Origin of the sequence: Microcoleus sp. K5-D4 (assembly GCF_036704575.1) — a bacterium.
In the GTDB taxonomy this organism is placed as follows: domain Bacteria; phylum Cyanobacteriota; class Cyanobacteriia; order Cyanobacteriales; family Microcoleaceae; genus Microcoleus.
Window position 1 is genome coordinate 1 of the sequence record NZ_JAUBSD010000041.1, and the last position, 57671, is coordinate 57671.

Annotated in this window: 45 protein-coding genes and 1 tRNA gene (1 of these 46 running past the window's edge); 24 read left to right on the forward strand and 22 right to left on the reverse strand. The window is 46.6% G+C overall.

Annotated features, from left to right (window positions below):
- The 4 genes from QUA77_RS14665 to QUA77_RS14680 form a co-directional block, all read left to right on the forward strand.
- A partial coding sequence (locus QUA77_RS14665) for a leucine-rich repeat domain-containing protein (protein WP_333450825.1) occupies nt 1-2955 on the forward strand: 2955 nt, incomplete at its 5' end.
- A gap of 63 nt (nt 2956-3018) precedes the next feature.
- Nucleotides 3019-3531 carry a dihydrofolate reductase family protein gene (locus QUA77_RS14670; protein ID WP_333450827.1) on the forward strand — a complete coding sequence of 171 codons (513 nt, stop codon included), beginning with the start codon at nt 3019-3021 and terminating at the stop codon, nt 3529-3531.
- 119 nt (nt 3532-3650) lie between these two features.
- Entirely contained in the window at nt 3651-3986 is a 336-nt protein-coding gene (locus tag QUA77_RS14675) for a XisI protein (RefSeq protein ID WP_333450829.1), read from the forward strand.
- 42 nt (nt 3987-4028) lie between these two features.
- Nucleotides 4029-4301: a hypothetical protein gene (locus QUA77_RS14680; protein ID WP_333450831.1), complete on the forward strand. Its 273-nt coding sequence runs from the start codon at nt 4029-4031 to the stop codon at nt 4299-4301.
- Between the two features lie 83 nt (nt 4302-4384).
- On the opposite strand, the gene ileS is transcribed toward QUA77_RS14680, so the two are convergent.
- From ileS to QUA77_RS14705, 5 genes are all read right to left on the reverse strand, one after another.
- The gene (gene ileS / locus QUA77_RS14685; protein WP_333450833.1) at nt 4385-7972 is read right to left on the reverse strand and encodes an isoleucine--tRNA ligase; all 3588 of its coding nucleotides are present in this window, start codon (nt 7970-7972) and stop codon (nt 4385-4387) included.
- A 264-nt stretch (nt 7973-8236) separates the two neighbouring features.
- Nucleotides 8237-8800, reverse strand: a complete 564-nt coding sequence (locus tag QUA77_RS14690; RefSeq protein WP_333035926.1) for a Uma2 family endonuclease — start codon at nt 8798-8800, stop codon at nt 8237-8239.
- 321 nt (nt 8801-9121) lie between these two features.
- Nucleotides 9122-9532, reverse strand: a complete 411-nt coding sequence (locus QUA77_RS14695) for an Npun_F0494 family protein (RefSeq protein WP_333450836.1) — start codon at nt 9530-9532, stop codon at nt 9122-9124.
- A gap of 156 nt (nt 9533-9688) precedes the next feature.
- The gene (locus tag QUA77_RS14700; protein ID WP_333450837.1) at nt 9689-10021 is read right to left on the reverse strand and encodes a DUF5615 family PIN-like protein; all 333 of its coding nucleotides are present in this window, start codon (nt 10019-10021) and stop codon (nt 9689-9691) included.
- The gene (locus QUA77_RS14705; protein WP_333450840.1) at nt 10014-10331 is read right to left on the reverse strand and encodes a DUF433 domain-containing protein; all 318 of its coding nucleotides are present in this window, start codon (nt 10329-10331) and stop codon (nt 10014-10016) included. Before QUA77_RS14705 ends, QUA77_RS14700 begins: the two co-directional genes overlap by 8 nt.
- An 812-nt stretch (nt 10332-11143) precedes the next feature.
- On the opposite strand from QUA77_RS14705, the gene QUA77_RS14710 reads away from it, so the two are divergent.
- The 3 genes from QUA77_RS14710 (at nt 11144) to QUA77_RS14720 (ending at nt 16492) form a co-directional block, all read left to right on the forward strand.
- Nucleotides 11144-12634: a catalase gene (locus QUA77_RS14710; protein ID WP_333450841.1), complete on the forward strand. Its 1491-nt coding sequence runs from the start codon at nt 11144-11146 to the stop codon at nt 12632-12634.
- Between the two features lie 328 nt (nt 12635-12962).
- A complete protein-coding gene (locus QUA77_RS14715; protein WP_333062778.1) occupies nt 12963-13403 on the forward strand; it encodes a peroxiredoxin in 441 nt (146 codons plus the stop codon).
- A gap of 434 nt (nt 13404-13837) precedes the next feature.
- On the forward strand, nt 13838-16492 hold the full coding sequence (locus QUA77_RS14720) for a C39 family peptidase (protein ID WP_333450843.1): 2655 nt from the start codon (nt 13838-13840) through the stop codon (nt 16490-16492).
- 96 nt (nt 16493-16588) lie between these two features.
- Here the strand turns inward: QUA77_RS14720 and QUA77_RS14725 are convergent, their stop codons facing one another.
- Both QUA77_RS14725 and QUA77_RS14730 read right to left on the reverse strand, forming a co-directional pair.
- Nucleotides 16589-17476, reverse strand: coding sequence for a PEP-CTERM sorting domain-containing protein (locus tag QUA77_RS14725; protein ID WP_333450844.1), 888 nt, complete (start codon nt 17474-17476; stop codon nt 16589-16591).
- Nucleotides 17477-18300: 824 nt separating this feature from the next.
- The gene (locus QUA77_RS14730) at nt 18301-18516 is read right to left on the reverse strand and encodes a hypothetical protein (protein ID WP_333138658.1); all 216 of its coding nucleotides are present in this window, start codon (nt 18514-18516) and stop codon (nt 18301-18303) included.
- A gap of 612 nt (nt 18517-19128) precedes the next feature.
- On the opposite strand from QUA77_RS14730, the gene QUA77_RS14735 reads away from it, so the two are divergent.
- From QUA77_RS14735 to QUA77_RS14780, 9 genes are all read left to right on the forward strand, one after another.
- Nucleotides 19129-21012 (forward strand): ferredoxin--nitrite reductase, encoded by a 1884-nt coding sequence (locus QUA77_RS14735; RefSeq protein ID WP_445302079.1) that lies wholly within the window; start codon nt 19129-19131, stop codon nt 21010-21012.
- A gap of 91 nt (nt 21013-21103) precedes the next feature.
- Nucleotides 21104-22420 carry a CmpA/NrtA family ABC transporter substrate-binding protein gene (locus tag QUA77_RS14745; RefSeq protein WP_333035911.1) on the forward strand — a complete coding sequence of 439 codons (1317 nt, stop codon included), beginning with the start codon at nt 21104-21106 and terminating at the stop codon, nt 22418-22420.
- Nucleotides 22421-22586: 166 nt separating this feature from the next.
- A complete protein-coding gene (gene ntrB, locus QUA77_RS14750; protein WP_333035909.1) occupies nt 22587-23456 on the forward strand; it encodes a nitrate ABC transporter permease in 870 nt (289 codons plus the stop codon).
- A 167-nt stretch (nt 23457-23623) separates the two neighbouring features.
- Complete coding sequence (locus QUA77_RS14755; protein WP_333450847.1) at nt 23624-25648, forward strand: nitrate ABC transporter ATP-binding protein; 2025 nt, start codon at nt 23624-23626, stop codon at nt 25646-25648.
- Between the two features lie 104 nt (nt 25649-25752).
- Entirely contained in the window at nt 25753-27396 is a 1644-nt protein-coding gene (locus QUA77_RS14760) for a nitrate ABC transporter ATP-binding protein (protein WP_333450849.1), read from the forward strand.
- Between the two features lie 374 nt (nt 27397-27770).
- Nucleotides 27771-29942 (forward strand): nitrate reductase, encoded by a 2172-nt coding sequence (locus QUA77_RS14765; RefSeq protein WP_333450851.1) that lies wholly within the window; start codon nt 27771-27773, stop codon nt 29940-29942.
- 19 nt (nt 29943-29961) lie between these two features.
- Nucleotides 29962-30219: a hypothetical protein gene (locus tag QUA77_RS14770; RefSeq protein WP_333450852.1), complete on the forward strand. Its 258-nt coding sequence runs from the start codon at nt 29962-29964 to the stop codon at nt 30217-30219.
- Nucleotides 30220-30552: 333 nt separating this feature from the next.
- Entirely contained in the window at nt 30553-30864 is a 312-nt protein-coding gene (locus QUA77_RS14775) for an RNA recognition motif domain-containing protein (RefSeq protein ID WP_332948676.1), read from the forward strand.
- 359 nt (nt 30865-31223) lie between these two features.
- The gene (locus tag QUA77_RS14780) at nt 31224-31682 is read left to right on the forward strand and encodes a phosphate-starvation-inducible PsiE family protein (protein ID WP_333035904.1); all 459 of its coding nucleotides are present in this window, start codon (nt 31224-31226) and stop codon (nt 31680-31682) included.
- 171 nt (nt 31683-31853) lie between these two features.
- Here the strand turns inward: QUA77_RS14780 and rimM are convergent, their stop codons facing one another.
- The 3 genes from rimM to QUA77_RS14795 all read right to left on the reverse strand — a co-directional run bounded on the left by rimM (nt 31854) and on the right by QUA77_RS14795 (nt 34814).
- Complete coding sequence (rimM, locus tag QUA77_RS14785; protein WP_333450854.1) at nt 31854-32495, reverse strand: ribosome maturation factor RimM; 642 nt, start codon at nt 32493-32495, stop codon at nt 31854-31856.
- 220 nt (nt 32496-32715) lie between these two features.
- Nucleotides 32716-33348: a response regulator gene (locus QUA77_RS14790; protein ID WP_015179099.1), complete on the reverse strand. Its 633-nt coding sequence runs from the start codon at nt 33346-33348 to the stop codon at nt 32716-32718.
- Between the two features lie 212 nt (nt 33349-33560).
- The gene (locus tag QUA77_RS14795; RefSeq protein WP_333450856.1) at nt 33561-34814 is read right to left on the reverse strand and encodes a molybdopterin-binding protein; all 1254 of its coding nucleotides are present in this window, start codon (nt 34812-34814) and stop codon (nt 33561-33563) included.
- Nucleotides 34815-34931: 117 nt separating this feature from the next.
- Between QUA77_RS14795 and QUA77_RS14800 the strand changes: the two genes are divergently transcribed.
- The 3 genes from QUA77_RS14800 to cobO all read left to right on the forward strand — a co-directional run bounded on the left by QUA77_RS14800 (nt 34932) and on the right by cobO (nt 36996).
- Nucleotides 34932-35549, forward strand: a complete 618-nt coding sequence (locus QUA77_RS14800) for a hypothetical protein (RefSeq protein ID WP_333450858.1) — start codon at nt 34932-34934, stop codon at nt 35547-35549.
- Between the two features lie 162 nt (nt 35550-35711).
- Nucleotides 35712-36290, forward strand: a complete 579-nt coding sequence (locus QUA77_RS14805; protein WP_333450860.1) for a Uma2 family endonuclease — start codon at nt 35712-35714, stop codon at nt 36288-36290.
- 70 nt (nt 36291-36360) lie between these two features.
- The gene (gene cobO / locus QUA77_RS14810; protein ID WP_333450862.1) at nt 36361-36996 is read left to right on the forward strand and encodes a cob(I)yrinic acid a,c-diamide adenosyltransferase; all 636 of its coding nucleotides are present in this window, start codon (nt 36361-36363) and stop codon (nt 36994-36996) included.
- Between the two features lie 49 nt (nt 36997-37045).
- Here the strand turns inward: cobO and QUA77_RS14815 are convergent, their stop codons facing one another.
- From QUA77_RS14815 to ribBA, 7 genes are all read right to left on the reverse strand, one after another.
- The gene (locus tag QUA77_RS14815; RefSeq protein WP_333450864.1) at nt 37046-39583 is read right to left on the reverse strand and encodes a CHASE4 domain-containing protein; all 2538 of its coding nucleotides are present in this window, start codon (nt 39581-39583) and stop codon (nt 37046-37048) included.
- A 189-nt stretch (nt 39584-39772) separates the two neighbouring features.
- Complete coding sequence (locus QUA77_RS14820) at nt 39773-40270, reverse strand: hypothetical protein (protein WP_333035895.1); 498 nt, start codon at nt 40268-40270, stop codon at nt 39773-39775.
- A gap of 390 nt (nt 40271-40660) precedes the next feature.
- A complete protein-coding gene (locus QUA77_RS14825; RefSeq protein ID WP_333035894.1) occupies nt 40661-41665 on the reverse strand; it encodes an RNA polymerase sigma factor, RpoD/SigA family in 1005 nt (334 codons plus the stop codon).
- Between the two features lie 878 nt (nt 41666-42543).
- Nucleotides 42544-44277, reverse strand: a complete 1734-nt coding sequence (locus QUA77_RS14830) for an ATP-binding protein (RefSeq protein ID WP_333035893.1) — start codon at nt 44275-44277, stop codon at nt 42544-42546.
- A gap of 91 nt (nt 44278-44368) precedes the next feature.
- Nucleotides 44369-45808 (reverse strand): pentapeptide repeat-containing protein, encoded by a 1440-nt coding sequence (locus QUA77_RS14835; protein ID WP_333035891.1) that lies wholly within the window; start codon nt 45806-45808, stop codon nt 44369-44371.
- A 48-nt stretch (nt 45809-45856) separates the two neighbouring features.
- A complete protein-coding gene (locus QUA77_RS14840; protein ID WP_333184626.1) occupies nt 45857-46309 on the reverse strand; it encodes an HAD domain-containing protein in 453 nt (150 codons plus the stop codon).
- A 264-nt stretch (nt 46310-46573) separates the two neighbouring features.
- The gene (ribBA, locus tag QUA77_RS14845) at nt 46574-48289 is read right to left on the reverse strand and encodes a bifunctional 3,4-dihydroxy-2-butanone-4-phosphate synthase/GTP cyclohydrolase II (protein ID WP_333450867.1); all 1716 of its coding nucleotides are present in this window, start codon (nt 48287-48289) and stop codon (nt 46574-46576) included.
- Nucleotides 48290-48459: 170 nt separating this feature from the next.
- Between ribBA and QUA77_RS14850 the strand changes: the two genes are divergently transcribed.
- The 3 genes from QUA77_RS14850 (at nt 48460) to QUA77_RS14860 (ending at nt 50581) form a co-directional block, all read left to right on the forward strand.
- A complete protein-coding gene (locus tag QUA77_RS14850) occupies nt 48460-48597 on the forward strand; it encodes a DNA methyltransferase (RefSeq protein ID WP_333450868.1) in 138 nt (45 codons plus the stop codon).
- A 232-nt stretch (nt 48598-48829) separates the two neighbouring features.
- A complete protein-coding gene (locus QUA77_RS14855) occupies nt 48830-50203 on the forward strand; it encodes a DUF4339 domain-containing protein (protein ID WP_333450871.1) in 1374 nt (457 codons plus the stop codon).
- Nucleotides 50204-50287: 84 nt separating this feature from the next.
- A complete protein-coding gene (locus QUA77_RS14860) occupies nt 50288-50581 on the forward strand; it encodes a hypothetical protein (RefSeq protein ID WP_333450873.1) in 294 nt (97 codons plus the stop codon).
- A gap of 114 nt (nt 50582-50695) precedes the next feature.
- Here QUA77_RS14860 and QUA77_RS14865 read toward each other — a convergent pair.
- Nucleotides 50696-50768, reverse strand: a tRNA-Phe gene (locus QUA77_RS14865).
- Between the two features lie 132 nt (nt 50769-50900).
- Between QUA77_RS14865 and QUA77_RS14870 the strand changes: the two genes are divergently transcribed.
- Both QUA77_RS14870 and QUA77_RS14875 read left to right on the forward strand, forming a co-directional pair.
- Entirely contained in the window at nt 50901-53591 is a 2691-nt protein-coding gene (locus QUA77_RS14870) for a glycosyltransferase family 39 protein (RefSeq protein ID WP_333450874.1), read from the forward strand.
- 66 nt (nt 53592-53657) lie between these two features.
- Nucleotides 53658-54593, forward strand: coding sequence for a cobalamin-binding protein (locus tag QUA77_RS14875; protein ID WP_333450876.1), 936 nt, complete (start codon nt 53658-53660; stop codon nt 54591-54593).
- Between the two features lie 138 nt (nt 54594-54731).
- On the opposite strand, the gene QUA77_RS14880 is transcribed toward QUA77_RS14875, so the two are convergent.
- From QUA77_RS14880 to QUA77_RS14895, 4 genes are all read right to left on the reverse strand, one after another.
- On the reverse strand, nt 54732-55385 hold the full coding sequence (locus QUA77_RS14880; RefSeq protein WP_333450878.1) for a fasciclin domain-containing protein: 654 nt from the start codon (nt 55383-55385) through the stop codon (nt 54732-54734).
- A 165-nt stretch (nt 55386-55550) separates the two neighbouring features.
- Nucleotides 55551-56333, reverse strand: a complete 783-nt coding sequence (locus tag QUA77_RS14885; RefSeq protein WP_333450879.1) for an MBL fold metallo-hydrolase — start codon at nt 56331-56333, stop codon at nt 55551-55553.
- Between the two features lie 258 nt (nt 56334-56591).
- Nucleotides 56592-57179, reverse strand: coding sequence for an aminodeoxychorismate/anthranilate synthase component II (locus QUA77_RS14890; RefSeq protein WP_333374104.1), 588 nt, complete (start codon nt 57177-57179; stop codon nt 56592-56594).
- A 180-nt stretch (nt 57180-57359) separates the two neighbouring features.
- A protein-coding gene (locus tag QUA77_RS14895) for a diacylglycerol kinase family protein (protein ID WP_333138264.1) crosses the window boundary here: on the reverse strand, nt 57360-57671 show its 3' portion. The gene runs 198 nt beyond the window's last position; only the last 312 of its 510 coding nucleotides appear in the window; its start codon lies beyond the right edge, outside the window; the stop codon is at nt 57360-57362.

A 57671-nucleotide genomic window follows, 5' to 3' on the forward strand; every position in this document is an offset into this window, starting at 1 on the left:
TCGATCGGGCAACTATCGAATCTGACACAGCTTGACCTCGATGGCAATCAGATTAGCGAAATCCCAGATGCGATCGGGCAACTGGCGAATCTGAAACGGCTTGAACTCAGTAGGAATCAGATTACCGAAATCCCAGATGCGATCGGCAAACTATCCAATCTGACACTGCTTTACCTCAATGGCAATCAGATTAGCGAAATCCCAGATGTGATCGGCAAACTGTCGAATCTGACACAGCTTTTCCTCAGTAACAATCAGATTACCCAAATCCCAGAGGCGATCGGGCAACTGTTCCATCTGACACGGCTTTTCCTCAATAACAATCAGATTAGCGAAATCCCAGATGCGATCGGCCAACTATCCAATCTGACACTGCTTTTCCTCAATAGCAATCAGATTACAGCCATCCCAGAGGCGATCGGCCAACTGTTAAATTTGACATGGCTTCAGCTCAATAACAATCAGATTACAGCCATCCCAGAGGCGATCGGCCAACTGTTAAATTTGACATGGCTTCAGCTCAATAACAATCAGATTACCCAAATCCCAGAGGCGATCGGCGAACTATCCAATCTGACTGGGCTTCACGTCGAGAACAATCAGATTACCGAACTCCCAGATGCGATGGGCAAACTGTCGAATCTGACAGAGCTTTTCCTCGATAACAATCAGATTACCGAACTCCCAGATGCGATTGGGCAACTGTCGAATCTGATACAGCTTTTCCTCGATAACAATCAGATTACCGAAATCCCAGATGCGATCGGCCAACTGTCGAATCTGACACAGCTTTACCTCAGTAGCAATCAGATTCAAACTCTTCCTGAATGTTTGGAAACACTGCCAAAACTTGAAACACTCGACCTCCGCTGCAATCCCCTGCCCATTTTTCCAGAAGTTCTATGGCTCGCCCTGAGAGAAGACTCCGGTACTCCCGCCGCCATCTTCAACTACCTGCGCCAACTCCGCAGCGGCGAAGTTCTCCCCCTCAACGAAGCCAAAGTCCTCCTCGTCGGGCAAGGCAGCGTCGGCAAAACCTGCCTGATCAACCGTCTCATCCACAACAAATACAACCCCAACGAGCCCCAAACCGACGGACTCAACATCACAGACTGGAAAATTACAGTCAACACCAAACCCGTCAAACTCAACGTCTGGGACTTCGGCGGACAAGAAATCTACCACGCCACCCACCAATTTTTCCTTACCAAACGCAGCCTCTACCTCCTCGTGTGCAACTGCCGCACCAGCGAAGACGAAAACCGCCTCGAATACTGGCTGAAACTGATCGAAAGCTTCGGCGACGCTTCCCCCGTCATCCTCGTCGGCAACAAATGCGACGAACAACCCCTGGATCTCAACCGCAAAGCCTTGCGCGACAAATATCCCAACATCAAAGCGATTATCGAAACTTCCTGCCAAAGCGGCACCGGCATCGACGAACTCCGCAGCGCCATCCACACGGAAATCTCCCAACTCAAAGAAGTCTACGATCTTTTGCCGCTAAGCTGGTTCCAAGTCAAGCAGCGCCTGGAAAACCTCGAGAAAGACATCATCAGCATCAGCGAATACGCCACCATCTGCGCCAAAGAAAACATCTTTGAAGAAACCGACCAAACCCAACTAATCGGACTGCTGCACAACCTGGGCATTGTCCTCAACTTCCGCGAACATCCCATCCTGCAATCCACCAACATCCTCAATCCCCACTGGGTGACAGAAGGCATCTATGCCCTCCTCAGCGACGACGCACTCAAAGTCAAAACCAAAGGCATTCTCTCCTACGCCGACCTCAGCCGCATCCTCGACTCAAATAAATATCCCCGCCACCGCTACCACTGCCTCACCGGGTTGATGGAGGAATTTGAACTCTGCTTCCCCGTCAGCCATTGTCCCGCGCCGACTTTCCTCATCCCCGGCATTTTGCCCAAAGAACAACCGCAAAACACCGAACTCGAAGGCGAAACCCTGGAATTTCAATATTACTACCGCATCCTCCCCGACAGCATCCTCTCGCGCTTCATCGTCCTCATGCACGAGAAAATCCACAACCGCACCCACTGGCGCACGGGGGTTATGCTGGAGTACAGGGAAGGCGCTGAGGTGTACAACATCGCCCGGATCAAATCTGACCCGGAAGATAAGAAAATCTTTATTGCCGTTAGCGGGCGGGAATCGACGCGGCGTTCTTTCCTCAGCATGATTCGCGATACGTTTACCAAAATCCACAAATCTTTTGCCAATCTGGAAATCAGTCAATGGGTGCCGGTTCCGGGTTATCCCGATGCCGATCCGCTGGATTATGATGAATTGCTAGGGCTGGAGGAGATGGGCCAGACTGAGGTTGTGATCGGCAAACTTAAAACGAGTCGAGATTTGCGGCCGTTGCTGGATGGCTATGAGTCGATCGAACTTCGGCGCAGAAACCAAATGGGCGATCGAGAAATGGGAAAATACGGAAGAGAATATGACGACCTTGTAGATATCGCTAAACTAGCTGTTACTAGACCAATTATTAATAAAGCCGAAGCAAAAATGACTCAAAATTCTTCTGAAACCAACAACTTTCAAGGTGCTTTTCAAGGTGCTAACTTCTCCGGCAATATCGGCGGTTCGTCGAACAGTGCCGAAGTTGCTGGCAATCAATCCCTGCAAAACAATAACACCAATACCGCCGAACTTTTCAAACTGATTTCCTCCATGCGTCAAACCGCCGATCAGTTTCCCGAAGACATCCGCGAGGGGATAATTATCGATATTGAAGATGTTGAAACCGAAATCAAGAAACCGGAAAACCAATGGAATAAAACTCGATTAAAGAAAAGCTTAACAGCTCTTGTAGCGGCGGGTACTGCGATCGGAGTTGGCATCGCTGGCGTGACTGATTTTGCTGATAAGGCGATCGATGTCGGTCAAAAGCTGGGTATAGAACTCAAGCTACCGTCAGGACACTAAATCATTTAAAATTAAAGTGGGGGCGATGTTTGCCCCAATCATTCCACAAACCTCGGTGTTGCCATGCGTAAAATTGTACTATTCATTGCATCTAGTCTGGACGGTTATATCGCCCGCTCGAATGGCGATATTGACTGGCTATTTACAGACCAAAATTACGGTTATAATAAATTCTTAGATAGCATCGATACGGTTCTCATGGGTCGGAAAACTTACGAACAAGTTCTAACTTTTGGCGAGTATCCCTACCAGGAAAAAAAGAGTTATGTTTTTACGAAAAATCTAGATTTTCAAGCCACCTCTGATGTCGAAGTGGTAACAGATTCAGAGAGTTTTGTCAATGATTTGCGCTTGCTTGAAGGCAAGAATATTTGGTTGGTGGGAGGTGCTCTACTGATTCGCGATTTCCTGAATCAAAACTTTGTCAACGAAGTGATTCTCTCGGTGCATCCGCTTATTTTAGGCGAGGGAATCCCTTTATTTGTTAATCCCATAAATACTACAGCTTTGCAGTTAACTGGATGTCAGACATATAGTTCTGGTATGGTTCAGCTATCTTATGATGTCGCCACTTGAGGGCGATCGTAGCAGTGGGCGCGCTCAGGCTGGTATAAGATAAAGATAAAAGCTGTATTAAATAGAAATGGCTGCTAGAGATTTATTTCACGATGCTGTAAAAAAGAGGTAATTGTGGAATGGAAAGAGTAGAGCATTACCGCCAGTGTATCCGCAAATTGCTAACTCAACAAGCAACGCTAGAAAAGCCTAATTCAGACGTTGAATGCCAGCTTGTTTTTGATGGGGAACACGACCACTATCAGTTACTAGATGTTGGCTGGGAGGGGCTAAAGCGGATATACAACTGTTTCATTCATTTGGATATCAAGGATGGCAAAATTTGGATTCAGCGCAATATGACAGAAGTGGATATTGCACGGGAATTTGTCGATATGGGAGTGTCTGAGGATGATATTGTGTTGGGGTTGCATCCACCTTACAAGCGTCCGCATACTGGGTTCGGGGTAGGGTAAAGGAAAATGCGATCGCCGATGATGAAATGTGTTTGCTACTTTTTGCTATTAATATCTTTTTTCTCGGTGGCGCTTCCTGCTGAGGCCTCTGTATGTCGCAATTATCAAGGAAGCGAGATTTGCATTGTCGATATCAAACGCAGTGCGAAAAATTATTGGGAATACAGGGTAATTCTGAGTGTTGATGGAGTGAAACAGCCTCTGGAAGTCTACAATTGCCGCGATCGCACTACAGTTAAGAAAGATGGAACAGTTTTGGCGTTTGGACAAAACAACCCTGGTGAAATCGTCTGCGGTTTTTTTAATCAGAAATAAGCAAATGAAGTTATTGTAAGGTGCGCTTCGGGCTGAATGTGGCTATCACAAACTCAATAATTTTTCCCGAAGCGCAGCCTACGTTAGAATTTGCCGTCTACTGCTGAAACGCAGCGTTCGCAAATTAGCGGATGTTCGATCGACTCGCTGACATGAGTCGAGTAATTCCAGCAGCGATCGCACTTTTCCCCGTCTGCTTTCACTACACCAATCGCCAACTCGGGAGACTGATAGCTGTACGGCAATTCTTGCAGGATTGCATTCGATTCTACCAGTTCCACTTCCGAAGTAATGAACAAATACCGCAGTTCGTCTACACCCTTGCCGGTCATAGTAGAATCGGGCGTTACAGCTATGGAAGCAGGAATTTCTGGTTTGGGTTCGATCGCAACTAATTCTGCTTGCGGGATTTGGGGTGTTTCTACAAACACTTTTTCGGCTGGGGCTGTTTGTACGATCGCCTGTGTTTCTACAAGCACAAGCGCTGTATCTAATGCCGGTGCGAGGACGATCGCCTGTGTTTCTGCAAGTACAAGCGCTGTACTCCGGCCCACCACATCTGCTGTCAGGAAATCAATTTGTTCTGCAATTTTTTGACGGTTGGCGGCAAACAGCAAGTGACGGAAAGCAAACCAGATTGTAAATAAGATGCCGATGACTTCAAAGAAGCCTCCCAACATCGGAATCTGATTCATCGTATCCAAAATCGCCAGCGTTACTCTGCCCGTTACTAACACAGAGGCTAACAGCCCAAGTGTTACCAGCGCTTGTTGGTATTCTGTAAAAAAGTTGCCCGCGTATTCAGGCAAATTAGCTAAAAACTCGGCGGCTTGATCTAAGATTGGCTGCGAATCTGAAGCCGACAGTTCAGGGGCGGAATACTGTACGATCTGAGAAGATCGATCGCCCTTTTCTATCGTTTCTTCCTCAACATAAACTGTCTTTTCTGTCAAGACTTTGGCAACTTTTGCCGCTTGTTCTTCCTGTCGATCTTGTGCTGCTTTTGCCTTCTCATCTGCTGCTAACTCGATGACTGAATTTTGCGATCGCACATAATCCACCAATTCTTCGCTGCTGGGATTCAAAGCTTGCAATTGCTGCCGTTTCTCAACATCGGGAACGTACACCAAAACCTTAGCTTCCAAAGAAGAACCGATCGCCTTTTCCATCCGGGCTTTTTCCAAAACCTTGTTAACTTCGCCCCGCACTTGCCGCAAATACTGCCAGCGAGTAGCCAATTCTGGATTGTGCCATGAAGCATCAATTTGCACCCAACCGGCTTCAAACACGGACTTGTAAGGAGTCGGATAGGGAAGGTACTGCCAAATATCCTCAGCCATGTGACACAAAACAGGTGCGATCGCCCTTGCTAAATTCTCCACAGCAATTGCAATCACCGTCTGACAACTGCGGCGGCGAAGGGTATCTGTCGCGCTGATGTAAAGTCTGTCTTTGGCAATATCCAAGTAAAAATTCGATAAATCTACCGTGCAGAAATTCTGGACAGTTTGGAAAAACCGGGAAAATTGGAAGCTTTCAAAAGCATCTTGGACTTCTGCAAATACTTCGCCCATTCTGTGCAGCATATAGCGGTCGAGTTCCGGCAATTCCTCGTAAGCAACGGCATCTTTTGCGGGGTCAAAGTCGTGCAAATTTCCCAGCAAAAACTTAGCTGTGTTGCGAATTTTGCGGTAAACATCCGACTGCTGTTTGAGAATGTTTTTGCCCAATGGCACGTCTGCTGAGTAGTCTACCGAAGACACCCACAACCGCAAAACATCGGCTCCATATTCCTTAATTACTGACGCCGGATCGACGACATTGCCTTCAGATTTGCTCATCTTGCGGCCTTTTTCATCGAGTACAAAACCGTGAGTCAAAACTGTTTTGTAAGGAGCGACGCCGTTAGTTGCTACACTGGTAAGCAAACTCGATTGAAACCAGCCGCGGTGTTGGTCTGAACCTTCCAAATAGATATCAGCAGGATAGTTTAATTCCGATCGACCTTTGGCAACTGCGGCCCAAGAAGAACCGGAGTCAAACCACACATCCATCGTGTCGGTTCCCTTACGGTAAGTGCGGCCGTTATTGCGGTAAGATTCCGGCAGCAATTCGGCGATCGACAATTCCCACCAAGCATCCGAACCGCGTTCGGCAAAAATGGCTTGCACGTGGGCGATCGTTTCTTCATTTAACAGCGGTTCGTTGGTTTCTTCATCGTAGAATACGGGAATCGGAACGCCCCAAGTCCGCTGGCGAGAAATACACCAATCCGATCTATCGCCCACCATTGCAGTAATCCGATTTTCCCCTTGGGCGGGAATCCAATTCACATCCGCGATCGCTTTTAGGGCTTCATCTCGGAACCCTTCAACGGAGGCAAACCACTGTTCCGTCGCCCGAAAAATAGTTGGTTTTTTGGTGCGCCAATCGTAAGGATAAGAGTGAGCGTAACTTTCCTCTTTAATCAAACAATTTGCTTCGGCAAGGGCATCAATCACTGCGGCATTGCCGTTTCCGAGGACATTTAAACCTACAAACTGTCCGGCTTCTGCGGTAAAATTTCCGTTCTCATCTACGGGTGTTAAAACTGGCAAACCGCAGCGTTTTCCGACGATAAAGTCTTCTTGTCCGTGGCCGGGTGCAGTGTGCACCAATCCCGTCCCGGAATCAGCGGTAATGTAGTCGCCGCCGGCAACGATCGGACTTTCGCGATCGAACAGCGGGTGTTTGTAGATGCAACCTTCTAATTCTTTGCCTTTGAAGGTAGCAAGTATTTTTAATTCAGTGTTAAAAGTTGCCGACAGCCGATCGACCGCATCGACAGCTACTAACATAAATTGTTGTGCGATGTGGGAATTTGCCGGCGGTTCCACCACGGCATAAGTCAATTCGGGATTGACTGCGATCGCCAAGTTTGCCGGAATCGTCCAGGGGGTAGTCGTCCAAATCGCCGCCCAGAGGCTCGGCATATAGCGCTTGAGCTTCGTTTGCAGGGATTTTGACAATTTTCTCACATGAAAGCCGACGTAGATGCTGCGCGACGTGTGGCCTTCAGGATATTCCAATTCGGCTTCGGCGAGGGCTGTTTTCGAGCTCGGACTCCAGTGAACAGGTTTGAAGCCGCGGTAGATGTAGCCTTTGAGTACCATTTGACCGAAAACGCCGATTTGAGCGGCTTCGTATTCGGGCTTCAGGGTTAAATACGGGTGTTCCCAGTCGCCCCAAACGCCGTAGCGCTGGAAGGATTCGCGCTGCTGTTCCATTGTTTGCTGGGCGAAGGCGGCGGCTTTGCGGCGGAGTTCGATCGGGGTAAGATTTAGCCGATCGTCCGATTTCATGTTTTGCAATACTTTAAGTTCGATCGGCAATCCATGACAATCCCAACCGGGCACGTAGCGGACTTTTTTGCCGCGCAGCATTTGGTAGCGGTTGATAAAGTCTTTGAGGATTTTGTTGAGGGCGTGGCCGATGTGGAGTTGTCCGTTGGCGTAGGGTGGCCCGTCGTGGAGGATGAACAAGTCGCCTGGGTTATTTTCCGAAAGGCGATCGTAGATTTCTTGATCTGCCCAAAATTGTTGCAATTCTGGTTCCCGTTTGACGGCGTTGGCGCGCATATCAAACTTGGTTTTGGGCAGATTTACCGTGTCTTTGTAAGATTTAGCTTCCATTTTTGAGAAACGTTTTATGTAGTTAGTTGTTAGTAGTTAGCGGTTATTTGAAAGATGATATCAAGTCCGGTTAAATAATCATAATTAAGTTTGTAGTGACAACTTTAGTCATCTCTCGTCATTGAAGAGCTGACAACCAGATATTTTAGTATAAGCGATCGACCGCACATTTGATCGAACCAAATCCGTAGGGCGAGCTCTCTTCTCCCTCCTCCGCGCCCTCTGCGCCCTCTGCGGTTAAATCATTCATAAATCGAGGTGGCGCTACTCAGTCAGCCAACTGAACATTTCACCGACGGTGAGATTAAAGGATTCGGCAAAGGTTGGAACCGGGATGCGATCGCCCCCTTCTTCAAAAACTGCTATGGTGCGATCGGCAAAATAGACAAATACCAGTTCTTCTTCCGGGTCAATCAGCCAGCCCATCTGGGTTCCGTGGGCGAGACTGTGGAGAATGTTGCGGACGACTTTAGTTTGGCTTTGATCGGGGGAAAGAATTTCGATTGTCCAGTCGGGGGCGATGGCGAAAGTGTTTGCCACTTCGCCGTTTTCGTCGCGGGGAATGCGTTCCCAGGTAAAGACTGCAAGATCGGGTACTGTCGATCGACCGCCAAAGGTACAGCGCAATTCTGGATAGGCGCGGGCGATGCGTTGGGGTTTGAGTACCCGGTTAATGTCAGCACCCAAATCGCTTTGAATTGTGCTGTGTTTTCCTTGGGGCATAGGTTTCTGGATAATTTGACCGTCGATGAATTCGCTGGCGGGTTTGGTTTCCGACAGTTGGAGAAAATCATCGAGACTCAAAGGTTTAGAAGCGGTTTGAACCATTGTTTTTAGTCGATTTAAATTTAATTTGTATTAGTTAAGTGATCGCGCATTTAATTTATCAAGAAAATGGGTCTAAAACCCCGTCCTTCGCTTGACGGCTTTAAGGGGTCTAACTCGTTTGACGGCGAGTCCGACAGGGATTGAAATCCCTGTCTAATAGCGGAAGTCCTCTGCAAGAGGACTGAGGAGGTTGATTAACGTGAAATGCGAAACTCAACATCAAGTTGAATTTAGACTTGCAGTCGGTTTTAACCGACTTTTGCTATGAGACAGGGAATTCATTCCCTGTCGGACTGTCGAACTAGGGCAAGTGAAAACCCCTCATAGAAATACTCCCAACCCGCGGCTGACGGCATTTCCCATGCGATCGCACAATGACGCGGCCGGCACTCCCTGTCCTTCCTGTTCCCATTTTTCCACGAGTTGGCGGCCCAGGGGCGTGAGGCGAAAACTGTCGGTAATCCCTTGTCCGTCTACTTCCCGCCGCAACACACCGACTTGGATCAGCCAGAGTAGGGAGTTTTCGGCTACGAGTTCGGATACGGGCGATCGGGTGTAGCTGCTTTCGACACCCGCATTTGAGGCGATCGCAGTTAGGAAAACACTGTTATCGCGGATGGTCTGGAAGAAGTGTAATTGAAAAGGGGAACAGCGGACGGCGCGATCGGCTCTTTTGACAGTGCGATCGGGATAACTAATAGATTTAAACGCTTCGGATGGGATAAAAGTCATTGCGAGAACTTTTGAATATGTACTAGATCTTTTATAATTACAGATTTAGAGTCAAAGTGGAGTTATAAAACATCTACTACAATTATGACAGCAGGTGAAAATATCCGAAACTTCGGCACGATAAATATTCCGGTTGCAAGTGCCGATCGCCTCTTTTTACAAATACTCCAAATGATTGTTCATTTCTTCAGCATCCACTACCTCCCAAATTAATACTAATCCTTGCAAAATTTCCCCAATTGATTTACTGGTTTGCGGACAGTAAACAATACCCGCGTGAGACAAACCTGCATGATGCAGTCTTAAAAAATCCGTATCTTGGGTAAAAATTACTCGCTCTTGAGACAGGGAAAATGCTAATTGTTGTTCGTCGGATTGCCCGATCATTCCTTGTTCTGGAGTTGTGGTGACATCAATTCCCCGTCTTCGCAATCCATTTCCTATGGCAAGAGTTATATTTTCGTCAAGATGAAATTTTATCTTAGCCATGTTGACGATTTTTTAATTTTTGTTGCAATAGCGATGGGGTTTGAGCTTTCAATTGGCTGGCAAATTCTGCATCTGCTTCGATTGCCGAGCGAATTTCATCTCGACGATCGTGATAATAGGCTAAAGCTGCATAGATGTCAGATAAAGTAATACTCGGATAGTGATACAGAATTTCGTCTGGTGACATTCCCATTTGTTCGTGCCAAACAACTATATCCTGAACTCGGATGCGATGTCCGACGATACGGGGTTTTCCCCCACAGATTCCAGGGGTGATTTCGATATGTTCTTTAATGACCGCGATCGACATGGTAGGGAATTAATATAGGATGTCTCTTATATTTTAGGACAGGTTAGACGAGTTTGGCTGTAAAAGCCATTTTAGGCGATCGCTTTTCTGAGTGGCAAAGATGACTACTCCCAATGTTGAAACCGCCAACCAGGCAGCATATTAATGCGGACTTAACTAATCATCCCCTCAATTTATGGAGCGCTAAACCCAAATTGCCTGAAAATCCGCAACACATAAGCTGGTGACATTTCCCCTGCACCGATATCAATCGGAACAATCCTTTTTATGCCTTCAATTTCACGCATATACAAACGATTATCTCCTTTCCCCTCTCGGTAAAACAGACATCCGTTTTGTGCTTAAATCTTAATTAATGCTTTAGGTTTTAAAAATGGAAGGTTTTTAGGCATAAACTTTCCTGGATTCATAAGTGTCTGAGGCTTCTGCATCTTCTAAAATTAGAAATTTGTGTAACTCATTAATAGAAATAGGGCTGAGACAAACATCAGCCTCTAATTCATAGACTTCGGAAAATAACTCAATAGCTTAGCTTCTTTGAGTTTATCAATAGATTGTTCAGGAGTATTTATTTGACCCACCCAGCCATTGTTTAAACACAAATAAACCCAATGATCGGCATTTTATCTGAGAATTACAGTGTATAAATTAATCATATTTTATTGAGAAATTAGTTTTAATTGAATCAGCAAATTTTGAAAACACACTAATAATTTAACACAAAATTGCCCATCTGATAATTACCTCCGCAGAAACACCAGGGCCCCAGAAAGGTATAGAATACTTAGGATATAGCAATCAATTTACCCACTATGACAGAAGACAAAACATTGACAACCGCTAGCGGAATTCCGGTTGCAGATAACCAGAATTCCTTGACTGCTGGTGAACGCGGGCCTATCCTCATGCAGGATTTTCACCTGATGGAAAAACTGGCTCACTTCAACCGCGAACGCATTCCTGAGCGCGTTGTCCATGCAAAAGGAGCCGCTGCATTTGGCACGTTCACCGTCACCCATGACATTACTCGCTACACCAAAGCTCAGCTATTCTCAGAAGTTGGCAAAGAAACTCAGGTTCTCCTCCGTTTCTCTACAGTAGGCGGCGAACAAGGTTCAGCGGATGCCGAACGTGACCCCAGAGGTTTTTCGATGAAGTTCTACACCGAAGAAGGGAACTGGGATTTAGTAGGCAATAACACCCCTGTTTTCTTCATCCGCGATCCGCTCAAATTCCCTGATTTGATCCACACGCAAAAGCGCCATCCCCAAACGCATCTCAAAGATGCTGACGCGAAGTGGGATTTCTGGTCGCTGAGTCCAGAAGCTTTGCATCAGATAACTATTCTGTTTTCCGATCGCGGTACGCCGAAAAACCACCGCCACATGGACGGTTTTGGCAGCCATACGTTCAGCCTAATCAATGCTCAAGGAGAACGGGTTTGGTGCAAATTCCACTTCAAAACCATGCAAGGTATTGATAATTTCACCGCCGAAGAAGCGACGCAGATCAAAGGCAAAGACCCCGATCATGCGACTCGCGACTTGTTTGAGGCGATCGACCAAGGTAATTATCCCAAATGGCGGTTTTGCATTCAAGTAATGACCGAGGCCCAAGCCGCAGAGTATCGCGAAAACCCTTTTGACTTGACGAAAGTGTGGAAGCACTCAGAGTTTCCGTTAATTGACGTGGGAATTCTTGAACTCAATCGCAATCCACAAAACTTTTTTGCTGAGGTGGAACAGGCGGCATTTTCTCCTTCTAATGTCGTTCCAGGTATTAGCTTCTCTCCCGACAAAGTGCTGCAATCTCGCATCATGTCTTATCCAGATGCTCAACGCTACCGTCTCGGTGCAAACTATCAGCAATTGCCCGTAAATCAACCAAAGTGTCCGGTGATGCACTATCAACGGGATGGCGCAATGGCACCGGGTAACAACGGTGGTAGCGGGCCCAACTACGAACCAAACAGCCACGAGGCTGCGCCGAAGCAAAACTGTGTTTATGCTGACCCAGCTTGGGACTTAGGAAATGTCAAAGTCGATCGCTACGATCACCGTCAGGGAAATGACGATTACACCCAAGCAGGAGACCTCTATCGCTTGATGAAACCCGACGCACAGCAGCGGCTTATCGCTAACATTGTGGAAAGTTTGAGTGCAGCAAAATCGGAGATTCAGATGCGCCAATTGTGCCATTTTTTCCGCGCCGATCCGAATTATGGCCGCCAAGTCGCAGAAGGCTTAGGAATTGCGATCGATCCGTCTATGATGCCCGCTGCTGGTCAACCGGTTGGTGTGTAAGCTGCTACACATCTAATTTGACAGTCAGTTTGTCCGATCGGATTGTCGGATGGTTAAGAAAGCCCCTCTTTCTATTCAATTTAGATGCGTAATAGCTTAGAATCTGAGAACATTTAATAGACATCTGCTTAAAAGCAGATGTCTATTGGAACTATGCGTGTAATAGGCACTCTTAGCCCGCGTCTTAGGTGCAAGCTAAATGCAGTAAAGCTTAACGTCATGGAGTTGGGGCGATCGTGATTTTTTACAAAGGTCTCTTGCAAAGCGACAGAACCAACTAAAATAAGTTGAGGAACTGCAAGAAAAACCAAACAAGGGAAACAAAACTATGACTTTACCAGTTGGGTGCGCTGCCCCTCAATTTACCGCCAAAGACACTAATGGCAACACAGTATCCCTGTCCCAATTCGCAGGTAAAACCGTAATCTTGTATTTCTACCCGAAAGATGACACCCCCGGTTGCACAAGACAAGCCCAAAGCTTTAAAGCAGCTTATGAAGAATACAAGGGCAAAGATCTTGTAGTTCTCGGTGTCAGCCGAGACAACGAAGAGTCGCACCAAAAGTTCACAGAGAAATACGGTTTACCTTTTCAGCTATTAGCAGATGTTGATGGCACGATTACCAAAGCTTACGATGTCGAGAAAGGCGATTATGCCAAGCGCGTTACTTTCGTCATCGACGGTACTGGCAAAATCATTCAAGTTTATGAGGGCGAAACCATGAAAGTTGACACTCACGCTCAAGATATTCTTGTCACCATAGTTTAGTCGAAGTTTAGCCGATCGCACTAACACTCCTACACGCACCAAACGGCTAAAAACCCGGTTTCTTCCTAGATGCCTCGTTGCTATAGGCAATATTGTCCTAGGAACCGGGTTTTTTTCGTAAGTCCTGACTCAGGAAGTGAGGGGTCAAAGGTACAGGGGGAAGCAACTTACTCGAACTAAATTCCTTCCCTCAAAACTTGCACCACAAATCCTCTCAACCAGGCATATATTCGGTTAAGGTGCTCATTGTACGCCTAAAGTGAGATTTGTGGCGCCACTCCCGCCAATAATTAAAAACTTATGCTGGAAAAGGCATTAACCGCCCGTAGGGTGAATCTAGGGGCGATTTTGTCCTAGTTCAGGTCATTGTGTTTAATAAAATCAGAAGTTATCCTTGCTTTAGCTGAATAATTAAGTAGGTAGGGGGATATATAATGACAAACAGCAACATTATTTTAAGTTACTTAGGCCCGCGAGAAATTGAGGTCAATAGAGCCGCGGTCTTAGTTGGCACTTTTGACAAAAATCTAGTGGCAGCGATTTCAGCAACAGAAGGCTCCAATGCCCTGAATGTAGGGATAAATCCCTCTAGAGGCATTTGGAACATCAGTTTAGAAAAAGGATTCGATAGCGCAGGAACTCGCACACTGCAGGTGAGGGCAAGTGATAAGACAGGCAAAGTTATCGGCCAACAAACAATTAACATCAAAGTTAATCCTGCTTCTCTGTCACCCGCTCAATTTTTCACGTTAATTACTCTCACAGATACCAAATTTAAAGCCGGAACGCTGCCCGCCAGCAATCTCAACGAGCTGCAAAAAGCGGACATACCAGCAGGGAAAATTTATCAAGTTACTGACTACGAGTTAGAAGACGGACATCTGAATGTTCAACTAAATAATCCAATTAATCCGGTAGGAAAGTCCGGTTTTTTCTACGAAAAACACGTACTCATCACCAAAGGCGCAACAATTCTCATATTCGATCGCGCTGAGTTGCCGGTTCCGCCGCCTGGAATGCAGTTACTGTGGGTGATAAAAAAGACCTGGTTAAAGTTCACCCCCGTAGATTCTGGAACTTTAGGATCAACTCAGAAATTACAATTTAACCTGGGAGAAACTTTCAATCTTCTTGGCTACGCTTGCGTGGAAAACCATTTCCGAGTCGCTTTTGCTCGGGCAGTTCCTAACCTAGGAACTTCGGGATTTCTGTACTGGCAGCACGTCCAAATTTTGCGAGACGGCAGGGGAATTGAGTATGATAGAAATGCAGTTACGATGACAATCATCAAAACGACTGTGTTTAAAAAGCGGCCGATAAATGCCGCTAGCCTGCCACCCCAAGAAAAAATTACATTGCCGGCGGGAATGATTTACGGAATTGCCGGATTCTCGATCGAACAAAGCCACATTAAAGTCTCGCTGACCGAGAATTTGCCGCAATTTGGCAATACGGGTTTCATTTATCCCGATTTTGTGCAATTCAGCCGCGGTGGCAAATCTTTTAATCCCGCTGTGAATTTAACTTATCAAGGGCCGTCAGAAGTTTTAGTCAATCAGCCGATCGTCCTTCGGGGTACTTTTGACCGGCAACAAGCAGCAAAAATTGACGTGATAGCTGAGGATAAATTTCCCCTAACCGTCACTCTAAACCAAGAAGCCAGCACTTGGCAAGTTAATTTGTCTAAAGGATTTAGCGTAGCGGGAGCTCGGTGGCTTAGGTTGCGGGCAACTGACAGCAAAGGCAACGTTACTGGCAGCCAAATAATTTACATTACCGTAACTTCCGATCCGCTAACTGTCGGACAAGGTTTGACCTTAAAAATAGTTTCTGATACTTTGTTTAAGGTAGCTCCCCTTGATTCTTCCCGGCTCAACAATCAGCAAAAAGTTTTTGTCAAAGCAGGCCAGACGTTGACCGTTAGCAAATACGGATTTATTGACGGGCATCTCAAGGTGGTTCTGGATTCAGCAATTTGGCCTGTAGGCACTTTTGGCTATTTTTATGAACCCGACGTTCAGTTAGCCAAAGGTACTCAAATCCTAAAATTTAACCTGGCTGACGTACCGAATAGCAACGTCAGCGCTCAACTTTTGGTAACTCAAACAACTCAGATTAAAGCTAAGCCCGAAGATTCATCGAAACTGCCGGCTGATCAAATGGCTGACCTACTTTTAGGCACTACCTATGCCATCACTGGTTATGCCTGCATTTTGGGGCATTTCCGAGTAACTCTTGCCGAATCTATTCCCGGTTTCGGCAATATCGGATTTATTTATTGGCAGGACGTTAAAATTAAAAAAGACGGCAAAGAAGTTCCCTTTGACCCCGATGCTTTGACCATGACAATCCTGCAAGCAACTGTCTTTAAAAAACGGCCGGTAGATTCTGCTAGCCTGAGCAGTAGCGAGAAAACTACGCTGCCTTTAGGTCGAGTTTACGGCGTGAACAGCTACGGTGCGGAAGGATCTCACCTGAAAGTTTCCCTGACTGAAGAACTGCCTAATTTTGGCAATACAGGTTATGTTTTTCCTAGTTTTGTTCAGTTCAAGCGGGGAGATAAAATTTTCGATCCGGTTCCGAACAATGTGGAATTGAACGTGCCCTATTTTTCGCAGCGGGACAATCCGCGTTTTGACTGGTCTACTTGCAACGTAACTTCGATCGCCATGGTGCTTTATTATTATGGCCTTCGTTCTGAGTGGGGCGGACAGTTGGAGGATGAGTTGTTGCAGTGGTGTTTCGATTATGCCGGCCAGGGTTCTCAAACGGATCACAGTGTGCTTTCGGCGCTGATTCAAGCTTACGGGTTTAAGACGAGTTTTAGTACGACTCGCACGTGGGCAGAAGTGCGATCGGAATTGCTGAATCGGCGGCCAGTAGTTTTAGCCGGAGATTTTACTGCGGCCGGTCACATTCTTACTGTAATTGGCTACAATTCTCAGGGTTATATCGTGCAAGATCCTTGGGGAAATGCACTCACTGGTTACAGCGATACTGAGGGAAGAAAGTTGATGTATCCCTACAGTTACGTAAATCAAGTTGCTGGGCCAGATGGGAATGTTTGGGCGCATTTTATCTATCCATAATCTACTCTACGGTTTGCAATTTGTGAGGCACTACGCCTATTAGTAAGGTGTGCATAACAGCTATTCGTAAGGTACTGAATGCACACCCTACCTAACTTAGGAAATCTTGCGCTTACTTTTGCGTTTTGCTGCGCCAATACCTAAAAAGCTCAATCCTAGTAAAGTACCAAACCAAGTAGAAGGTTCGGGTACAGCCTCAAACGATCCTTGAATAGCGATCGCATCATTAGCGCACTCGGCAAAAAAGTTAGCAATATAGTTACCCGAAGGCATTGAGGATTTATTGAAACTGAATCCAATTGTTTGAGAACCTACTGCATTAAACTGAGCAAAATCAAGACCGAGAGCGTTCAAAGTTGCTGGCGTTAAAAATTTGATTTCTCCTACTTTTGTACCCGTACCTATTGAGTTGAGAATAGTATAGTTTCCTGTTTGTTGAAAATAGGGGTCTGTGGCAGCTAAATCGCCCATTGATGGGGTGCCGCCTTGAGATGCCACTACCGTATTGAATTGGTTTAAATTGGTAAATCCAAAGTTAATTTGGGTGACATTTTTAGCAGTAACGTTACTGTAAATGCCAGCCGTGGCTACGCTTGAGTCATTTCCTTCGGCAAAGCGGATACCAAACAAGCTGCCGTTTGCGTTAGCTGTATTGAAGTTTTGCCCGGAAAAATTGAAGAATAAATCGCCGTAGTTGATGTTGCCTCTTTGAGCTAGTGGGTCGGCATATCCTGCTAAACTTAGATTAGAGTTGATGGCGATGAAAGCTGTATCTGATGTTTCTTTGATGGCGATGCCGTAAAATTCAAATTCCCCGCCGCCGATTTGGGGCCCTGTCACGCCGTCGTTAAAGGAATCGATCGCATAATTCCAGCCGTTAGATAGCGTTGCTGCTGTAGCTTTTTGTTGCTGTAGTGCGAAAAGGGCACAGAAAATAGCCACTGAGTAAGTCCAGTGGATGCTGTTTTTAGCAATGGATTTCATAAAATGCTCCCTAGGAATCATTGTTAAATTGTCAAGTCTGCTCGCTCGACTGTTTTTAATTTTTAGTAAATCATACCTTCTGACCGAATTTCTTAAAGTTTTGCTAAAAATTTGGTCGGGCTACATCCTATCAACTAGATTGGTTAAAACAACCAACTCATGCCCGTAGCTCAATACAAGAATTACGCAGGCACAGTATTATAGTGGGGCTGCATAAGTCCTGTAGGTGCAAATAAACCGACTACCGGGTTGGGGCGGTTGAGAACAGCAATAAACTGCCTGCAAGTTCTGATCTAGGCGGTACCCGCCTCTACAATATCTTATTGTTTTTTCATGCTGAGCCATTTAATTGATTTTTTATTAATTACCAATTAATTTTGACAATTGGGGGCGTGAGGTTATGGATGCCGAGGCCGGATTTTATTAATAATTCGATTGTTTGATTAATAATTTTCATAAATAGTCTTTCATCCCCAGCCCTGTTCAATAATTATAATTACGTTGGTTGGGATGACTTGATTCCTCAAACTCCTCAAATGCCGCTCGCGCACAACAATTTTACTAATTTTACCATCAGCTTTCCACCCAAGCGGCTCTCAATTGAGCATCAAAACTGTGAATCACCACTTTTTCTGTAAGTGCCGCACAAAAGGATAATTGGATAATCAAAAAAAATCATACGGCAACAACGATCGCAAGTTTTGAGAACACCCAATCAACTTCCGGCCCTACATCCGCTGCAGGCATCGTGGGTTCATTCTAACTCGGCCGATGGTTTCTGCACTCTTATGCGCTGCATAAAACAATCAAATTTTTAAATGCTGTTAATATATCGCCGACAGTTCGTTGACTATCTTGACTCTTCCCTTAATCACAGAACGCAGCAGGCGGTTGATCGAATGTCTGTATTCCTCGTCGAGAGAGTCATCCAAAACAGCGGCCATCAAGCCGTAGCGATCGGCTAGAGTCAAACAACCTGTATCCGTAACAGAAGCAAGCATTTCGGAAATAGCGCCGGGGATAAGTTGAACTGAAAACATGAGACGTTCCCTGAATTCGATACTTATATCATCTCTCGTTGTCCGAAAATTAATAGTGACGCTGGCATAGCACACAACGTGATGTTTTGAGGCAAACTGTGTGACAGCGACCGCTCTAATGTTGTGACGATCTCGTTTTAAGTCTGCGATCGCACTCACAACATTAATCTTAGATATTCCAATTTCCCCCTCTTCCTTCGTAAATCTAAAGATTTAGAGAGATTTTTCGGTTTTTTGGGTGTCTTTACCCATTTCCCATGTATAAAACGCATCGGCCTTATGCGAAATATTCATAAAACTCAATATTTTGTAAAAATAGCTACGAATATTTACAATCGTGGGCTTTACATTAGCTCATAACAAAGGTGCATCGAAACGCAGCGATCGACCGAATCATCGGTAGCAACTATAACCATAAATAGTTTGGCGACGTTCGAGCCAGCGCCCAGTCAAGCTCAAGTTTACAGAAAACCAACCATGCTTAAAAGAAATTCCATCTAGTAACTAAATATACAGTTTTAAATCCATACAGTCACTAAGGTTAGCAGGAAACACACACTTTATGCTCCAAGTCAATACCTCCCCACACAAGCCAGCAGCGAGGGTAAACCGATGACCCAAACAATTGAACCCAAAGCCCAAGCGAGCCTGAACAAGTTTGAAAAACTCAAAGCCGAAAAAGATGGCTTAGCATTAACAGCCGAACTCGACCACTTCGCCGCAATTGGCTGGGAAGCTATGGACGAAATCGATCGCGAGCACCGCCTCAAATGGCTCGGCATCTTCTTTCGGCCAGTAACTCCCGGCAAATTCATGATGCGGCTGCGCTTGCCCAACGGCATCATTACTAGCAATCAAACCAGAACGCTAGCAGAAATCGTCCAACGCTACGGCGACGACGGCAGCGCCGACATCACCACCAGACAAAACCTGCAATTGCGCGGAATTCGCATCGAAGACGTACCCGACATCTTCCGCCGCCTCAAAGAAGCGGGCATGACCAGCATCCAGTCTGGCATGGACAACGTACGCAACATCACGGGTTCCCCAGTCGCGGGCCTAGACGCCGACGAACTGATAGATACGCGGGAACTGGCGAACCAAGTTCAAGATTTGATTACGAACAGCGGCGAAGGCAACCCCGCGTTTTCAAATTTGCCGAGAAAGTTTAATATTGCGATCGCAGGCTGCCGCGACAACTCAGTCCACGCAGAAATCAACGACATCGCCTTCGTACCCGCTTACAAAGACGGCAACATCGGCTTTAACGTTTTAGTCGGCGGTTTCTTCTCCGCCAAACGCTGCGAAGCTGCAATTCCTCTCAACGCATGGGCAAGTCCCAGCGACGTTGTAGATTTGTGCAAAGCAATTTTAACTGTGTTTCGCGATCAAGGCCCGAGAGCAAACCGCCAAAAATCGCGGCTGATGTGGCTGATTGACGAACTCGGAATCGAACAATTCCGAGCCGAAGTCGAACGAGAATTAGGGCGCACTTTGCCTCCAGCCGCGCCCAAAGATGAAATCATCTGGGAAAAACGCGACCACATCGGCATCTACCCCCAAAAACAATCAGGACTCAACTATGTAGGGCTGCACGTTCCAGTCGGACGGCTGCAGGCATCGGATTTGTTCGATTTGGCCAGAATTGCCGAGGTTTACGGCAGCGGTGAGCTCAGGCTCACTGTCGAAGAAAACGTGATTATTCCCAACGTTCCCGACTCGCGGATTGAATCGCTGGTCAAAGAACCGCTGTTGCAGCGTTTTTCGCTCGATCCCGCACCGCTGACACGAGCCTTGGTTTCCTGCACCGGCGCCAAGTTTTGCAACTTCGCCCTCATCGAAACCAAAAGCCGCTCCGTGGCAATGATTGAGGAACTCGAAGCCGAACTTTCAGTACCCAAACCGGTCAGAATTCACTGGACGGGTTGCCCCAATTCCTGCGGTCAACCCCAAGTAGCAGACATTGGTTTGATGGGAACCAAAGTTCGCAAGAACGGCAAAACCCTCGAAGGTGTAGACATTTACATGGGAGGCACAGTCGGAAAAGACGCTCATTTGGGTACTTGCGTCCAAAAAAGCATCCCTTGCGAAGACCTCAAACCAGTGCTGCATCAATTGTTAGTCGAGCAGTTTGGGGCAGTTCCCAAAGAGATTACAGGGGATGTAGCTGTGCTGAACCGGCAACTGCAACTGACGGTTGACAGGGACGAAACGGCAGTCCCCGCAGCCAAACCTCAGACATCTACTGTCATTTTCGCTCGATCGGGCAAAGAAGTTGCTTGCAGCGAAGATGAGTTCATTCTCGATGTTGCCGAACGGGCCGGAGTCGAACTTGACAGCAATTGCCGATCGGGAAGCTGTGGCACTTGCCAGCAAAAACTCCTTGAAGGCCAAACAGTCTACGACAGCCAACCCGACGCGGCCCGAGACTTAGAACCAGGGTTCATTTTAGCTTGCAGCGCGCGGGCGATCGGCAAAGTGTCGATCGACGCCTAATCTCACATTGTGAGATGCGATGCGAAGGTTCCGAATCAATCTCACATCTCACATTTCCACGATCTCAAAGTACAACAACAATTCAAGACAAATGAGCAACCTTTCCCGAAGAAAATTCATCATCACCGCCGGAGCAACAGCAGCCGGCACCCTCCTAGCGCACGGTTGCAGTTCCAGTTCCCCCACATCTAGCGCAACTCCCAGCGGCGCCACACCCAGCGCCACCCCAGCAGTCAACATCAACCCCGCCGACGCCCCAGAAGTTACCGCAGCCAAACTCGGATTCATCGCCCTCACCGACTCAGCACCCTTAATCATCGCCCAAGAAAAAGGGTTATTTGCCAAGTACGGCATGAAAGACGTACAAGTTACCAAACAAGCATCTTGGCCAGTTACTCGCGACAACTTAGAACTCGGTTCCGACAAAGGTGGCATTGACGGCGCCCACATCTTATCCCCGATGCCTTATCAAATGGCATTAGGCACTATTACCAAAGGCAATCAGCCAGTCCCCATGTATCTTGTCGCCCGGTTAAATACTAACGGCCAGGCAATTTCCCTCAGCAAAAAATACCTAGATTTAAAAGTAGGTACTGACAGCAAACCTCTCAAAGAAGCCCTCGCCAATCAAAAAATTGCTATAACTTTTCCCGGCGGCACCCACGACTTGTGGATGCGCTACTGGCTAGCAGCCGGCGGTATTAATCCAGATACAGATGTTTCCGTGATTCCCATACCCCCGCCCCAAATGGTAGCGAACATGAAATCTGGCAGCATGGAAGCCTTTTGCGTAGGCGAACCTTGGAATGCTCAGCTAGTTACTCAAAAGGTAGGATACACCGCCTTAGTAACCGGAGAACTTTGGAAAGACCACCCAGAAAAAGCTTTTGCTTTAAGAGGAGATTGGGTTGACAAAAACCCCAAAGCTGCTAAAGCAATAACAATGGCCGTACTGGAAGCCCAGCAGTGGTGCGACAAGGCAGAAAATCACGATGAAATGTGCCAAATCATCTCTCAAGATAAGTGGTTAAAAGTTCCAGTAGCAGATATTATCGGTCGCTCTAAGGGTCAAATTGACTACGGTACCGGCCGCATTGAAGCTGCCAGCCCAGTGGCGATGAAATTCTGGGCTGATAATGCTTCTTATCCCTACAAGAGCCATGATACTTGGTTCTTAACTGAAAATATTCGTTGGGGTTATATGCCGGCAACTACCGACATCAAAGCCACGGTTGATAAAGTTAACCGCGAAGATATTTGGAAAGCAGCAGCGACAGCACTTGGCGTTCCCGCTGCCCAAATTCCTACTACCACTTCTCGCGGTGTTGAAACCTTCTTTGACGGCGTAAAGTTTGACCCAGAAAAACCACAAGAATATCTGAATGGTCTGGCAATCAAAAAAGCATAATTAGTTTGTCAAGTGTCAACACTCAAGTGTCAACACTTGACAAACGCCTAAAATTGACGGTGTTGGGCAGAGTGAAACGGAGGGCTCGTTCCAAGGGCTAAACCTGCTAAGCTCTGTTCAAAGTATCTACAAATAATCGATTATTCACAAGACTGCAAAAACAAAAATGGCAACAAACCTCGCTGTTACTAAAAGCAAAAATCCAGTAAATTTCGTTCTGGATCAGGTTCAAAAAAACCGCCGAAAAATCATCCGCCCGCTGGTAGCAATTACAGTTCTGCTCATAATCTGGCAAATCCTCTGCCACGATGCCTCATCCACCTTGCCGGGGCCAATCAAAGCTGTCCAAGAAAGCTGGAATCTAATTATCAATCCTTTCTTCGACAACGGCGGTACAGACAAAGGCTTGTTCTGGCAAATTTTGGCTAGCTTGCAGCGGGTGGCGATCGGCTTTACTTTGGCAGCAGTTCTTGGCATCAGTTTAGGCATCCTGATCGGCACAAACTCCTTAATGTTCGATGCTTTAGACCCGCTGTTTCAAGTATTCAGAACTATCCCGCCCCTGGCTTGGCTGCCGATCGCCCTGGCAGTATTTCAACAGTTCAATCCCTTTGAAGGCATGGGGGTAAAAGCTAACGAAGTATCAGCACTATTCGTAATCTTAATTACCGCCATCTGGCCGATCCTAATTAACACCACAGTAGGCGTTCAACAAATACCCCAAGACTACAGAAACGTCGCCCGCGTCTTGCGCCTCCCCAATCAAAAATACTTCTGGAAAATCCTGCTTCCCTCTTCAGTTCCTTACATCTTCACTGGCTTGAGAATTGGTATCGGTTTGTCTTGGCTGGCGATCGTAGCTGCGGAAATGTTAGTCGGCGGCGTCGGCATCGGGTTCTTCATCTGGGACGCTTACAATAGTTCTAGACTCAGCGCAGTGATTCTAGCAGTGCTTTATGTAGGAATTGTCGGTTTAATTTTAGACAGAATCGTTGGTTTCATCGCTTCCAAAGTTGTTCCGGAAGAACAGAAATAGAATTTGGGCATCGGGCATCGGGCATCGCGCCTGGCGAATGGGGCATGGGGAATGGTTGCCAACTACAAACTGGTAGAAATTAGTTGTAAATTAATGCCCAATGCCCAATGCCCAATGCCCAATTAATAATCAGCATCATACAAATTACAAACTAACCTAAAATTACCATGTCAGTATTTGTTGAAGTAGACCACGTAGACCGCGTATTTAATTTGCCCAATGGAGAGCAATACATCGCTCTTAAAAATATCGAACTGAAAATTAAAAAAGGAGAATTCATCACCTTAATTGGACACTCTGGCTGCGGCAAATCTACGCTGCTAAATATCATCGCCGGCCTCGACAAAGCAAGTCAGGGCGGGATTACTTTAGAAGGGCGCGAAGTCCGCGATCCAGGCCCGGATAGAATGGTGGTGTTTCAAAATTACTCGCTGCTACCTTGGCTGACGGTGCGCGAAAATATTGCCCTAGCAGTAAATGAAATTTACAGCGGTAACTCTCAAGAAGATCGCGAGTTGGTGATCGAACACCACATTAAATTGGTCGGACTCGGACACGCGGCAGACAAACGACCAGGCGAAATTTCTGGGGGGATGAAACAAAGAGTTGCGATCGCCCGCGCCCTGGCGATTCGCCCGAAATTGCTGCTGCTAGACGAACCCTTCGGAGCTCTCGATGCTTTAACTCGCGGCGGTTTGCAAGACCAGTTGATGAAAATTTGCGAAGAAAGTAAAGTCACCAGCGTGATGGTAACTCACGACGTGGATGAGGCTTTATTACTGAGCGATCGCATTGTGATGCTCACCAACGGCCCGGAAGCGCAAATCGGGCAAATCCTCGAAGTGAACATTCCCCGCCCCCGCAAGCGCATGGAAGTTGTCAACCATCCGAGTTACTACGCGCTGCGTAACGAAATGGTTTACTTCCTCAACCAGCAAAAGCGGGTCAAACAGCGCCGGGCCAAACAACAACCGCCTGTCATCGCCCGCAACGGCCTGGAAAAAATCAACCTCGACATCGGCTTTATTCCCCTCACCGACTGCGCCCCCTTAGTAGTAGCTAAAGAAAAAGGCTTCTTCAAAGCGCACGGCTTGGAAGAAGTTACTCTCAGCCGCGAACCGGGCTGGAAAGCGATCGCCAAAGGAGTCGCCGAAGGACGGCTGGACGCGGCGCAAATGGTCGCAGGAATGCCGATCGGGATGCTGTTGGGCCTCGACGGTGAAGCCCCTGTACCCGTCTGTAGCGCCATGACGCTCTCTCGCAACGGCAATTCGATTATTTTCAACAAAGACCTTTACAGACAAGGCATTCGGACATTAGAGGATTTCAAAGCTGCGATCGCCAAGAGTCCCGATAAAGTTCACACCTTGGGCATGGTCCACTCGGCCTCCATGCACAATCTGCTGTTCCGCTACTGGCTGGCAGCCGGTGGCATCGACCCCGACCTCGACGTGGGCTTGACCGTGATTCCGCCCCCACAGATGGTAGCGAATTTAAAAGCAGGCAACATTGACGGCTACTGCTCAGGCGACCCCTGGAACTCCCACGCAGTCAACAGTGGTACGGGTTTTGTCATGGCCCGTTCCCTCGATATTTTGCCCGGACACATCGAAAAAGTTCTCGGTGTTAGCGAAGATTGGGCTCAGAAATATCCTCAAACCCACCTCGCCCTCGTCAAAGCGCTTTTGGAAGCCTGCGACTATTGCGACGACCGCCGCAACCGCGAAGAAGTCCTAGGATTGATTAGCCAAGAACAATACATCGGCGCCGATCCGAAAGACATCCGTCCGGGGTTCCTCGATCCGTACAACTCCGGTACGGAGGCAGAACCCGAAATGCTTTACAACTTCAACCAGTTCTACGTTGACAAAACCAATTTTCCAGACCGCCTAGAAATGGTGTGGGTGATGGCGCAGATGGCTCGCTGGGGACTGATTCCGTTCCCGAAAAACTGGGTGGAAGTGGTCGATCGAGTTTTGCGGCCTGATGTTTTCGGTCAAGCCGTGCGCGAATTGGGTTTGCCGGATATCGCCAGAGATCGCCGGACGATCGAGCTATTTGACGGCACTGTGTTTAATCTCGACGACCCGATCGACTATCTTCAGAATGTCAAAATCAAACGCGGCCTTCGCATTGAAGAAATTCTAATTGAACAAATAGGCAGTCAATGTTCCATCAAACTGCCAGCATAATCAGCAAATAGGAAGAGGGAGTGAGGAGCAAGAAATCAGGAAACAAGACTCCACATTTTCCGCTTCCTAACTCCATAATTTCAAATTCTCAATCGAAAGTTGTCATGTCTAATTCCCCGATCCCAAATCCCAATCCTGAAAATATGCAAACTCTCAAAAACCCCGAAACAACCGAAATTCAAACGCCAAAGCAAGACTTTCTTACTATTAAAGATGTATCGAAAGTCTACCAAACTCCTAAAGGTCCTTACGTCGTTCTCGACGGTGTAAACCTGACTATTAATGAAGGCGAATTTATTTGTTTGATCGGTCACTCTGGCTGCGGCAAATCAACTTTGCTGAATATGATCGCGGGATTCAACGGGCCGACAAACGGAGAAGTAGCCCTGGAAGGTTCGCAGATTACTGAACCAGGCCCCGATCGCATGGTGGTGTTTCAAAACTACTCGCTGCTACCGTGGCTGACTGCTACTGAAAATATTCACCTCGGCGTTGAAAATGTTTACCCGGAAAAGTCCGCAGACGAACACAATACGATCGTCAAGGAACACTTGGAATTAGTGGGGCTGACCGAAGCTTGTAACAAAAGACCAGGCCAATTGTCCGGGGGGATGAAACAGCGGGTGGCGATCGCCAGAGCTCTGGCAACTCGTCCCAAACTGTTGATTTTGGACGAACCTTTCGGAGCTCTAGACCCTATTACCCGGGAAGAGTTGCAGGAAGAATTGCTGAAAATTTGGCGGAAGGAAAAAATTACCGTCATTATGATTACTCACGATATTGATGAGGCTTTGTTTTTGGCCGATCGCATCGTGATGATGACCAACGGGCCAGCAGCTTCCATCGGCGAAGATATGCACGTTCCGTTTAGCCGTCCCCGCAACCGGGCGCGGATTATGGAAGACCCGAAATACTACGAACTTCGCAACTTTGCTTTGGAGTTCTTGTTTTCTCGCTATGCCCACCACGAAGAAGGTGAAGCAACGGACTCGGAGACAGAAGCCGTCGCGCTACCGATGCCATTACCTGCTAGCAAAAAGCCTGCGATTGCTGACAGGCAGATCGCACCTGCGCCTTTTGTGTCTCACGCTGCCGAACCCCCAGAAGCTTCGCCGATCAAACGCGGCATCCTGGCAGCCTCTTGGTTCGTAGCAATGGTTACTTTAGCTGCAGTCAATATGTCTGCTATTTCCAGCCAGCTAAAGCAAGCGAAACTAGAAGAAACTGCACCGCAGGCGGCGACTGCGGCGGTTGTGAGTTCACCCTCCAGCCCGCAAATTGCAGCAAGTTCGATCGCACCGACTGCTAGCCCTGCACCCATCGCTGCTGCAAGTCCTGCACCCAATGCCAGCCCTGCACCCATCGCTGCTGCAAGTCCTGCTGCCATCGCTGCTGCCCCTAACAGCGCGGGCGCGGCCAATGCAGCAACCACTGCCACATCAGAGATTTCTGACAAAGCCGAACTCGATGCGATCGGAAAGCAGTTGTATGCACAAATCGACCAAACCTGGAGAACAACTCCGACATTTACTGAAAGCTTGACTTATCGGGTCAAAGTAAAACAAAACGGGGATATCCTACATTTCGATCCCACAAATAAAGCAGCTAAAGATTTCGTCAAAGAAACTCCTCTGCCGGTTTTGCAAACTCCTGCAGGTGCCGCAGCAGGCGCTGAAAAAACTGCTGAGTTCCAAGTAACTTTTAGCCCCACCAACGGTGGCGTATTTGAAGTTAAACCAGGGAACTAGGCGACATAATACTACCGCACTAAATCTCACATTGCTATCAACAACTAGGTCAAAAGTATTACCTGCCCGATGTTTGACTTATGCAAAAATTTCTTCTATCCCCCATCCTTGGGGGTGACAAGAGTTAGCTGGGAACTTCCTCTGTTTGAAGAAGATTTAGTAGCAGCCAGAAGCTGACTAAAAGCGAGAGCGAGCGGAATTTTTAGTAAGATAGCGGGTAATTTTAAATCAGGGTATTGTCCGTTTCTGGGAAGCATATATGCGGAAATTTAGTAATTATTCTCACGTTATTTGCAGGAGCCCTCAGTTCCGACTATAATAACGAATTACGAATTACCCATTAGCTTTCAAAAATTAGCATCTAAAATCACCAGATGGAAACTATAAAAACTCTTTGCCCATACTGCGGTGTAGGTTGCGGTCTAGAAGTTGTTCCCGACAAAAAACAAAGTTGGAAAGTGCGGGGCGATCGCAATCACCCATCGAGTCAGGGCATGGTTTGTATTAAGGGAGCAACCGTAGCAGAGTCCATTCGGAGCGATCGGCTACTGTATCCGATGATGCGAGATACTCTCGACCAACCGTTCCGTCGCGCTAGCTGGGACGAAGCTCTCGATGCAATTGTTAACCGCATCCAAACAATTCGCAGCACCAGCGGCCCCGATGCTTTGTGCGTTTACGGGTCGGGTCAATTCGTTACAGAAGATTATTATGTTGCCCAGAAACTAATGAAAGGTTGTCTGGGTACTAATAATTTTGATGCTAATTCTCGCTTGTGTATGTCTTCAGCAGTCTCTGGATACGTTCAAAGTTTTGGCTCGGACGGGCCGCCTTGCTGTTACGACGATTTAGAATTAACAGATTGCGCTTTTATTATTGGCAGCAATGCAGCGGAATGCCATCCGATTGTATTCAATCGATTAGCAAAATACCACAAAAAGCATCCCCATGTCAAAATGATTGTGGTAGATCCAAGGCGGACTCCGACTGCTGAAGCGGCGGATTTGCACTTAGCAATTACACCGGGTACGGATATAGATTTGCTTAATGGAATTGCATATTTGCTGCTACGCAGACAAGCAATAGATTCTGAGTTTATTGAAGAATGCACGGCGAATTTTTCTGCTTTTGCTGAGGTTATTAACAGCTACACGCCGGAGTTTGTAGCCTCGCGCTGCGGCATTACTGTCAGCGAGTTAGAAACGGCAGCAAACTACTGGGAACAGTCGCAGCGGGTTTTGTCGCTGTGGTCGATGGGAATGAACCAGTCGTCGGAAGGCACGGCAAAGGTGCGATCGCTGATTAATTTGCACTTGATGACTGGTCAAATCGGCAAACCGGGAAGTGGCCCGTTTTCCCTCACCGGCCAGCCAAACGCGATGGGAGGGCGGGAAGCAGGAGGACTGTCTCACTTGCTCCCAGGCTACCGATTTGTGAAAAATACTGAACACAGAACCCAAGTCGAGGAGTTTTGGGGAATCGCACCGGGAAGCATTTCCCCGAATCCGGGGCGCACAGCTTGGGAGATGATTACCGGTTTGGAAACTGGCGAGGTCGAGTTGCTGTGGATTGCAGCTACCAATCCGGTGGTGAGTATGCCGGATTTGGAACGCACTAAAGCCGCTTTGCTGCGATCGCCCTTTACTATTTATCAAGAAGCTTACTATCCCACTGAAACCTCCGCCTACGCTCATATCCTGCTGCCGGCAACGCAGTGGAGCGAAAAAACTGGGGTGATGACGAATTCCGAACGCCGCGTTACGTTTTGTCCGGGTTTCGACACTCCCTCCGGGGAAGCCCGCGACGACTGGAGGATTTTCGCCGAGGTGGGACGGCGGTTGGGTTTTGCCGAACACTTTGCTTTCGACAACAGTGCGGAGGTTTTTACAGAGTACGCGCAGTTGACGCGGGGCCAGCCTTGCGACATGACCGGTCTGAGCCACGAATACATCCGCCAAGAAGGCCCGCAGCAGTGGCCTTGCCGGGAAAACGAGCCTGTGCATCCAGCCCAAGAAGCGAAACGGCTGTACACTGACAGGCGTTTTCACACTCCTGACGCGCGGGCGAGGTTTTCGGCTTATCACTCGCGGGGACTGGCAGAACCTCCCGATCCGAATTATCCGTTTGTGTTGACGACAGGAAGAGTTTACGGACATTGGCACACGATGACGCGGACGGGTAGAACAGAAAAAATTAATCAATTGCACCCCGATCCGTTTTTGGAAATTCACCCCCGCGATGCTGCCAAATTGCAGATTAAGGAGGGGGATTTGCTGGAAGTTCGATCGCGCCGCGGCAAGGCGCAGTTTCCAGCAAAAGTCACAAAGGCGATCGCCCCAGGTACGCTATTTGTACCGATGCACTGGGGTTCTCTGTGGGCTGAAGGTGCTGAAGCCAATGCTATGACTCATGCTGCAAGCTGTCCAGATTCCAAACAGCCCGAGTTAAAAGCTTGTGCGGTGCAGTTGGTGCTGGTTGGGGCAGAAACATCAGCAGAAGTTGAGGAATTTAATTGGGCAAAATCCACCCTGGCCGTCACTTCTTGAGCTGCCGCGCAACTACTGGATGTTACAAATCACCGAAGAACGAGCGGGAAGCCGCGGGCGATCGACATGGGGAGGAACGTGGTTGACTTTCGGCGAGACGTTCGGCGAGCGCTCAGTCGAACTATTGGAGATTTACTCCAAAGATGAATCTGGGCTCTTGAACAAGACTCTAAAATTTTGCACTTTTCGCGACAGGAGTCCGGGGCTTGTATCCGTTTTTGGGGTAACAACCTCTCTCGATCGAGCAATTTTGAACCCGGACATACCCTACACATAAATCTTAAATCCTAAATCCCAGATCTAAAAGCTAAAATCGTTATGCCATTACGCAGCCTAAAAACTGCGTTTCCCCGCCAGAGCTCGGAAACAAGGAAAATTAAATTTATTTATTCTGAGTTGTTCCTTCTTGATGGGGGGTTTTTCCTTCGGGAGAATGTCTTCTGGTGGATGCCTTGTGCGTTCTTTTTAATTAATTGAGTCAGACAATTGCAGTTTGCACCTATAGGTGCTATAATCGTTTTACAAGGCTTTATTTTCGGCAGTACAGTTCGTTCGATCGGCGTTCCTCCGGATTTAAATCTCTACACACTCTGATTCTGGAGAATGTTCAATGTCAATCTATGTCGGCAATTTATCCTACGAAGTAACGCAGGAGCACCTCAACCAAACTTTTGGAGAGTACGGTACAGTAAAGCGCGTTCAGTTGCCTGCTGACCGGGAAACAGGTCGGATGCGGGGCTTCGCTTTTGTAGAAATGTCTACTGAAGCCGAAGAAGCTGCAGCCATTGAGGCTCTTGACGGTGCTGAGTGGATGGGTCGCGACCTCAAGGTCAATAAGGCAAAACCCCGCGAAGAACGTGGTTCTTCTAACAGCGGTAACTGGGGTAACAACGATCGCGGTGGCAATTCTCGTCGCTACTAAACCACCCGAGCTAAATTTTTAGCTCACTTGTGTATTCCGTCGGAGCAAGCTGGGAGTCAACAATCATTCTCTGTTGAGAATAGATAGTTAGTTCAGTGTAGCACCGCGCCTTAAAAGCCTCAAAATATTGCTAGACAATAGTTTGAGGTTTTTTCATGGCAAAAATTATTAATCAGGAGGTCGATCGCGTGCGATCGATTCCTAGCTGACAGGAAAAACTAGAAAATATAACAAGCAGAGAGAGTCGCCTTCCCCAGTGCCCGGGTGGCCCCGTAAAACCAGGCAATCACAGAGTTTGGCGCTTGCAAAGTGTACCGAACAATGACAGAATCATTAAGAATAAAGACTAAATCACTTTTATGCTGAAAAAAATATTTAGGCAAATTTCCAAGTCAAGTAGTGATGAAAATTTTCTGCATTTTACAGAAAGTGTAGAAGTAGTAATATCGAAAATTTTATCACTGGCGATGATTTGGGTAATTCTCCTCAGCGTTTGCGATTTGCTGATTTTTTTAGCAAAAGAATTGGTAAACCACACTGATAATTTGTTAAAAGACACGTTGTTTGTCATATTTGGGTTATTTTTAAATGTTTTAATTGCTCTGGAAATCTTGGAAAATATTACAGCTTATCTGAAAAAGCACGTAATTCAAGTAGAGCTAGTTATTGTAACTTCTTTGATAGCAGTATCTCGAAAAATAATCATTCTTGACCTGGAAAAGAAAACAGCAGCCGACTTGATTGGTTTGGCAATTGCAATTTTCGCGCTTTCCATCAGTTACTTGATAGTGCGGTGCACAAATAGAGGAAAGGATTAATATCGGGAATTGAGAAGTGGGAATTTTAAATAACTAATATAGCAATCCTCGCATCATTTGTGAATTTCTTACTCCCTCCCCGAACCCGCGGGGAGGGTTGGGGTGGAGTAAAAAATTTACGACTTATTTAGAATTGATCTATCATATCCGGTCGATTGACCAGAAATGATATTATTCCAATAAACCAGGAGGCGGCACAATTTCAATTCTGCCTTGTTCTAAGTCAACAACTGGCACAATCTCTTCCACAAAAGGAATCAATATTTTTGTGGATTTAGGCTCTTTAACGCGAATTTTCCGTGGTTTGCGGGTATTTCTGGGGTCAGCGTTGGCTTGTGGAGTTTCACGCTGTTTTGGCTTTTCTAATTCTGCGGCGACAGTTTCCGGCGCCGTTAGATTCGTTTCTACTTCTAAAAGGTCGTTACCTGCGGGAATAATATCACTTACCTTGCCTAGGATTTCCCCGGTTAACTGGTTAAAAACTTCCATACCGATCAAATCTTGGACGTAAAACTCATCAGATTCGAGGTAAGGTCGATCGGTCTTTTCAACAAACAACTTACAGCCCCGCAGCGCCTCAGCACCGTCGCGGTCTTCCACACCCTCTACCTCTACAGCATACAGCCCTTTGCCGGGAATGTAGCGACCGCCCAAAAACTCGATCGGTTCCGGTTCACTTTTGTTAGGGCGCAAAATCCACCGCTTCCCCGGTTCGATAAACCTTTCGGGGAAATCAGAATCGGGATAGACTCGCACTTCCCCGTCCAAACCTTGAGCTGCTACAATTTTACCGATTTCTATCCATTCAGACATAGATTATATCACTCTAATTGCTAGTAATTGATAATTGGTAATTGGAAATTGCTAATTGGTAATTGGTAATTAGGAATTGGTAACTAAGAATTATTCCATCGAACCTCTTGCGGATTTCCGTTAAATCCGTTAAATCCGTTACCGAACTTCCCTCTTCCATCAACATCCATCCGCTACATCCGTTAAATCCGTTAAACAATCCGTTGCCGAACTTCCTTCTTTACACCAATCCTGTTCTCAGTGCTACAACTGCTGCTTGCACGCGGTCATCCACTGCCAACTTATTCATAATACCGCGAACGTGAGTTTTAATAGTATTTGGACTCAAGTAAAGCGCCGCTGCTATCTCTGGATTGCTGTTACCTTCCACCATTAATTTTAACACCTCCAATTCCCGCTGCGACAACTGGCCAAAAGTAGTTGTAGAGGCAGGTATCGGGGGTTTAAGGTGTTCGATGACAGTCCGGGCAATTTGAGGGTCAAGATATGTAGCGCCCTCTGCTGCGGCTGCAATCGCTGCTAACAGCCTGTCTACAGAAGCACCTTTAATACAATAAGCATCAGCACCACTAGAAAGGGCAGCAATAATTTCAGTTTCTGCCGTGTGAGAAGTTAACATTACTACTCGAACTTCTGGCAGTTGTGCTTTAATTTGCTGCGTCGCTGCTATGCCGTCGAGCCGTGGCAAACCGATATCCATTACAATAATATCAGGTTTGAGTTTCAGTGCGGCTGCTACGCCTAAATAGCCATCTTCTGCTTGTCCTACTATTTCTATTTCTGGGGAATCGGCCAAAACTTGCTCTAATCCCAGTTGCATCATCGGGTCATCTTCAACAATTAAAATTTTCATAATACGAAGAAAGTTCGGCAACGGATTGTGTAACGGATGTAACGGATGTAAAGGATAGAAGGAAGAATGAAGTTCGGCAACGAGCAATGTACGGGATGTAACGGATGTAACGGATGTCAGTCCGATGGAAGTCGGAAGGAGGAAGATTACTTAGTTGTTAATATTTTACATGAACTTATACCAAACCAATAGCAAATAACCCAAACAACTAACTAATGACTAACTTTTAAAACCTCTACAAATTCGCCTGGTAAAATCCCGGTTTCCACTGGTGGCAAAACTGCTAAACCACTTGTATTGGCGAGGTTAATTAAATTCGCTGAATTTTGGCTGCCGCTAGCAGGTTCAAATTCCCAGACTCCGGCAACTAAATGCAGTTTACCCCAAATATAAGTTTCGCGTCGGCCAGGCGATCGCAATTCAGCATTACACCTAGCTTTGACAAACTCCGGCCCCCAAGCATCCGCGCCCAGCCCAGACATCTTTCTCAAAGCAGGCACAACAAACCGCCAACAACAGACTAAAGCCGAAACCGGATTTCCCGGCAAACCAAAATAGAGACAATCCGAATTTTTTTCACCTCGTTTAAACGCAGCAACCGTTAAAGGTTTCCCCGGCTTAATCGCCACAGAACTAATGTGAACTTTTCCTCCCAAATCCGCCAAAATTTTCTCGACATAATCGTAGTCTCCTACCGAGACGCCGCCCGTAGAAAGCACCACATCCGCTGTCGCCACAGCCAGGGATATCGCCTTGTTTAACGCCTCTTCATTATCAGGAACAATCCCCAATCGAATCGGTTCAAATCCCATTTGCGCCAACAAAACTGTCAAAGCATACTGATTCGAGTCTACCAGTTTCCCCGGTGCCAAAGGTTCGTCTGGCGAGACCAATTCGTCACCCGTAGAAAAAATTGCCACCCGCAGCCGTCGATAAACTGGAACTTGAATGCACTGGGCAGTTGCTAACACCGCCATTTCTGGGGCATAGATAACTGTACCGGGAGTTAGCAAAGTTGTTCCTGCTTGATAAAAAGCGCCTTTGTGCCTGACGAATGCTTGCGGTTTTTCAGGAGAAACTAAGATAAAAATACGATCGCCCTCACCCCTCGTTTCTTCCTGCATTACCACCGTATCAGCACCGACAGGCATCACCCCACCGGTAAAAATTCGCGCCGCTTGCCCCGATTGAACGGTATTTTGAGGCTGATATCCGGCTGGAATTTCTTCAACTACTTCGAGTACCACGGGTTTTTCGGCGCTACAGTTTTCCACATCCGCAAACCGCACCGCGTACCCATCCATTGCTGAATTATCCCAATAAGGAAAGTCCAGGGAACCAGTGACTGGTGCAGCCAAAATGCGCCCCGATGCTGCCAGCAAGTCTACAGTTTCTACATCCCGCTGACTGTCGAGGGGTTGCGCCAAATTTAGAACGATCGATTCTGCTTCTTTCACTGACAGCATGACTGTCTCCTTGTTTTGATAACACTCATGATAAAGTTTAGCAAAATATCCAGAGATATTGGTGATATAATTTTTTTGTATTTGGGCAGTCAACCTAATTTTTGGTGTTAATTGCTTATGACTATTTCTCGTTTGGTTGTTAGACTCAATTGTTTATCCTTATTTTTGGTGGCGATACTGATATTTTTCACTCAGCTTTCAGGGTTAAAAGTCAGCGATTTATTCTTTCCGCCTTATTCTTATCCCCATCCCAATGTCGCCTTGTTAACTCGGACTTTCCAAATTTTATGTTCTGTACCCGTCATTGTTTGTACTTTTACCTATAAATTAGCTCAAAGTATTCAACCGCGCACTTCAGACAATCGATTTATTCTGTTTTCGGCTTTGTTAACAGGTGGATTTTTACTAAATGAAATTTACAGAATTCATATATATATGGTAGCAGGGGGAATTCCTAAGCTAGGAGTAAGTCTTTTATACGCCGTGGTTTTGTCTTCCTACGGATGGTTTTTTCGGCGAGAACTACAGTTAACTCCCTACCAAATATTGTTAGCGGGTGTAGGCTTGTTGTTTTTGGCGATCGGCGTGGATTCCCTGCATTTAAAAAACAAGATATTCTCCAGTTTACTAGAGGGAGTACCTAAATTGCTTAGCGAAATCAACATTGCATTTTATTATTGGTATGTCTGTAACTGTTTCCTCCAAAAAGCGTTTGATAAAACTTTTAATAGCTAGTTATAACGATGTGATATAATGAGCGAAAGTGCATAAAAAGATATCCCTGAAATCCTCTTAACCCTTAATAATAATATTTACAACATCTGCATCGATCGGCATTTATCCGCCTTCATATACATTATGTGGCTTAAAAATCCCCACGCATCCTGATAAAATACCATGATAGCAGTTACCATCAACTTCAACTCGATCGCCAAAATAACCGACGACCAATTTTATCAACTGTGTCGCGAAAACCCCGATGTCAAATTTGAACGCAACGCCAAAGGAGAAATAATCGTCATGCCACCCACAGGAGGAGAAACCGGAAATTACAATTCAGAAATTAATGCGGATTTTGTGATTTGGAACCGACAAACTCAACTGGGAATTTGTTTCGATTCTTCAACTTGCTTCAAACTGCCAAGCGGTGCCAATCGTTCTCCCGATGTCTCTTGGATTAAAAAATCAAGATGGGATGCACTCACTCCCGAACAAAAACAAAAATTTCCTCCCATTGCCCCGGATTTTGTCTTAGAGTTAATGTCGCCAACCGACAGTTTAAAAGATACCCAAGACAAAATGCAAGAATACATGAATAATCAAGTAAAACTCGGCTGGTTAATCAACCGCAAAACCCGGAGCGTCGAAATCTATCGCCAAGGACAAGAAATAGAAGTTTTGGAATGTCCAACAGAACTTTCAGGAGAAGATGTTTTGCCCGGTTTCGTGCTAAACTTGAAAACACTGTGGCAATAACTAGACATATGGCATCTATCAGCGTTTATTTGCGTTCATCTTTCTCGTTCATCTGCGGTTAAAAAATACTATGGAAACCAATATAGAAACCACTGCAACCACTGGGTTAACAGCCCAACAACACAAACAGAAAATGCAGCGGCGCCAAGAAGTGCAATCACAGCGAATCGCTAACTCCTCCAAAGAAAAAGGTTTAATTATAGTCAATACGGGTAACGGTAAAGGCAAAACCACGGCCGCTTTGGGAATGGTTGTGCGATCGCTCGGTCACGGATACCGCGTCGCTATAGTACAATTTATTAAGGGAGCTTGGGAACCTGCAGAAAAAGCAGTTTTTCAACTCTGGGAAAAACAGCTAGAATTTCACGCAATGGGAGAAGGCTTTACCTGGGACACGCAAGACCGCGACCGAGATATTGAAACAGCTCAAAAAGCCTGGGAAAAATCCCTAACTTTTATCTGTAATCCCGAATTTAAATTAGTTCTTCTAGATGAAGTCAACATAGCATTAAAACTAGGTTATTTGCAAGTCGAGCAAGTGCTTTCCGGGTTAGACAAAAAACCAGAAGAAACCCACATTATTTTAACAGGCAGAGGCGCCCCGCCAGCGCTAATAGAACGGGCAGACTTGGTGACAGAAATGACTTTAGTTAAGCATCCATTCCGAGAACAAGGGATTAAAGCTCAACCAGGCATTGAGTATTAATGTTGTTTGTAGTCAAGACTTTTTCGCCCCTCTAAAATTTAAAAAAGAGCTATGCTGGCAACATCAGAGTAAAAGTTGATCCCTTGCCAAACTCGCTACTCACAGTAATTTCTCCCCCCAGCATCTGAGAGTATTTCTGCGCTATTGCCAAACCCAAACCCGTACCTCCGTACTTGCGGGTAGTCGAAGCATCAGCTTGCGTAAAAGGTTGAAATAATTTTTGTAGCTGTTCAGGAGTAATCCCAATCCCCGTATCAGTACACTTAATAATTAACAGTTCCGAATCCCTAATATTCTCGTCATTTTTAATTTTTTCCACGCTGAGTGTAACTGTTCCTTTATGAGTAAACTTAGCGGCATTGCTGAGCAAATTAAACAAAATTTGAGTAAACTTAATTTGATCCGAATACACTTCGCCAATATTATTAGGACACTCCACATTCAGACGATTAGTGTTTCGCAAAAATAGCGGTTCAACAGTTCTGGCTACATCTTGAACTGCCTGGGACACGTCAAAAGTTTCTAATTCAAGTTCCGCGTGACCGGCTTCAATCTTCGACAAGTCCAGAATATCATTAATTAAGGAAAGTAAAAGCTGGCCTGAATGGTGAATTCTCTCCAAATCCGACACAAAATTTTCTTCGCCCAAATCTAAAGCCTCTTCTTGCAGAATCTCGCTGTAACCGATAATTGCATTCAGAGGAGTTCGCAGTTCGTGGCTCATGTTAGCCAAAAACTGACTTTTAGCCAAACTAGCGGCTTCTGCGGCTTCCTTTGCCTTGTAGAGTTCTGCCTCGGCTTGCAAGCGGTCGGTCACGTCGTGAGCCAGAACTAATTCAGCATTTCTGCTATCAAATACCAGAGCATAAGAAGTAATTTCTACATCAATAATTGTTCCGTCTTTTTTCTGGTGCTGCCACACACCTGCAAACTCAATATCGGCATCTACTTGGGATATATTTTCTAGCAATTTCGGCAGCTCTTTGGAGGGACGAAGGTCCGCAACGGTCATGTTGAGAAATTCGTCGCGAGTGTAGCCGTAGTGTTGGACAGCAGCCTGATTGACGGCTATAAATTCTAGAGTTTCTAAATCGTAAACCCACATCGGATGGGGGTTATTTTTAAACAAAAGTCTGTAGCGTTCTTCCGAGGCTCGCAGTTGGACTTCGGCTTGTTTGCGCTCGGTAATGTCGCGGACAACCGTGCAAATAATCTCGCGGCCGCCGTAGGAAATCACGCTCCCGCTCACTTCCACATCCACGCAGGAACCGTCTCGGCGACGGTAGAGAACTTCGCCAATTCTAAATTGTTTGTCCGTCAGCAGCAACTCGATATTGTTGTCAATTAGGTCTTTAGAGTAAGCGATGATATCGTAGATAGTCAGTTGCGAAATCGCATCAGGACTGTAATCGAGCAAGTTTCTAAACGCTGTATTGGCTTCCAAAAGGCGTTTGGTTTGAGCGTCCCACAGGAAAATGCAATCTGTAGCTTGCTCGACTACGGCTCTGTAGCGGGCTTTTTCCTCAAGTTGTTCGCTGTCGGCTTGGGCGATCGCACTCAACATTCCGTTGATAGTATGGGCAAGGTCGGACAACTCGTCTTCGCCCGTAACCGGCAGTCGCACCGACAGGTCTTGGCTGCTGCTGACGTGGTTCACTGCTTTCGCCAAACCGCTCAACCGAGACAGCACCAGACGCTCTAGCAGTAGCAGAGTGCAGCCGACCAACCCAACTCCCGCTAACGCTACAGACCCCAACAGGTACAGCAAACTAATTTGACCTTGCCGATATATTTCTCTGGGGATATCCACCCGCAATAGCAGCGCAGGTTGGTTGTAAATATCGCGGATCAAAGCGTAACCTGCGATCGACTCTTCGCTTAAAGGACGCACCCAAATTGGTTTTTTTTCCGACATTTTCTCCCGCGCTTGCTGAAAGTCTGCAGGCAACCGACCCTCATTCACGCTGTGTACGATTAGTGGCAAGCGAGTAATTTTAGAAACCTTCGCAATGCCCGCAGCATCCAAATTGCGCCCGAATATCAGCGTACCTCGGATCGGGCCAGTGCTTTTAGTCGTGAGAATAGGCCGGGAAGTAATCAGTATTGGCCCTGACGGTAGCAGCAGGATACCAGCGAGGCTGCTTTTGGCGTTGGGGTGCTGCAACAGCGGGTCGCTGAGAGAAATGCGCCGTTTTAATGCTTCTGGAACAGGCGTTAGTTTCAGCTTTTGGCTGTCTAAACCCGTACTGTAAACTATTTTGCCAGAAGTATTGACAAATATGGCTATATTAACTCTTATATTAGCCAGCCCTTCTGGAATTAAATTGGAGGCAATGAATTTTGAGTTGCGGTTTTGGATGAAAGTGTAGGTGTCGTCCCAGGACGACCAGTCGGCAAAGCGCGAGTTAAAGTCATCTGCGGTTTGCCCGAACACATTGAGCACTCCCTTGACAACCTGTGTGGCTTCTTGTTCCTCTGCTTTGATCAGGCTGCCCAAGAGGATGCTTGAGGAGGCGACATAGAGAATGCCAGTCAATCCAGCGATGGTAATGCCAATTATCGATAGTGTTTTCCGACGCAGTTTCATTTTGCCATGTGTGTGGTGTCCGTCCGAAATTCTCAAACTCAGGAGCAATTTTACTACTGTTTCCTGAACCCTGACCGAAAGCAATTTAGTCCGGGGGCACCCGATGTATCAGTGGGGTTGCTTTCTTCAAGTCTAAAATCTAAAATCTAAAATCTAAAATCGATTGACTGGTGGCGCAGCGCGTGTTTCCTACTTTTCCCACACCTGCTGTTTGTGAGATTCTTTGCAAATACCCAAGATGCGCCGATCGTTCTCGCTGATGGTAGAAATTGGGTAATACTGTTCCAGGTTTACGGAGTAGGGAGAGCGACTGCCGTCGTAAGTGTCAACTACTGTTAAATTTAACTGAGTTCGATCGCTTGTGCCGTAAAAACAGTAAAAAGCAGACCGAGGCAGGTAAAAAGCTCCTACTACCTTACTCTGCCGCATTTCAAATACAAAATATTCTTGTTTAATTTCATCTGGGTTGCTCGACTGGCCGTAGAGATAAATGCCCTCTCCTAAACCTGTGCTAGCTGTATCTGGCGCAGGATTTGGGGGGGATTGCCAGCTCAAAATGTCGGATTTGATGTCCGAGTCCTGTGATCGGTGTGCGGGGAATGCGATGCTCAAGTTACCGGGCGAGAGAGCAAGCACGATCGCGATCGCTTCTAAACTTCCTGTCAATATCAAATAAGTCAAAACCACTCCAGACCCCAAAATTTAAAATAGCTGGTTCCAAGCGCCTCTTGTACCAGTTTCACAAAGATCGGAGAGAAACCGGGTATTTGGCTTAATGTTGGCTATTAACTTGAAGGAAAGATCGCCCGCCCGGTTCCTGAACTTAAATCTAAGATTAGTTTGGACCAATTTTGCCTCCGCCCTGATCGCGCGATCGACCCCTCAAATAATACCATTTTAGATTTTTAATTTTAGATTAAAGAATTGAATAATGTGGCGTGACGTATTTCATAAGGGTTTCGAGTACGGGTCTACAGTTGCATTCTTTTTTTTAACTGGTATAAAAGTATCCTTCCCAGCCGCGCCAACATGAAAAAAAAAAGTTGAGATTTCCCAAAATCTCAACTTTTTTAGTGACTAACTAGCCAAGTATTCTCGGACTTGAGATTGGCGGCGCCGCAGGTGGGCAAGGGCTTGATGTTCTAGCTGCCGCACCCGTTCCCGGCTGAGATTTAACCGTTCTCCGACTTTCGCCAGAGACATTTCCGTGCCGTCTTCCAAACCGAAGCGCAGAATTATTACATCTCGCTGCTGGGGGGTAAGTTCTGATATCAAAGTATTGAGGTCTTGCCGCAGTAATTCCGAGGTAATGTAGTTGTCTGGAGATGCCGTTTCGTCTTCTAAGAGTTCTTGCAATTCGGTATCTTGGTTGTCTCCTACCCGCAAGTCCAAAGAAACTGGATGTCTTGCCATCAGCAGGTATTCCCGAATTTGGGAAGGGTGCAGTTCCAAGGCTGCGGCAATTTCCCCGGGGGAGGGAGATCTGCCCAACTGCTGCGTGAGTTCCCGCTGCACCTTTTTGATTTTGTTGAGTTTTTCGGTGATGTGAATTGGCAATCGAATTGTGCGGGCGTGTTGGGCGATCGCGCGGGTAATTGCTTGCCGAATCCACCAGTAGGCATAGGTAGAAAATTTGTATCCCCGCATCGGGTCAAATTTTTCGACTCCTCGTTCTAAACCGAGGGTGCCTTCTTGGATTAAATCCAAGAATTCCATATTGCGTTTCTGGTATTTTTTGGCGATCGCCACTACTAGCCGCAAATTCGCTTCAATCATCTTTTGCTTTGCCCGCCGCCCTATGTGTAAGATGCGGCTAAGTTCAGGTTCGGTCAACTCCATTTCGGCAGCCCACTCTTGATTCGTCAGATCCCGCTGCCATTCTTTAGCAAGTGCTTGTTTTGCTTCGATTAATTTCATCATTTGCTGCACCTGCTTCCCGAAAACAATTTCTTCTTCTCGGGTTAGCAGGGGTACGCGACCGATCTCGTGCAGATAGGTACGAACCGTATCCGTTGAGGAGTATGGCCGGCTGCCCATGCGATCGGCTTTCACTGTTTTGTTTTTGGGGGTTGTGGTGGACATGGGTGAGTATTGCACTCCTTGTAACAACAGATAAAAAGTTGGTGATACCCTGTCCCACTTTTGCAAGTGGGATAAAGACTGCGACAAAGGGGATGTTTCCCCTCATGTTTATCGGTGACGATCGGTAGAAGCTTTTTGTTTGGGATTACTTTTGTGCTGGATTTTCCAGTAATCCCCGTCGATTTTCGGTAGCTCGCTAGCTTTAACGGCTAGTTCAAGGCGAAGTGAAGCAAGAGTTTAGTTTTCTCAATATTATTCCCAATTTTGAGGATCGTAAAGGGTAAAAACCTCTGTCTTAAGGTCAAGATTCTACATTTTTCCTTAAGGTTTTGAATTCCCTGTTAGTTTTAACTGCCACTCAACTTCACAATACTCATGCAAACAGACTCATGCAATTCGAGGGCTTTGTTTTGCTCTCTGTTCCATCATCGCTTGAAATTTTCTCGCTGCCTAGATGGTGGGATGCGAGATAACCGAACTCGATCGCCGTATTAGATGGGAGTAACTGTTTAAAATATTTCTTGACATTTTTATTTAAATATGCTAATCCAATTCTGCTACGAGTAACGACAAGGTGTATAAAGGCTGGCTGTTGCCCTGTTTGACTTTCATTGTGCTGCGAGGCTCCATCATCTCCATCATGTTTAAGCTTAGGCAAATTTTGGGCAGTTAGGGATGAGGGGTGAGGGGGTGAAAGGGGAAAAGCTTCTGACGGAAAGCTGGGGGCTAATTTTTTTGAGGTTCGATCGCACTTTTTCGTTTATAACTGAGGCAAAAATCTGATATTTCTGTCATTGCCAGCGATCGCCAATTCTGCGCCCCGACTAATTTACAGTAACCTTTGCCTAAGTTCTGTAATGAATCTAGCAGTTGTCAATCTAAAATCCCAAATCCATTTTAGCAGCTTCTGCCTCGGCAAATACTTGTTCATCGGGCATTTCTTGCCAGTCAATATCCCCGATTTCCCTGTAGAATTGCTCGTCATAGGGGCGAGTTTGCACGACTACGGGCATCGGTACGGCGTGGCCCAAAACTAATGCTTGCTGTTTGGAGTCGAGTTTTGCCAAAACAGAACGCAAACTCTGCCCTCCTGAAACGCCGGTGAAAATAGCATCGATGTCTTTATCGTCGTTTAACAAGGCTGTAATGCGGGTGCCTACTTGCGACATGACTTCGGCATCAATGCCGGAAGGACGCTGGTCTACAATCAGTAGGGTGACAAAGTATTTTCGCATTTCTCTGGCAATTGTCCCGAAAATAGTCGATCGCACGATCGCCGGATCGAGAAAGCGGTGAGCTTCTTCAATGGTAATCACCAACGGCTGCGGGCGATCGCACGGATTTTTACTCTGCAAAAACTTCTCAGCTTTTCGTACGTAAGATCCGTGAATGCGACGAGTAATCACGTTTGCCGCCAACATATACGACAGCAAATCCGAGTGCGAACCAAACTCAATTACTACATTTTTGCCAGCATCCAAACACTGCAAAACTTCAGTTACATAATTTTTTGGACAGCGTTTACGAATGTATGTTAAATCATTCAATCTCTCTAACTTTCGCTGCAAAGCCATAATCGAAGACTTATTCCCCCGCTTTTCTTCGCAAAACATTTGGATATCTTCGTTGGTCATTTCCAACAACTTGTTTATCCAACCACTGCCCAACTCATTTCGCAAAATAATCGCATTTTCGATACTAGCTTCCGACAAATTTAACTCGCGCTGCACCAGCGCGATGTCTTCCACTTCAATTTGATCGAAACTTAAAAATAACTCTTGAGCGTCGCGGACTCCCCGGCGTTTTGTCGATTCTGGATCGAGGGTATAAATCTGCATTTTATCGGGAAACAACTGCCGCAAACCTTTAACAGTGCTGAACTGTTTCCCTTCCGAAACAGCTTCCCACCCGTACTCCGAGTGCATATCAAAAATTAGATTGACAGCAGCTTGCTTGCGAATAATTCCCGATAGAAGCAAGCGCGTCAGGAAAGATTTTCCCGTTCCCGACTTGCCAAAAACCCCGTTGCTGCGTTCCACAAATCGGTCTAAATCCAAGCACACAGCAACGTCCATGTCAATCGGTTTGCCGATCGCAAAATTGCGGCGGTACGGGTCATCTTCCCAGCCAAAAACTGCCCGAAAATCAGTTTCTTTGGCATCAAACACCTGGGAAAAGTGGCTGGGAATAGTTTTAACGGGCAGCAACTCAATATCCGCGCCCGTTTGTGACTCAAAAGAAGCCAAATTTCCTAACGCCAGCTTATTCTCGCGGGCTCCGCCGTTTTTCGTCGGGTCGAAAATTGCCTGCTGTTTTTCTCTCTCAGCAGTCAACATCAACATCGGCGAAAGTTCGATCGTACCGTAGGTGCTGCTACCGGCTAGCACTGCCAGAAGAAAATCGTCGTCGGGATTGGGAGGATTCGATAAAATGCGGGCGCTAGAAGTTCCGAGAGACACGTCGGTGAGCATACAGAAAAAGTGCGATCGCACCCCCCGCACTACTAGAAATTTCCCCACCCTCATATCTTCCACCGAAACATCGGCGTGCAGTCGCACTTCTAATCCCTTGCTCAGGGAACCTTGAATAACAGAGCCTAACGGTCGATCCATTTTAGATTTTAGATTTTCGATTGTTAATAATCGGGCAATTTTCGCGGGGCGAGTTTTGATTGTAGATTTTTGATTGTTAACAGTCAACTAATTACCATTCCGATTCTAATGGCAATTCAAAAAAACTCGGACTCAGATGTATATCGGTCAAATCCGTTTCGCTCAAATAAGCGTCGGTCAAAAATACCCCTTTTAAACTTGCGCCTTTGAGGTTAGTACCTTTCAGGTTAGCACCTCTGAGATTAACTCGGAATAAATGAGCATCGCTCAAGTCTGCCTCAGTTAAATCTGCTCCCTCCAAATTTACTCTCATCAAATCTGCTTTTCGGAGATCAGCTTCGTTTAACTTAGCGCCACTGAGGTTAGCTTTTGTCAAGTCTACACCTCTCAAGTCGGCCCCGCTCAAGTTAGCGAACAGCAAAGTAGCTCCGGTGAAATCTGTCTCCCTCAAATCGGCATCTCTTAAATTAGCACCGCTGAGGTCAGCCCTTGTTAAGTCTACACCCCGAAGGTCAGCAGAACTCAAGTTTACTTGGTGTAAAATTGCGCCGCTTAAATCGGCTCCTCTCAAATCTGTTTGCTCCAAGTTTGCACCTTTGAGGTAAGCTTTTTTTAAGCTAGCTCTGCTGAGATCTACATTTTTGAGATTGACCGAACTTAAGTTAGAAGCGCTCAAATTAGCTCCGCTTAAATCTGACCCGTTTAAGTCGGCTCCGGTTAAGTTTACCCCTTGCAGCGATACATTGGGAGCAATTAAATAAGCTCCGCCCAGAGCGGGGTCAATGCCTTCTGAAAACAATGTTTTGTTGCTGTAAACAGCTTTCTCCAAAATCGTACCGCTCAAACTAGCTTCCCTCAAGTCCGCTGCGCTGAGGTTGGCTCCTGCTAAGTTTGCCCGATCGAGTTTTGCGCCAAATAAAATAGCTTTGTATAAGTTTGTCCGCCGCAAATCGGCTCCTTTTAAATCGGCTTCGGTCAAATCTACCATAGCCAGATTTAAGCCAGGGAGCGAAGCATTGGGAGCTAGCAAAAATGCTCCCAGTGCACCCGGATCGATATCCTCGGGAAAGATAGTCCGGTTGTTGTATACCGCCTTGTCTAAAATGGCGCCGCTCAACTGAGAACCGCGCAAATCGGCTCCACTGAGGTTGGCTCTGGTTAAGTTGGCTTCGTGGAGATTTGCTCCAACTAAATTAGCCTTGATCAAACTTGCTTGTTTGAGGTTGGCGCCGGTGAATTCGGCTCCTACGAGATTAGCTTCTCGGAGGAAAGCACCAGTCAAATCGGCTCTAGTGAGGTTAGCTAAATTAAGAAATGATTCAGCTAAATCCGCCCCGCTGAGATTAGCACCGCTGAGGTCGGCTTCGATCAGGTCTGCATACCTGAGCATAGCGCCGCTGAGGTTGGTTTCTCGGAGATCCGTGCCTCGGAGGTTGGCTCCCCGGAGTTCCGCACCGCCAAGGTTGGTGCCTTTAAGTGCTTGTCCCCTGAGATCGAGTCGGTGCAGAAAGTCACCAACGTTCATTTCCATGTCAAATTCACCCTCTCTATTCCGATACTTTTTTCCTAACCTTTGAAATTAAGTTAGATATTCTGAAAGTATCTTTGCTGAGTTCTGGTCAAAACCATTGTAATCATCAATAGCCACAACTGGTGCATCTGGCGGATAGTGTTCGGGAATATCGTCAATGGCTACCCAAGGTGAGTTTTCTGCTTGATTTTGTCGAAGATACTCAAGAACTTCCTGGTGTCGTAAATATTTGTGTTGGTGAATATTTTTGGGGTTGAGAAAAGGGGTGAATCCGATAATACGGATAGCGATATCTGGTGAAAATAATGGCGGGATTACCTCGAAGGGGAATATTTCACGCCAGGATGATGAAATTACTACTCGCGCATTAGGATAGGAACGAAGAACATTTTCAAAGTGATTAAGGCAAACTGAATTAAATTTCATTATATCTGTTTGCAAACTCGATCCATTTCTTCTGTCAGGAATAAGTACACCATCAATGTCTAAAAAAATTAACATTAACTAAAAGTCCTAGTGAATTATTTGATGAGTATTAATACTGCTGAATAATATAATGTGCAGCGACGATTCTCTCTCAATTGTTCGCTACATCGACTTGTTAGACTGCAATCAACATTGTTATTCACTGTTTTTATTGGTGGCTGCTTTCTGAGGAAAGGAAGATGCTGGTATCAACAAGTATTATTCTGAAATTTACAGTTTTTCTTGGCTTCTGCCTTCCCCCCTGCTGGGGTAGGGGGGGTTGGCTTCTACCTTCTGCCTTCAGGCAAGAGGAGCAAAACTGTAGATTTTTTGAGGTTCGAGCCGATCGCAAATTGCGACTAATTCCGACAGAAGGAATGTCTCGCGATCGAGCTGGACTTGCAGGGTTTTGAGCGGATCTCCACCGGAGGAAACCATGAATTCTAATGTTTGCAAATTCGGCTCAGTGCTGATTTCGCCCAAAATTTGACCGATCGCCTTGACGTAAGGATGGTTTGGATCTTGGTACCAGTCGGGGGCTGCGAGTCCGGCTTGATCGAAGCCTAGATGAACGATGAGGGAGCCTTCTCCGAAAAGGGCTATTCCGACCGGCCGCGCTTCTTCTTGCAGCAGCAAGTGCTGGTTAGCCGCCAAATGCCGCAGTTTTTCGAGGTGTTCGTACCGATTTTGAATGGCAGAATCTTCCTCTTTTCCTTCTGGTTTCTGGCTTCTACCTTCTTCCTTCGTTTCGTTCCACTGAATCGCCACTGTTACTAAATAAGTTTGCAGTAGCATATGACCGAGTTTTTCGGCTTTTGTTGCCAGATAGATCGAATTGTAATCTGTGGCTTCAATTAGTAAGGGGACGCGATCGGCTACTTCAATCCCGTAACCTTTCAAACCCGCAATTTTGCGCGGGTTGTTGGTAATCAACCGAATTTTTTTAACTCCCAAATCGTTGAGCATTTGTGCTCCGACGCCGTAGTTCCGCAAGTCGGCGGGAAATCCCAACCGTTCGTTGGCTTCTACCGTATCCAATCCCAAATCTTGCAGCGAGTAAGCTTTTAGTTTATTTACCAATCCAATACCCCGACCTTCTTGGCGCAAGTAAACTATGACGCCAGAACCGACATTTTCGATCATTTTCAGTGCAGCTTGCAGTTGCATCCGGCAGTCGCAGCGCAGGGAACCCAAAGCATCGCCGGTCAGGCATTCGGAATGCACCCGCACCATCACGGGTTTGTCTTTAAATTCTGCCGGGTCGCCCTTGACAATAGCAACGTGTTCTGAATTGTCTTGGGTGTCGCGGTAGGCGTAAATCATAAAATCGCCGAATTGAGTGGGCAATTTGGCGACGGTTTCGCGGCGGACGAATCGATCGTGCTTGAGTCGGTAGCTAATTAAGTCGGCAATACTAATTATTTTGAGGTTGTGGAGTTTAGCGTACTCGATTAATTCGGGCAACCTCGCCATCGAACCGTCGGGGTTTTGAATTTCGCAGATGACGCCGCTGGGATACAGGCCGGCGAGTCTGGCGAGGTCAACCGAGGCCTCGGTGTGACCGGCGCGTTTGAGGACGCCACCGTCGATCGCCCGCAGGGGGAAAATGTGACCGGGACGGCGCAAGTCTTGAGGTTTGGTGTCCGGGTGGATGGCGACTTGGATGGTGCGGGCTCTGTCTTCGGCGGAGATGCCGGTACTGACGCCGTTGACTGCATCGATGCTGACGGTGAAGGCTGTTTGGTTGTTGTCGGTGTTTTTGCTGACCATCAGGGGCAGTTCCAGGCGATCGAGCCTTTCGCCACTCAATGCCAGACAAATCAAGCCCCGCGCGTTCACGGCCATGAAATTGATGTTGTCGGGGGTGGCGAATTGGGCGGCACAAATCACATCGCCTTCGTTTTCGCGGTTTTCGTCATCGACTACTACCAGGGGGCGACCTGCTTTGAGGTCTGCGAGGGCGCTGTCGATCGAGTCAAATTGAAATGATTGAGTTGAGGAGTTGTTATTTGGCACTGAGGAGTTCAAGCTATAAACAGTAATGTTATGGAAATAGAATGTATTTGTGATTGTAACCTTTTGTTTCCGACAGGGCGATCGGCCAATCCAGATGAGTTTGACAATATTTCTAAAGTCACTTACTATAATTATTGCATCTTGTCAACAAAATCTCTCCCCAATATTTCATGAGCTTGAGTGAGTTCGTCGATCGCATCATCAAGTCGGCATCGAATTTAAAGGAAATTGTTTTAGATCCGTTTATGGGTTCCGGGACTACAGCAATTGTGTCTCTGGGTTTGCAGCGACAAGTTATTGGATTTTAAATTAGGGCTGATTACTGTCAGATTGTCGCTAGTAGAATAGATAATTTTTTGATGGACAAGGAACTCAGAGAAGCACAGTTATCTTTATTCTAAATTTGGTAAATTGCAGCAACTTAATTTAAATTGTCCCAGAGCGGGCGAGCGGTCTCAAGCGAGCGGCGCTTAAGATCGCACTGCCCAGAAAGATCGGCGCAATGGGACAATATTGATATCCAGTCAAATTATCCCAACCATGAATAATTGGCCGAAATTCCTCCCCGATCCTACATCGTGCGCCAGAGGGTTTGCCTTAAGCATTAGCTTTTGGCTGATTGTTTCTTTACTGTGGCCCAATGCTTACTACTATTCCTACAGATTTAGCAGGATGTACTGGTACACCATCAGGAACTCTGACTGGGAATCCCCGATCGTACTTGCTTGGTTGTGCCAAATCTGGTTATTTGCTTTCTATCACTGGGGGTTAACCAAGTTTGCAGAGTGGGTGGAAATTCGCCGACACAATCAGCAACCGCCGACTGTATCGGCTTGGCAGCACTGGAGGGAAGGCGTTATAGCATTTCTCACACTGCCAGCAGCAATCGTGATGGGAATTCCGCCGACCGCCCTTTTTATGCTGCCGCTAAGAAGCTTTTCGGGCGCGCTCGTTGCTTTAATTCTAGGAACTGCGATCGCATCTGCTTACCTGTATCACTTCCGCTTTGCAAAGCTGCTTAAAAATCTTCTTAAATTCTTATGGATTTTCTATGCAGAGCTTCTAAAGATACTGGAACTTGTGTTAGTTCCAGTATTAACTGGTACTCCGTTTTTCCTGCTAACTGTTGCGACGGCCGAAATCGTGCCAATACAGCTACTGCCGCTGACAACCTTTCTGTTAGTTATTTGCGTACTGCTAAGCGGGATAGTGGGATATGCAGCTTTACAGTATTGGTCAGCGCATCTAGTTAATTGGGCCGCGACGTGGTGGCCCGCTGACTCTCCTGGTTACGGCCGGATTCAAGCCCGAAAAGCCTGGAAACACAACAGGACAGCAACCAGCCAATCTTTTGTTCGGCACACAACCAGTTGGCACTTAGCAGCTAACGACGCTACCAACCTAATTTACCTAAACCTCATAGCGATCGTACTCGGTGCGATCGCTTTTCTGTTGTTTGGAGAGTCTTCAGAATCGTCAGAAACACAAGAAGAGATTTTAGGATCTGCCGTAGCCCTAGTTTGGGTGGCGCTGTGGCATTTCTGGGGGTGGCCTCGCGAAGTAGAAATTGCTAGAGGTAAACCGGAGGCTAAGAAAAGTCAGAGTTCAGCTAAGAAAAAGCGATCGCCCAATTCTAACTCACCGCCTCCGAATCCGGTAGAACAAGAACTCAACCAGCTCAAAGCCACAACTGGAATGAATCGGATGAAACCTGTGAGACGATCAACCCAGCCAACTCCTGAAGTTGCTCAATGGTATGTGTTTCGCAGCGGTGAAGCCAAGGGGCCCTATACCAAATTGCAATTATGGGAGATTCAGGAAATCACAGCCCGAACCAAAGTCCGGCGCGGGGAAGCCGAGTGGCAGCGCGCCGGTGAAATTCCAGAATTAGCGTCGTACCTCACTCAAAAATAAGACAGTACACGTCACCGCAGATCCATCGGCGCTCAAGACGATCGCACTGCCCAGAAAGTAGCGCTATTCTTAGAAAATGGATTTGTGTCAGCGAGACTCCCGCAGATTTTTATGAATATTACTTTGAGTCCTGAGCAAGTGAAATTGATCGAAGCGCAATTAGCACTAGGGCAGTTTAGCTCGCCGGAAGAGGTGATTACAAAAGCCCTCCAGACTTTGACTCAAACGCGGAAGCTTTATTGGGAGTGGGTGGAGGAGGTTCGCTCTTCGGTGGAGGAAGCGGAGGCGGAACTATCGCGGGGTGAGGGAATCCCGTTAGAGACTGCGTGCGAGCAATTGCAGGAAAAGTTTCGCAAGGCACGAGAGGTTCAGGGATGAGCCGATGCTTTGTCTCTCCAACTGCAAGCCGAGACTTGAATGCCATTGGTGATTATTTTGTTGGCTCAACTTTATACATAAAAAAAAGCCCTCAACTTTGTGAGGGCTTTGCGATGCCAGGAACGAGACTTGAACTCGTGACACGTGGATTTTCAGTCCACTGCTCTACCAACTGAGCTATCCCGGCTTGTTTTTTCGCGCTTTACTATCTTAGCAGACACATACAGAATTTAGCAAGCACTTTTCTCAATTAATTTTCGCTCGCCCGGAACCCCCCCCCTGTAAGCTAAAAGCTGCAACCTAAAATCCAAAAATCGCAATGGCACAGCAACATCGGGACAGCGAGGGCAAGAGTCTGCTTGTCTTAGGCATAATTTGGCTGCTGGGGGCAATTAGCGATCGCCTCTGGTTTGCCCTCGATCGATCTGTCCCGGCGTGGGATCAAGCCGACTACCTGACTAGCAGCCTGAAATACTTGCAGGCGTTGCAGCATCCTCAGTGGCTTTCCGGGGAGTGGTGGACAAACTTCTGGCTGCTTTCGACGAAAATTCCGCCCTTGGCATACATCTTGACGGTTCCGTTTCTTCAGGTTTTCGGTACTGGGGGCGATCGGGCAACCCTCGTTCATCTATTATTTAGTGCAATTCTCCTCGCCTCAGTCTACAGTCTGGGCGTCCAATTATTTAACCGGCAAGTCGGTTTGTGGGCCGCTGCAATTTGCGTTTTGTTACCGGGACTTTATCGGTTCCGCTTGCAATTTTTGCTCGACTATCCCCTCACTGCTGCGATTACTTTTGCTTTCTATTGTCTGACTATGTGGAAGGCTTCAGAAGGAAGAAGTTCGGCAACGGATTCTGTAACGGATGTAACGGATGTAACCGATAGAACTCAGTTGAAAGAACGAACGAATAAAAAGTATAAATTCTCCCCCTCTCCCCCTTCCTCCCTCTCCCCCTCCCACACTCCCTCACTCTCCGCGTCATCTTTCTTTTGGGCGATCGCCTTTGGAATTTCTCTCGGCTTATCAATATTAGTTAAACACACTACCGTATTATTTCTATTTACCCCGATTGTGTGGCTGGCTGTGGGTGCGGTGCGGCAAAAAGCTTGGGGAAGATTAGGTCAATTAACTGGTGCTCTGTTGCTGTCGGTGGCGGTGTTTGGGCCTTGGGCGAAAACCAATTGGCTGTTAATTTTGACCGGGGGAAAACGGGCAACGCTGGATTCTGCGATCGCCGAAGGAGATCCGGGCATCAATACGATCGACGCTTGGATTTACTACGGTCAGCACTTACCCGAACACATTTCTTGGCCTCTGTTACTTATTCCCTTAGTAGGATTGATACTTTATTGGCGTCGCCGGCAAGATAGTTCGTCCATCTTTTATCTCAACTCCTGTCGATGGCTGGCGGTTTTCTGGGGAGGAGCTTATTTAATTAATTCTCTAAATATCAACAAAGACGACCGATATGTGATACCTTATTTGCCCGTTTTATCTATTTTCTTAGCCTACTGTTTAACCCTGTGGCCTTCTCGGTGGGGACGACAAATTCGCTGGGGTACAATTGGCTTGGCAATTCTGGCGATGCTCTTCCATATCTGGCCGCTGGGAGGGGCTTTTGGACATAGCTTAGTCCAAATTATCAGTCCCGGCAATTCTAACTATCCTTACTTGGGGAAAGAGTGGCCACACCGTGAGGTAATTGCAGAAATTATTGATAGGGAACCTTATTTGCAATCTACTTTAGGCGTGTTGCCTTCGACGCCGGAAATTAATCAGCATAATTTGAATTTTTACGGTGCTTTGGCTAATTTTCAGGTTTACGGGCGGCAGGTGGGAACGAATTTCAAAGAAGTGCCGCAAGATGTGCGATCTCTCTCTTGGTTTGTAACTAAAAGTGGCCCGCAAGGTTCGATTCGCGAACGGATTAAAAAAGCTCAAAATTTAGCGGTGTCGGCAATTGAAAAAGGTGATAAGTTTGAGTTAGATAAAACTTGGGTTTTGCCCGATTATACTAATTTAAATCTTTATCGGAAGCGTGTGCAGCCTGTCGAAATACAGCCGTTGAATGAAGCGCGCTCGCAAGTACAATTAGATCGAGTTACTGTCGCTGCAAAAGCAGTTCCCGGAGTCGCGCTGCCGGTTACTTATACTTGGTCTGGGCCTTGGCAGCAGTTGCAGTCTGGTTTAGTGTTGGTAACGTGGCAAAATCAGCAGTCTGGCGATATTCCACCGGGAAAGACTTTCAAGATTTTACACGATCGCGCGATCGCCCAGGCGACTTTGCATCCGGGGATGCTGGAAGCAGATAAATTTGCTGTGGGGTTTCGAGTTGTCGATCGCACGGCGATGCTTCCTCCTGCTAATATTGCACCGGGAACTTACAATCTGCAAGCTACTTATCTAAATCGGAAAACCGGCGAAACTTATCCGATTAATGTGCCGGCAGTGAATGTTAAGATAGAGGCAGAGCCTCTGGATATGCGTTCTCAGGCAGAGCCTGGAAACGACGATAATACAGATAAGCCTGAGTTAGATTTGGTGACTCAATTGCGGGCGATGGCGGTTAATTTACCCAAAGGATTGCCAGGTTTAGAACCTGTGTTCGAGCAGATTGGGCGCATCAATCAGTACGATCCAATTCAAGATTATACCGTGCAAGCGGAACAAGCGTTAGAATATCGGTTGCAGCAGGAACCAAATAATTTAGAATTGGCTTATGCTTTGGCATTTTCTCGGGTATTGCAGCAGAATGTCGAAAGTGCGATCGCCGCCTTAGAAAAAGTCACTCAACTCGACTCAAAAAACCCTTACGCTTACGCCTATCTCGCTTTCGTACACCTGTACGGCTGGCATCCCAAAGCCGCTCAAACAGCCTTAAAACCTGCACTCGCTCTCAACTCCAATCTACCGGAAATTAGAGTTTTAAACGGTGTAGCGCAACTGATGCAAGGTAATCTCATTCAAGCATGGCAAGATTTGCAATTCTTAAAAAAACTAAAAATTTAACAATTCCTTTTATTGTGGCACGGGCGTCCCGCCTGTGCTTCCGAATCGGTAAAAAACAGAAAACCAATGAACCAACCAAGAATTGTCTCTCTAATTCCCAGTGCCACCGAAATTGTAGCACTTTTAGGATTAACCGATGCAATTGTGGGTCGTTCCCACGAATGCGACTATCCCCCAGAAATCCAAAATTTACCTGTTTGCACTCAGCCTAAATTCAATCCCGAAGGAACTAGCAGCGAAATTCACAACCGCGTGACAGAATTGTTGCAAAATGCCCTCAGCGTGTATAAAGTAGAAATAGATACTTTGGAAAAATTGCAGCCGACTCACATTATTACTCAAGCTCAATGTGAAGTCTGCGCTTGTTCTCTAACAGAGGTTGAACAAGCGGTAAGCACGCTGGTAAATAGCAAGCCAGAAATTATTTCTTTGCAGCCGAATCTGCTAGCAGAAATCTGGACGGATATTCAGCGAGTTGCTGATACTTTGGGCGTAGATGGCAAAAGTGCGATCGACCTTTTGCAATCCCGCATCGATGCTATTACCTCGAAAACACAAGCATCCTCTATTATTACCACAAAAGAGAGACTTCCCAAAGTAGCTTGCATCGAGTGGATTGAACCTTTGATGGCTGCGGGTAACTGGATTCCCGAATTAGTCGCAATGGCGGGAGGCAATTCGCTGTTTGGAATTGTCGGCGAACATTCCCCTTGGTTAAAATGGGAATCGCTAGTAGAAGCTAATCCCGATGTAATTATTTTCATGCCTTGCGGCTTTGATTTAAACCGCACTCGCAGCGAAGCAATGCAGATAACTAAATACGCAGAATGGCCTAATTTGCAAGCAGTAAAAACGGGGAAAGTTTACATAACTGACGGCAATTCATACTTTAATCGGCCGGGGCCGAGATTGGTTGATTCGTTAGAAATTTTAGCAGAAATTATCCATCCCGAAATCTTCGATTTTGGCTATCGAGGTAAGGGTTGGCAGCCATTTTTGTAAGTACCCGCAGGTAGCTAAAGCGTCATGTATATTAATTCTGAATTGCCTGCCCTACAAATAAGGACACAACATTGTTGTGTCCTTATTTCGCTTTCATTTAACCGAATCTGACATCAATTGATGCAAAAAACGCTAGTCCTACTTTGTTGAAGCAGGGGGCATCAATACCTTGTCAATTACGTGAATAACGCCGTTGGTAGCTTTGATATCAGCTTTCACAACATTAGCGCCGCTGACAGTAACTTTGCCTGCGCTAACTGCCACATTCAGCGAGGTGCCTTCAACACTTTTAACATCGCCGGATTTCAGGCTAGTAGATAAAACCGAACCAGGAACAACGTGGTAAGTTAAAATCTTAGTAAGTTGGGCTTTGTTTTCCGGTTTGAGCAAATTCTCCACAGTTCCTTTTGGCAAAGCAGCAAATGCCGCGTCAGTCGGAGCAAAAACAGTGAAAGGGCCTTTTCCTTGTAAAGTTGTAACCAAACCAGCCGCTCCCAAAGCCTTGGTCAGCGTCTTGAATTGAGCGTCGCCAGATGCAATAGCAACAATATCCTTAGTAGCGGAAGTTGGTGCCGGTGAAGCGCCAGTTGGTGCCTGTGAAGCGTCAGTTGGTGCCGGTGAAGCAGCGGTTTTCACATTTCCTCCAACTTGTTGAGTTTGAGTTGCATTAGCAACCTTGGTGTTGGACGTGATGTGAGCCCAAGCCGGGAAACCGATGAGCGCGCTAGCGCCAATTATTCCTGCGAAACCTGTGAGTTGTTTCATCCAGCTAGGTAAATTTTGATTTTTCATTGCGCTTGCATTTCCTTATGAGATAAAACCGTGAACATGAATTGTTATGTTAGCCAAATCTCGACAAAAGGCAAGGTTGCCAGAGGCTAAGATAGAGAGAAATTTCTCTTGCATCCCCGATCGACCAAAACTTCCTTAATATAACGCAACCTAAGAAATCTGGCATCAACCGCTAAATCTGTAACTCAAAACCTCAATCACCGAACCAGTTTGGGGTAAGTCACCAGATTTGATCGAAATCGTGTCATTATTCAATCGGCGCACCGGCGTACCATCCATCAGCGCCAAGAATTCATCTAGCGGCACCAAATCGCACGCAGCAGCATCGGCGGCTTGGGTTTTGAAATGTGTCGGAATCACCATCTTTGGTTTGAGAAGTTGCAAAGTTTGCTTCGCTTCCGCCGGAGTGTAAGCTTTGGGCCCTCCGCCTACGGGAATCAGCACGATATCGGGCCGCCCGATCAAGATTTGTTCTTCAATGCCGATCGGGCCAGCAACTCCGCCCAAGTGTAAAATCTTAACGCCCGCTTGCTGCCACAGCCAAGCCACATTGACCCCAAAGCGCCTTCCTCCCTCACGGTCTTTTTCTGTCCGAATCCCTTGAATCCGCAGCCCGTTAGACCTGTAAGCCCCTGGCTCGTACAAAAGGCCGGGATTGCCCGCAAATCCGTCGATCGCCCCTTCATCGAGCAACCGGCTGCTAATCAGAATCAAATCTGTTGGCACTTTAGGAGAGCGATAGCCTGCCGTACAGCCCAGGGGGCGAAAAGGGTTCACCAGCACCCTCGCACCGCCTCCGGCGAACAAGAAGCAAGTGTGCCCCAACCACTGAATCGACAAAGAATCAGCAGTTTGAGCTTGATAGCTTTCCCATCCAGATGGTAAACCAGTTGCTAAAGCTGCTAGCAAACCCGTCTGTGCGTAACGTATTAATTGTCGCCGTTTCATCTTGTGGTTGCGGTTATCGGGTGTTGGTCGTTTGTTGTTATATCACAAAACACCGGCAGTCGATTTTAGATTTTAGATTTTAGATTTACTTGCAGCATGGAATCTAGAATCTCGAACAGGAATCTAAAATTTGGGGTTCACCACGACAGCAGTGGGGGGCTTGTATCCTTTTTGGGGCGGTTCAGGTGCGAAAATGTTTACCCTACTCTCACCGTAAGGTGCTATAAGAGCGAACCCTACAAATTCAGAGAAATTCAACTAAAGTCTTTCCAAGAAATTTCGTAATAATTGCTTTCCTGCAGTCGTCAAAATACTTTCCGGGTGAAACTGCACACCTTCAATGTGCGGATATTCCCGATGCCGCACGCCCATAATAGTTCCGTCTTCAACCCAAGCGGTAATTTCCAAAACTTCTGGACAACTCTGCTTTTCAATTACCAAACTGTGATAGCGAGTTGCAATCATCGGCGATTCCACGCCCTGAAAAACTCCGACTCCTGCGTGTTCTACCTGAGAAGTTTTGCCGTGCATCAACACGGGTGCAGAAACAATTTTGCCGCCGAATACTTGACCGATACTTTGATGTCCGAGGCACACGCCTAAAATGGGTAGAGTCGGACCCAATTCTTTGATTAATTCCAGAGAAATTCCCGCATCTTCCGGCCGCCCCGGGCCTGGAGAAATCACCACTGCTGCCGGCTGCAATCGGCGAATTTCTGCTAAGGAGATTTGGTCGTTGCGGTAGACTTGCACTTCGCTTGCTACAGGCAACTCAGCACCGAGTTCTCCTAGATACTGTACCAAATTGTATGTAAAACTGTCGTAGTTATCGATGACTATAATCACGGGTTAAGTTAGATTTTAGGTTTTAGATTTTAGATTTTAGGTTAACTCGCTCCCTGAAAGCAAGGGTTTCAAGATTTTAGATAGATGCCGAAGATAAAAATAGCTGCAATATAGACGAATAAAACTAAAAATCTCAAATTGGTCATCTAAAACCTAAAATTTTCTGGGCTCAATAAGTTACTAACGGGCGATCGCAATTTGAACGACTGCCCACAAAGGAGGCAGCAGAAGTGCAGTACCGACGATGATCGCAGCCATTGCCGATACCAGAACCGCTCCGGCACCGCAGTCTTTGGCAATTTTGGCTAGTTCGTGGTAAGATTGCCCGACTGTCAAGTCTACCACCGATTCGATCGCCGTATTCAACAGTTCCATTGCTAAAACTATGCCAATGGTGACGCCGATCACAGATATTTCTACAGGTTTCAGTTGCAAAAATAGGCCGAGTCCGATCGCCAAAGTGCCAATAACAGTGTGAATCCGAAAATTGCG

Coding starts and splice junctions, on each gene's coding strand:
- QUA77_RS14720 (WP_333450843.1), top strand. CDS start 13,838: ATGACAAACAGCAACATTATTTTAAGTTACTTAGGCCCGCGAGAAATT.
- QUA77_RS14835 (WP_333035891.1), bottom strand. CDS start 45,808: ATGGAAATGAACGTTGGTGACTTTCTGCACCGACTCGATCTCAGGGGA.
- QUA77_RS14855 (WP_333450871.1), top strand. CDS start 48,830: ATGAATAATTGGCCGAAATTCCTCCCCGATCCTACATCGTGCGCCAGA.
- QUA77_RS14735 (WP_445302079.1), top strand. CDS start 19,129: ATGACCCAAACAATTGAACCCAAAGCCCAAGCGAGCCTGAACAAGTTT.
- QUA77_RS14780 (WP_333035904.1), top strand. CDS start 31,224: ATGCTGAAAAAAATATTTAGGCAAATTTCCAAGTCAAGTAGTGATGAA.
- QUA77_RS14770 (WP_333450852.1), top strand. CDS start 29,962: ATGTTACAAATCACCGAAGAACGAGCGGGAAGCCGCGGGCGATCGACA.
- QUA77_RS14745 (WP_333035911.1), top strand. CDS start 21,104: ATGAGCAACCTTTCCCGAAGAAAATTCATCATCACCGCCGGAGCAACA.
- QUA77_RS14765 (WP_333450851.1), top strand. CDS start 27,771: ATGGAAACTATAAAAACTCTTTGCCCATACTGCGGTGTAGGTTGCGGT.
- cobO (WP_333450862.1), top strand. CDS start 36,361: ATGGAAACCAATATAGAAACCACTGCAACCACTGGGTTAACAGCCCAA.
- QUA77_RS14875 (WP_333450876.1), top strand. CDS start 53,658: ATGAACCAACCAAGAATTGTCTCTCTAATTCCCAGTGCCACCGAAATT.
- QUA77_RS14870 (WP_333450874.1), top strand. CDS start 50,901: ATGGCACAGCAACATCGGGACAGCGAGGGCAAGAGTCTGCTTGTCTTA.
- QUA77_RS14815 (WP_333450864.1), bottom strand. CDS start 39,583: ATGAAACTGCGTCGGAAAACACTATCGATAATTGGCATTACCATCGCT.
- QUA77_RS14830 (WP_333035893.1), bottom strand. CDS start 44,277: ATGGATCGACCGTTAGGCTCTGTTATTCAAGGTTCCCTGAGCAAGGGA.
- QUA77_RS14670 (WP_333450827.1), top strand. CDS start 3,019: ATGCGTAAAATTGTACTATTCATTGCATCTAGTCTGGACGGTTATATC.
- rimM (WP_333450854.1), bottom strand. CDS start 32,495: ATGTCTGAATGGATAGAAATCGGTAAAATTGTAGCAGCTCAAGGTTTG.
- QUA77_RS14840 (WP_333184626.1), bottom strand. CDS start 46,309: ATGTTAATTTTTTTAGACATTGATGGTGTACTTATTCCTGACAGAAGA.
- QUA77_RS14675 (WP_333450829.1), top strand. CDS start 3,651: ATGGAAAGAGTAGAGCATTACCGCCAGTGTATCCGCAAATTGCTAACT.
- QUA77_RS14825 (WP_333035894.1), bottom strand. CDS start 41,665: ATGTCCACCACAACCCCCAAAAACAAAACAGTGAAAGCCGATCGCATG.
- QUA77_RS14760 (WP_333450849.1), top strand. CDS start 25,753: ATGTCTAATTCCCCGATCCCAAATCCCAATCCTGAAAATATGCAAACT.
- QUA77_RS14700 (WP_333450837.1), bottom strand. CDS start 10,021: ATGGCTAAGATAAAATTTCATCTTGACGAAAATATAACTCTTGCCATA.
- QUA77_RS14725 (WP_333450844.1), bottom strand. CDS start 17,476: ATGAAATCCATTGCTAAAAACAGCATCCACTGGACTTACTCAGTGGCT.
- QUA77_RS14885 (WP_333450879.1), bottom strand. CDS start 56,333: ATGAAACGGCGACAATTAATACGTTACGCACAGACGGGTTTGCTAGCA.
- QUA77_RS14710 (WP_333450841.1), top strand. CDS start 11,144: ATGACAGAAGACAAAACATTGACAACCGCTAGCGGAATTCCGGTTGCA.
- QUA77_RS14795 (WP_333450856.1), bottom strand. CDS start 34,814: ATGCTGTCAGTGAAAGAAGCAGAATCGATCGTTCTAAATTTGGCGCAA.
- QUA77_RS14690 (WP_333035926.1), bottom strand. CDS start 8,800: ATGGTTCAAACCGCTTCTAAACCTTTGAGTCTCGATGATTTTCTCCAA.
- QUA77_RS14790 (WP_015179099.1), bottom strand. CDS start 33,348: ATGAAAATTTTAATTGTTGAAGATGACCCGATGATGCAACTGGGATTA.
- QUA77_RS14730 (WP_333138658.1), bottom strand. CDS start 18,516: ATGTTTTCAGTTCAACTTATCCCCGGCGCTATTTCCGAAATGCTTGCT.
- QUA77_RS14755 (WP_333450847.1), top strand. CDS start 23,624: ATGTCAGTATTTGTTGAAGTAGACCACGTAGACCGCGTATTTAATTTG.
- QUA77_RS14880 (WP_333450878.1), bottom strand. CDS start 55,385: ATGAAAAATCAAAATTTACCTAGCTGGATGAAACAACTCACAGGTTTC.
- QUA77_RS14705 (WP_333450840.1), bottom strand. CDS start 10,331: ATGTCGATCGCGGTCATTAAAGAACATATCGAAATCACCCCTGGAATC.
- QUA77_RS14775 (WP_332948676.1), top strand. CDS start 30,553: ATGTCAATCTATGTCGGCAATTTATCCTACGAAGTAACGCAGGAGCAC.
- ntrB (WP_333035909.1), top strand. CDS start 22,587: ATGGCAACAAACCTCGCTGTTACTAAAAGCAAAAATCCAGTAAATTTC.
- QUA77_RS14800 (WP_333450858.1), top strand. CDS start 34,932: ATGACTATTTCTCGTTTGGTTGTTAGACTCAATTGTTTATCCTTATTT.
- QUA77_RS14805 (WP_333450860.1), top strand. CDS start 35,712: ATGATAGCAGTTACCATCAACTTCAACTCGATCGCCAAAATAACCGAC.
- ileS (WP_333450833.1), bottom strand. CDS start 7,972: ATGGAAGCTAAATCTTACAAAGACACGGTAAATCTGCCCAAAACCAAG.
- QUA77_RS14715 (WP_333062778.1), top strand. CDS start 12,963: ATGACTTTACCAGTTGGGTGCGCTGCCCCTCAATTTACCGCCAAAGAC.
- QUA77_RS14850 (WP_333450868.1), top strand. CDS start 48,460: ATGAGCTTGAGTGAGTTCGTCGATCGCATCATCAAGTCGGCATCGAAT.
- QUA77_RS14695 (WP_333450836.1), bottom strand. CDS start 9,532: ATGACTTTTATCCCATCCGAAGCGTTTAAATCTATTAGTTATCCCGAT.